This is a genomic window from Roseateles sp. GW835-FHT13E02 (assembly GCF_058794035.1).
In genome coordinates this window covers 1-57671 of sequence record NZ_JBXAGJ010000012.1, presented here as the reverse complement: position 1 = coordinate 57671, position 57671 = coordinate 1, and the positions used below count along the sequence as shown (strand labels likewise).

Below are 57671 nucleotides of genomic sequence, written 5' to 3'. Positions count from 1 at the left end.
GTTCGAGGCCAAGACCAAAGCGGGGCTGAACCCCGAGCCCTTCCTGCTGCGCAAGGCGGGCCAGAGCTTCTACAACAGCTCGCCGCTGGACCTGGTCAAGCTGCTGGGCGACCAGGACCACATTCGCCAGAACCTCTACGCCTACGTCCAGGCCTTTTCGCCGGCCGCGCGGGACATCTTTGAGCGCTTTGACTTCCACACCCAGGTCGAGCGCCTGGCCAAGGCCAATCTGCTCTACCTGGTGGTCGAGAAATTCGCCAACATCGACCTGCACCCCGAGGCCGTGGACAACGCCGCCATGGGCGCGGTGTTCGAGGAGCTGATTCGCAAGTTCGCCGAAATCAGCAACGAAACCGCCGGGGAGCACTTCACCCCGCGCGAGGTCATCCGCCTGATGGTGGACCTGCTCTTCATCGAAGACGACGACGTGCTCTCGCCCGGCAACGCCGTGGTCCGCACCATCTACGACCCGACCGCCGGCACCGGCGGCATGCTGTCGGTGGCGGGCGAGTACCTGCTGGAGCACAACCCGCAGGCGCGGCTGACCATGTTCGGCCAGGAGCTCAATGACGAGAGCTATGCCATCTGCAAGGCCGACATGCTCATCAAGGGCCAGCCGGTGGAAAACATCGTCGTCGGCAACACGCTCAGCGACGACGGCCACGCCCATTCCAAGTTCGACTACATGCTCTCCAACCCGCCCTTCGGCGTGGAATGGAAGAAGGTCGAAAAGGTGGTGCGCCAAGAGCACGAGCAAAAAGGCTTCGATGGCCGCTTCGGCCCCGGCCTGCCGCGCGTCAGCGATGGCTCCATGCTCTTCCTGATGCACCTGCTGGCTAAGATGCGCTTGGCGCAGGACGGCGGCAGCCGCTTCGGCATCGTGCTGAACGGCTCGCCTCTGTTTACCGGCGGCGCCGGCAGCGGCGAGAGCGAAATCCGCCGCTACGTGCTGGAGAACGACCTGGTGGAGGCCATCGTCGGCCTGCCCAGCGATATGTTCTACAACACCGGCATCGCCACCTACGTCTGGATTTTGTCCAACAAGAAGCCGGCCGACCGCAAGGGCTTCGTGCAGCTCATCGACGCCAGCAGCTTCTGGCAGAAGATGCGCAAGAGCCTGGGCTCCAAGCGCAAGGAGATGAGCGAGGCGCACATCGCCATGGTCACGCGTCTGTTCGGCGACTTCACCGAGGCGGAACTGGTGACGGTGTTCGACGCAGCCGGCCAGGCCCAGGGCGAGCCGCAGCTGGTCACCGGCACCGACACCCTGCCCGCCGTGCCCGAAGGTGGCAAGTTCAAGCGCGTACCCATCTCGCGCATCTTCAAGAACCAGGACTTCGGCTACACCACCATCACCGTCGAGCGACCGCTGCGCGATGAACAGGGTCAGGTCTTGCTGGGCCTCAAGGGCAAGCTCAAGGGTAAGCCCCAGCCCGACAGCGCGCTGCGCGACACCGAGAACGTGCCGCTGGGTGAGGACATCCAGGCCTATTTCAAGCGCGAGGTGCTGCCGCATGCGCCGGACGCCTGGATTGACGAAGAGAAGAGCAAGGTCGGCTACGAGATTCCGTTCAACCGGCATTTCTACGTCTTCGAGCCTCCGCGCAGCCTGCACGTCATCGACGAAGAGCTGAAGACCGTCACGGCGAGCATCATGAAGATGCTGGGGGAGTTGGCGGAATGAGCTTGCCGAGGTACCAAAAATACAGAGACAGCGGCCTTGTCTGGCTAGGAAGCATCCCAGAGTATTGGACGGTCAAGAAGCTCGGGCATGAATTTGCCGAGCCCCCTTGCTACGGAGTACTTGTCCCTGACTTTGAGGTCGATGGCGTCCCCATGATTCGTATCACGGATATGCGCAACGGCAAAGTCACCCGAGACGAGCTGACCACCATCTCGCGCGCACTCTCAAGCCAGTACACACGCACATTGACGGAGAGCGGAGACGTACTTCTCTCCGTAGTTGGCACTATTGGTGAAGTCGTTCATGTTGATGACGAGCTCGCCGGAGTAAATCTCTCTAGAGCAGTTGCACGTCTGCAGCCGGATTCGAATGGACTGTCTCGGAGCTACCTAGGCTGGCTCCTACAGTCGATTATTTTTCGCACATATGTCGACTTGGTTTGCGTGGGTAGTGCGCAGCGGGTCCTAAACATGGGCGACCTTTCAGCCTTTCGAGCAGGATTTCCTCCGCTGGCAGAGCAAGCCGCCATTGCTGGTTTCCTCGACCGCGAAACCGCCAAAATCGACGCGCTGGTTGCCGAGCAGGAAAAGCTCATCGCCCTGCTGGCCGAAAAGCGCCAGGCCACCATCTCCCACGCCGTTACCAAGGGCCTCAACCCCGACGCGCCGATGAAGGATTCCGGCTTGGCGTGGCTGGGGGAGGTGCCGGCTCATTGGGATGTGACGCGGCTCAAGTTCGTCGCCGCTGTGCAGACCGGTATTGCCAAGGGCAAAGATACGGCGGGCAAAGACACCATTGCCGTCCCCTACCTCCGGGTTGCGAATGTCCAGGATGGCTTTCTCGCGCTGGACGACGTTTCCACCCTGGAAGTCGAAGCCGAACAGTTAGTTCGCTATCGCTTGCTACCCGGAGACGTACTGATGAACGAGGGCGGGGATTTCGACAAACTTGGGCGTGGCGCCATCTGGCATGGAGAGATTCCGGACTGCATCCATCAGAACCATGTCTTTGCCGTCCGTCCCCACAGCATCAGGCCAGAGTGGTTGAACCGCATTACGAGTTCGCAGTACGCGCAGTTCTACTTCATGGGGCGCTCGAAGCAGAGTACCAACCTGGCATCCATCTCGTCTTCGAACATCATGGAGTTGCCTGTCTTGCTTCCTCCCGATGAAGAGCAACTGGCAGTACTCCGGTTCATTGACGACGAAGTAGCCAAGTTAGATGGACTGAGGGCCCAATCGGTGCGAGCCATCACTCTGCTCAATGAGCGACGCAGCGCCCTCATCGCCGCCGCCGTCACCGGACAAATCGACGTGCGCGATGCCGTCACCATGGAAAGCCCATGACCAACGCCACCCCCAAGACCATCCAGATTTTCCTGCCGAGCGGGGAGCCCACGGGCATCCGCGTGGCCGAAATCACCACGCGCATCGTCCAGGTGATTGAGGTGCCGCGCAAACGACTGCCGGAATTCTTCGCGATGCCCGAAAGCACGCAGGTAGGCGTGTATTTCCTGCTGGCGGTACCCGAGGATGGCAGCAGCCCGCAGGTCTATGTTGGGCAGACCGGCGATTTGCGCGCGCGTCTGGCCGAGCATGACAAGAAGAAGGACTTCTGGGAACGCGTGCTGGTGCTGGTGTCGCGCACGCACTCGCTGACGCAGACGCATGCACTGTTCCTGGAGTGGCTGAGCATCGACATGGCGCGCAAGGTGGGCCGGTACAGCGGCTTGAACGGCAATGCGGGCAGCCGCCCGCACACGCCCGCTCCGCTGGAGGCCGACTGCCGCGAGGTGTTCGAGACTGGTCAAACCCTGCTTGCGACGCTGGGCCACCCCTTGTTCGTGCCGCTGCCTCAGCCCGGCCTGCCCAGCACCGAGGCCGAGCTCTTCTATTGCCGCTCTGGTGGCGTGGACGGCCGGGGGCTGTACACCACTGAGGGCTTTGTGGTGCTGGCGGGCTCCAAAGGGCGCAGGCAAGATGTGCCGTCCATTCAGGGCACAAGCGACGCAAACTTTCGCGCCAAGCTCATCAGCGGGGGTGTGATGACGGTGGACGGCGACACCCTGGTGTTCGCCAGCGACCACCTGTTCCGCTCCCCCAGCACGGCAGCTGTGGCCCTGCTGGGCCGCACGGCCAATGGCTGGATGGAATGGAAGGACCAGGCCGGTCAGACGCTTGATGCGGTCAAGCGGCAAGCCCTTGGCGGCTGAGCAGCCTCAACTGGCCGGTCGACGCCGGCGCGTGGCTTGCCAAATCCAGGCGATTCGGCGATATTCGTAATTCGCGAATAGCGAATATCGCCATCTCATGGAACTCAAACCCCAAGACCTGCTGGTGCTGCTGAAGGTGGCGGCACACCCGCCGCAGCGCTGGACCTATGCCGCGCTGGGCGAGGCGCTGTCCATCAGCGCCTCGGAGGCCCATGCGAGTGTGAAGCGTGCCGTGGCCTCCGGTCTGGCGGTAGCGCCTGGGCGCGGCGAGTGGTCGCCGGTGCTCCCCAGTCTGCTGGAGTTCGTCCTGCATGGTGCACGTTACATCTGGCCGGCTACGCAGGGCCCGGTCAAGCGCGGTGTGCCCACGGCCTTCGGTGCCGAGCCCCTGGCCAGCCAGCTGACGGTGGCCGCGGGCGAAGCGCCGGTCTGGGCCCACCCCAGCGGCAGCGCCAAGGGCCCGACGCTCTCGCCGCTGTACCGGACGGCACCGCAAGCCGCCTTGGCCGACCCGGCGCTGCATCGCCTGCTGGCACTGCTGGATGCCTTGCGCATCGGGCGTGCGCGCGAGCGTGGCCTGGCCGCCAAGCTGATGGAGGCCGAGCTGATGCGCTTCGAATCGGGCGTTGAGGGAGCCGGCGATGCGGGCCGATGACCCGAATCTGCCCTACCTGCGCAGCATTGCCGTGGCGCTTGGCGAGCTGCGCGAGCAGCTGGTCTTCGTCGGCGGTGCGGTGGCCGGCTTGCTGGTGACCGACCCGCTGGCCGACCCGGTGCGCGCCACCCGCGACGTGGACGCGGTGGTGAATGCCAGCCGGGCCCTGTTCCATCGCATCGAAGAGCAGGTTGCGGAACGCGGCTTCGCGCGCGACGTGAGCAGCGAGGTGATTTGCCGCTGGATACACAAGGCCTCGGGCGTCCTCTTCGACCTGATGCCGGTGCAGCCGGAGGTGCTGGGCTTCTCCAACCGCTGGTACCCCTATGCCGTGGAGACCGCCGTGCCGGTGGACCTGGGCAACGGTGTGACGGTGCGGCTGGTGAGCGCGGTGGCCTTTGTGGCGACCAAGCTGGAAGCCTTTGCAGGCCGCGGCAATGGCGACTTCATGAGCAGCCATGACCTTGAGGATGTGCTGAACATCGTCGATGGGCGCGAGGAGCTGGCTGAGGAATTGGCCGCTGCGCCCGTGGAGCTGAGGCGGGCCGTGGCGGCGGCCTTTGCGCCTTTGTTGGCAAGCCAGAATTTCGTGAATGTGCTGCCCGGGCTGATTGCCGAGCCGGAACGCGCCAGCCTCGTGATGGACCGCCTGAGGGCCCTGAGTCGATGATGAACCTGCACCAAGAACACCACTTCGAATCTGAAATCTGCACCCACCTGGCTGCCAACGGCTGGCTGTATGCCGAGGGCGATGCCGCCCTGTTCGACCGAGCGAACGGCCTCTTCATGCCCGACCTGCTGGACTGGGTCGAGGCCACGCAGCCCGACAGCTGGCAGCGCTTGACCAAGACTCATGGCCCCGCCTTGCCCCAGGTGCTGGCCGAGCGGGTGCGCAAGAGCCTGAACCTGCCCGACCGGGGCACGCTGGACGTGCTGCGGCGCGGCGTGGAGATGCTGGGTCTGAAAGAGCCGCTGATGCTGGCGCAGTTCAAGCCGGCCCTGGCCATCAACCCCGCGATCCAGGCTCACTACGCGGCCAACCGGCTGCGCGTGGTGCGGCAGGTCTGCCACTCGCCAAACAACCCCAAGGCCGAGCTGGACCTGGTGCTGTTCCTGAACGGCATTCCCGTGGCCACAGCGGAGCTCAAAAGCGATTTCACGCAGAGCGTGCACGACGCGGTGGACCAGTACCGCTTCGACCGGCATCCCTATCCCAAGACCGCCAAGGGCGGTGTGATGGAGCCGCTGCTGGGCTTCCCTGGTGGAGCGCTGGTTCACTTTGCGGTCAGCCAGAGCGAGGTGATGATGACGACCCGGCTGGCGGGGCCTGCGACGCACTTCCTGCCTTTCAATCGGGGCAATGCAGGCGGTGCTGGCAACTCGCCCAACCCGGAAGGCTTTGCCTCGGCCTACCTGTGGGAGGAGGTGTGGGCCTGGGAGAGCTGGCTGGACATCCTGCATCGCTATCTCATTGGCAAGCGGGACGACAAGAAACAGCTCAAGAGCGTCATCTTCCCGCGCTATCACCAGCTCGACGCGACGCGCCGGCTGGTGGCCGATGTGTTGGCGCAAGGAGCCGGCCAGCGCTATCTGATTCAGCACTCGGCCGGTTCGGGCAAGACCAACTCGATTGCCTGGACGGCCCACTTCCTGGCCGACCTGCACAACGCCGAGCACCAGAAGATGTTCGACAGCGTGCTGGTGGTGAGCGACCGCAATGTGCTGGACGCGCAGTTGCAGGAAGCCATCTTCGACTTCGAGCGCACTACCGGCGTGGTGGCCAGCATCACGAATGAGTCGGGCAGCAAAAGCGCCCAGCTCTCGCTGGCGCTGAAGGACGGCAAGAAAATCATCGTCTGCACCATCCAGACCTTTCCCTTCGCCTTGCAGGCGGTGCAGGAGCTGGCGGCCACCGAGGGCAAGCGCTTTGCCGTGATTGCCGACGAAGCCCACAGCTCGCAGACCGGCGAGGCCGCATCCAAGCTCAAGCAGCTCTTGTCGGCACAGGAATGGGCAGAGCTGCAAGACGGCGGCGAGGTGGATACCGAGGCGCTGCTGGCCGCACAGATGGCTGCTCGGGCCGGTGACAGCGCCGGCGCCAAGGGGTTGACCTATGTGGCCTTCACGGCGACGCCCAAGCAGAAGACGCTGGAGTTGTTCGGCCGGCCCGGCCCCGATGGGCTGCCACTGCCTTTTCACGTGTACTCGATGCGGCAAGCCATCGAAGAGGGCTTCATTCTCGATGTGCTCAAGAACTACACCAGCTACAAGCTGGCGTTCAAGCTGGCGCACAACGGCCAGGAGTACGACGAGAGCCAGGTTGAGCGCAGCGCGGCGATGAAGGGCATCATGCAGTGGGTCCGGCTGCACCCGTACAACATCGCCAGCAAGGTGCAAATCGTCGTCGAGCATTACCGCGAGAACGTGCAGTCGCTGCTGGCGGGGCGGGCCAAGGCCATGGTGGTGGTGGGCTCTCGCCGCGAAGCGGTGCGCTGGCAGAAGGCCATCCGTGCCTACATTGAGCGCCAGAACTACCCGCTGGGCGTGATGGTGGCCTTCTCGGGCGAGGTGAACGACCCGGAGAGCTACCCGCAGGCCGTCACCGAAACCAGCAAAGACCTGAACCCGGGGCTGAAGGGCCGCGACATCCGCGAGGCTTTTGCTGAAGCCGACTATCACCTGCTGTTGGTGGCCAACAAGTTCCAGACAGGCTTCGACCAGCCCCTGCTGTGCGGCATGTATGTGGACAAGATGCTGGGCGGCATCCAGGCGGTGCAGACGCTGTCGCGCTTGAACCGCGCGCACCCGGGCAAGGACACGACCTACATCCTCGACTTCGTCAACGAGCCGGCCGAGATCCTCAAGGCCTTCAAGACCTACTACGAGACGGCGGAGCTGGAGGCCACGACCGACCCGCACCTGGTTTACGACCTGCGCGCCAAGCTCGATGCCAGCGGCCACTACGACGATTTCGAGGTCGAGCGCGTGGCCAAGGTGGATCTGGACCCCAAGGGCACCCAGAAGGCGCTGGATGCCGCGATTGCGCCGGTGGCCGACCGACTGCTCAAGCGCTACAAGGCTGCGCAACAGGCGAAGGCCGCGGCTGATGCTGAACAGGACGGCAAGGCCAGCCAGACCGCCAAGGACACGCTTGATGCGCTGCTGCTGTTCAAGAACGACATGGGCGCTTACGTGCGCCTCTATGCCTTCCTGAGCCAAATCTTCGACTACGGCAACACCGACATCGAGAAGCGCTTCCTGTTCTACAAGCGCCTGATCCCGCTGCTGGACTTTGGCCGCGAACGCGACACGGTGGACCTGAGCAAGGTGGTGCTGACTCACCACACGCTGAAGAACACCGGCAAGCAGCCGCTGAACCTCAATGTCGACGGCAGCTACAAGCTCCCGCCGATGGATGCGGTCGGCAGCGGTTCGGTACAGGAGAAGCAGCAGGCCTACCTGACGGAAATCATCGAGAAGGTGAACCAGCTGTTCGAAGGCGAAGTCACCGATGGCGACCAGCTCCACTACGTGAATGGCACGCTCAAGGGCAAGCTGCTGGAGAACGACATGCTCATGCAGCAGGCGGCCAGCAACACCAAAGAGCAGTTCGCCAACTCTCCTGACCTGGGCCGGGCCTTGATGGATGCCATCATCGACGCCTTTGAAGCCCACCAGGTCATGAGCTCGCAGGCGCTGGGCTCGGAGCGCGTGCGCGATGGGCTCAAAGACATCCTCCTGGGGCCGGCGCAGTTGTACGAGGCACTGCGGGCTCGGTCAGGCATGGGCGGGCACGCCAGGCCGTAAGTGAAGCCTTCGCCAAAGCTGCGACACCCGCTGTTCGCGGCACTTGCACTGGCGTGGGTCGATGGGTTCGAGGCCGCCTCACAGACATGCGGGGGCGTGCGCGTGCCTCACATTGCAGAAGGCCTGGCTTTGCCACGCTGGAGCTGCTCGCGTTGAGAGGGCCCGTGGCTTTTGGTGCTGCCGAGGTGGTGCGCTCGACGCCTGAAGCTCCGGCTCAGCCATCATGCCTCGACGCCGGCCTGTCGCATCTATCGTTCGCGTTCGCCAGTAACCTTGTCCTGTTGGCTACATGGTGGCTACATGAAAGCCAAACGCAGAAAGCAAAAAGCCACCGCTAGGGTGGCTTTTTAGTCTAAGTGATTGATTCACAAGGACTTTATTTGGTGGCGCTTCAGGGATTCGAACCCCGGACCTGCGGATTATGATTCCGTCGCTCTAACCGGCTGAGCTAAAGCGCCTCAAGCCCTCTACTATAGCACCGGTTTTTTGGGCGGCGCAAGAGTTCTTTGAAAAAATCTCAGGAAATTTGAAAACGAAAGGTGGGGCAAGGGACGGCGGCGGGCTGCAGCCGGGGCTGAAATCGGCCCCAAGCCTCGTGTCATGAGCTTTGCAGCGCGACGCGCACGGCGGCCAGGTCCCAGGCGGCATGGCCGACGGTCTTGAACAAGAGCGGCGGGCGAATCAGATCGGAGTGACGCAGTGCTTCGGCGAGGCTGTGCACGCGGCTCCAGTCGATGCCGGCCTGCAGCAGGTCGCCGGCTTCGTGGCGGGCGCCGTCGAGGTCGTCGACCCAGACCTGGCGGCGGCGTACTTCGCTGGCGGGCAGCTCGGCCATCTGCGGCGTGAAGCTGCCGATGCCGACGATCAAGGTGGTGTCGGCCACATGCGCGGGCAGCACAGCGCTGAGGCTGGTGGTGGCGGCCACCGTGACCTCGCTGTCTTCCAGCGCCTGCTCCAGGGGCAGGGAGCGCAGGCCCGGCAGGCCTTCCTTGCTCAGCTGCGCGGCGAAAGCCTCGCCCTGGCCGCGGTTGCGGCCGACGCAGCGCAGCTGCACGCCGGGCCAGCGCTGGCTCATGGCCCAGGCGTGGCTGCGTGCCTGTTCGCCGGTGCCGACCAGGGTCAGCACCGCGGGCGGGCGATGCAGCAGGGTTTCGATGCCGAGCAGGGTGACGGCGGCTGTGCGGCGCGCGGTGACCACCGAGCCGTCCATCACCAGCAGCGGTTCGCCGTGGCTGGCGCTGCTGACCAGCAAGCGGCCCTGGATGGTGGGCTGGCCCAAGGCCCGGTTGGCAGGGGTGACGGCGACCAGCTTGGTGATGGCGTACTGCGCATCGGTGCAGGGCATGGCCAGATAGCTGCCGCCATCGGGCAAGGGCAGGACGGAGCGGGTGGCCGCGTGGATCAGCCCGGCGCGCAGGTCCAGCATGGCCTGTGCCACGGCCGGAACGAGGCGATCGAAAGGCAGCAGGGCGGCCGTGGCCGGGGCGTCGAGGATGTCCATCGGTGCGTGAGCCGCGCGGCGAGGCGGCGGCTGGAAGCGGAGCAGGATTCGAGTATCCACCCAGGCCGTAGGCGCCTGGTCGGCCGCTCCACAAATCGTTGGCTTGAGGGGCGCCGTTTATGATTCCGGCCGCAGCCGCAGGCGAGGGTGTCGATGCCGACGCCCCGCTGCGGTGCGAACCCCGATCACCGGGATGAGCGTCGCGCTGGCTCCGCCGGCCCACTCGCCCGCTGGCACTGCCCCGGCTTCCTGTCCTCATGATCCAGAAGCCGCCGCAGCGCCGCAGCCCAAAGTGCCCATGTTCAGTTTCTTCAAGAAAAAGTTTTCCAGCAGCCCAGCACCTGAGCCCGCTCCTGTTGCGGCTTCGGCCCCGGCCCCAGCTCCGGCCTCGGCTCCGATGCCCGCGCCTGAGTTGGTGCCGGAGTTGACACCTGCGGCCGAGCCCGCTGCGTTGCCAACGCCAGCCCCGGCGGCCGCTCCGGTGGCGACCGTGCCCGTGGCCGCAGAAGCCCCGCCGCCCGAGCCGCGCCGCAGCTGGATTGACAAGCTGCGCCAGGGCCTTCGCAAAACCGGCTCCAGCATCGCCCAGGTCTTCACCGGCACGCAGATCGACGATGGGCTGTACGAGGAGCTGGAAGAAGCGCTGCTGATGGCCGACACCGGCGTCAAGGCCACTGGGTTCTTGTTGACCGATCTGAAACGCCGCGTCAAGGAAGCCAAGGCGACTGACCCTCAGGCTGTGCGCGGTCTGCTGGTCGAGGCTCTCGCCGAAATACTCAAGCCGCTGGAGAAAAGCCTGGCCGTGGGCCAGCACAGCCCGACGGTGATGATGGTGGTGGGCGTCAACGGCGCCGGCAAGACCACCAGCATCGGCAAGCTGACCCGCCATCTGGCCGAGGCCGATCAAAAAGTGCTGCTGGCGGCGGCCGACACCTTCCGCGCGGCCGCGCGTGAGCAGCTATCGGTCTGGGCCGACCGCACCCAGGTGCAGATCATCAGCCAGGAGGGCGGCGACCCGGCCTCGGTCACTTTTGATGCGGTCAGCGCCGGCCGTGCGCGCGGCTGCGATGTGGTGCTGGCCGACACAGCAGGCCGCCTGCCGACCCAGCTGCATCTGATGGAAGAGCTGAAGAAGATCAAGCGCGTGATCACCAAGGCGCAGGCCGATGCGCCGCACGAGGTGCTGCTGGTGGTGGACGGCAACACCGGCCAGAACGCGCTCAGCCAGGTCAAGTCCTTCGATGACGCGCTGGGCCTGACCGGCCTGATCGTCACCAAGCTGGACGGCACGGCCAAGGGCGGCGTGCTGGCGGCGATTGCCCGCGAGCGGGCCATACCGGTCTACTTCATCGGCGTGGGCGAGAAGCTGGAAGACCTGCAGACCTTCAATGCGCGCGAGTTCGCGCAGGCCTTGTTGGAGTGAGCGGAGATTCTCGAGCGGGTGAACCGGTGAACGGGTGAACCGCTCGGTTTCTGCACCATGAAAAAAGCCACCGCTTGCGGTGGCCTTTTTCGTGGGTGAAGGGCCGGGGGCTTGGGGCTTCAGCCGCCGAGCCCACCCATGCCGCCCATGCCACCGCCGCCGCCCATCATGCCCTTCATGGCTTTCATGCCGCCCATCTTCTTCATCATCTTCATCAGGCCGCCGCCGCTCATCTTTTTCATCATGCCCTGCATCTGGTCGTACTGAGCCAGCACGCGGTTGACGTCCTGGATCTGCACGCCGGCGCCGGCGGCGATGCGGCGCTTGCGGCTGGCCTTGCTCTTGCCGTCGAGCAGCAGGGCGGGCTTGGCGCGCTCTTTGGCCGTCATGGCATTGAGGATGCCTTCCATGCGCTTCATGTCGCGCTCGGCGCGGTCCATGTCGGCCGCACCGGCCTTGGCGGTCATCTGGGTGGGTAGCTTGTCCATCAGGCCGGAGAGGCCGCCCATCTTCTTCATTTGCGAGATCTGGGCCAGGAAATCGTTGAGGTCGAAGCCGCTGCCGGTCTTGAGCTTCTCGGCCAGCTTCTGCGCGGCAGCCACGTCCACGCCCTTGGTCACTTCCTCGACCAAGGCCACGATATCGCCCATGCCCAGCACGCGGCCGGCGTGACGTTCGGCGTCGAACACTTCCAGGCCGTCGATCTTCTCGGACGTACCCGCGAACTTGATCGGCGCACCGGTGATCTGGCGCACCGACAGCGCGGCGCCGCCGCGCGAGTCGCCGTCCAGCTTGGTCAGGATCACGCCGGTCAGGGGCAGGGCTTCCTTGAAGGCCTTGGCCGTGTTGATCGCGTCCTGACCCTGCATGGCGTCGACGACGAACAGGGTTTCAACCGGGTTCAGCACCGCGTGCAGATCGCGGATCTCGGCCATCAGCGCTTCGTCGATGGCCAGGCGGCCGGCGGTGTCGACCAGCAGCACATCGAAGTAATGCTTCTTGGCGTAGTCGATCGCGGCCAGGGCGATGTCGCGCGGCTTCTGCTCGGGGCTGGAGGCGAACCACTCGCCGCCGGCCTGCTTGGTGACGGTCTTGAGCTGTTCGATGGCGGCCGGGCGGTAGACGTCGGCCGAGACGGTCAGCACCTTCTTCTTGCGCTTCTCGATCAGGTGCTTGGTCAGCTTGGCGGTGGTGGTGGTCTTGCCGGCGCCTTGCAAGCCGGCCATCAGGATGACGGCGGGCGGCTGGGCGGCCAGGTTGATGTCGGCCACGCCCTCGCCCATGGTGGCGGCGAGTTCCTTGTGGACGATGGAGACCAGCACCTGGCCCGGGTTGAGCGAGCCCACGACCTCGGCGCCGAGCGACTTCTCCTTGACCCGCGCGATGAAGTCGCGCACGACGGGCAGGGCCACGTCGGCTTCCAGCAGGGCCATGCGCACTTCGCGCAGCATCTCCTGGACATTGCTTTCGGTGATGCGGGCTTGGCCGCGCATCGTTTTCACGAGGCGACTCAGGCGGTCGGTCAAATTGGAAGCCATGGGGGGTGGCGCCGGTCCGGACGGGCGGCGCGCAAAAGTACACTGTGCCGATGATTTTATCGTCTGCCTTCATGAGCCCCTCGGCGGCCGTCACGCCGTGGCTGACTGCGGCCAGTGTGCTGGCAGCCTTGAGCTACCTCTGGGTGGGCCTGCGTGCGCCGGTCGCTCGCGCCGCCGATGGCGCGCCCGAGCGTGCGCGGCTGGGCCTGGACTGGCCGGTTCTGCTGGCCTGGGCGGCCCATCTGGCCGCCCTGGTGCTGGACATCGCCGGCCTGGGCCAGGATCTGGTGGGGGCGCGTTTCGGCTTTGCGCCGGCCTTGTCGATGACGGTCTGGCTGGTGCTCAGCGTGTACTTGGTGGAGAGCCGCTTCCTGCCGCTGGCTGTGCCCGGGGTGCGCCGGGTGCTGGCTTTGCTGGCGATGGTGGTGGTGGGGCTGGCCTGGGTGTTCCCGGGCGAGGCGCGGCCGCTGGCCGGCTCGCCCTGGGCGCCGCTGCACTGGGTGCTGGGCCTGGCCTCGTACGGTTTGTTCGGTGTGGCGGTGCTGCATGCGGCCTTGCTGAGCCGGGCCGAGCGGCAGATGCGTCAGGTGGCCTCGGGCACCATGGGCCGGGCCGGCATGCTGGGCGCACGCCCCGAGCCGGGCCTGCCGCTGCTGCGCCTGGAGCGCCTGACCTTTCAGTTTGTGGCGGCCGGGGTGAGCATGCTGTCTCTGGCTTTGCTGCTGGGTTGGTGGTTCACGCCGCAGTGGCGCTGGGATCACAAGAATTTGTTCGCCGTGCTGGGCTGGCTGGTGCTGAGCGGCTTGCTGACCGGCCGCCAGGTCTTTGGCTGGCGCGGCCGGCGCGCCACGCGCTGGTTGTACTTCGGTGCCTTGCTTCTGCTGCTGTCTTACGCCGGCTCGCGCTTTGTGCTGGAAGTGCTGTTGCAGCGCGCGCCGCTGTGATCGGCGCCTGCTGATCGCCAGCCGCGCTGCCCGAATCGCTGAACTGTTGTCTCGATTGCGTCCATGAAATACCTGCTTCTGATCATCCTGCTGGCCCTCCTGTTTTTTGTGCTGGGCTTCAAGCGCGCGCGCCCGGCTGCGCCGCCAGCCGAGAAGAAGAAATCCGGCCCGGCCGCGCCCCAGGACATGCTCAGCTGTGCGCATTGCGGCCTGCATCTGCCGCGCGATGAGGCGCTGCCCGGCCTGGGCGGGGTGTTCTGCAGCGCGGCGCATCGCAGCCAGTACGAGGCGGAGCACGGCGGCCCGCGATGAGCTTGGGCGCCAGCAAACGGGCGGAGCCGGCCCAGTCCTGGTTCGGTCCGGGGCAGGAACTGGAGGCCGCCGAGACGGGCGATGCGGGCGAGTCGCAGTTCGACACCGGCAGCAGCCTAGGTGGCGCCTGGGACGCCATGCAGGCCGAGTCACTGCACGAGGGCGCCGAGGATTCGCAATTCTTCTTCCAGCAGGCGCGGCGCCTGGTGCAGGCCGGAGGCAATGCCTTCTCGCGCCTGTACCGTGCGTTTCTGGCCGCGCGTGCGGCCCTGGGCCTGGTGCTGGTGGCCACGCAGGTGATTGCCGGGTTTTTGGGGGCGCCGCCGCCCCGCTGGACCCTGGGCCTGTGCCTGCTCTATGCCGCCGAGGCCCTGGCCTTGTGGCTGCTGCCGCGTTTGCAGCGCGGTGCCACGGCCAAGAATCTGGCGCGCATCTCCAGCCCGCAGTGGTGGGCCAGCATCGGCCTCGATCTCGGTTTGTTCGGCCTGCTCCATGCCTTCGACCGCCTGGCCGGGGTCAATTACGGCGCGCTCTTTGTGCTGCCGGTGCTGATGGCCGGTGTGCTGACACCGCGCCTGCTGGCCCTGGCCACGGCGGCCATGGCGGCCTTGCTGATGCTGGCGGTGGCCGGTTGGGCGGTGCTGGAAGGCGCGGATGTGGGCCTGCGCATGACCCAGGCCGGTCTGGTCGGCAGCGGCTTTTTTGTGGTCAGTCTGCTGGCCAGTGAGCTGGCCGGGCGCCTGGCGCGCGAGGAGCGTGCGGCCCGCGGCAGCATGGAGCTGGCGCGCCAGCAGGCGCAGCTGAACCGGCTGGTGATCGAGGAGATGCAAGAGGGTGTGCTGGTGGTGGACCGGCGCGGCCGCGTGCGGGCGGCCAATCCGGCCGCGCGCATCCTGCTGGCCGATGGCGCGCCGCTGGCCGCGGGCGAGGCGGCACCGGCCGGCCCGGCCATGGTGCGCAAGGCGCCATTCCGCCTGCGCGGCGTGCCGGCCTGGCAGCCCCTGGTGGCTTCGGTGGAGCAGGCCTTTGTGGCCGGCAACTGGCCCGAGCTGGGGCGCGATGTCAGCCTCAGCTTCCCCAGCGGCTGGCAGCGCAGCCTGCGCCTGCGCATGCGCTTCACGCGCCGGCGCGAGTCGCACACCACCGAGGATTTGTGCGTGCTGCTGATCGAGGACAACCGCCAGGTCCAGGCGCGCAGCCAGCAGGAAAAGCTGGCGGCCATGGGCCGGGTCTCGGCCGGCATTGCGCATGAGATCCGCAACCCGCTGGCCGCCATCGACCAGGCCAATGCCTTGCTGGCCGAGGACACCAGCGGCGAGCCGCGTGCACAGCAGCTCACGCGCATGGTGGCCTCCAATGTGCAGCGGCTCAAGCGCATCGTCGAGGATGTGCTGGAGGTGGCGCCCGGCGCCGTGCCCACGCCCACGCCGGTCGATGCCAGCACCTTGGTCAACGAGACCTGCCTCGACTGGGCTCGCACCAACCAGCTGGCGCCGGGGCCGCTGGACCCGCTCAGCTGTGTCGTTCCTTTGCAGCCTTTGGTGGTCAGCTTCGACCCCGAGCACCTGCGCCGCGTACTGGTCAATTTGCTGGACAACGCGCTGCGCCACGCCGACCCGGGGCCGGCCTCGGTGCAGGTCTTGCTGGAAGAAGAGGCGGCCGCCAGCGGCCCGGGCTGGGCGCGCCTGGTGATCTTCAACGCCGGCCGGCCGATCGCGCCCGAGGTGGAGCGCCATCTGTTTGAGCCCTTCTTCTCCACGCGCAGCCGCGGCTCGGGCCTGGGCTTGTACATTTGCCGGGAGCTGTGCGAACGCTACGGCGCCCGCATCGATGTGCAGCGCCGCCATGACCCGCAGTTGCCCGGCAATGAGTTTGTGCTGCGCTTGCGCCGCGTGCCGCCGCCGAGCACCCCGCCGGCTGCTTTCACCCCCTCCCCAACGAATTCGAGATGAGCATGAGTAGCAGCAGTTCGCCTGCAGCGGTCGGCCCCACGCACCGCCTGCTGGTGGTCGATGACGAGCCCGATCTGCGCACGCTCTACGAGCTGACCCTGCTGCGCGAGGGTTACGAGCTGGAGACCGCCGGCAGCGTCAGCGAAGGCCTGGCGCGCCTGCAAGCGCAGAGCTACAGCGCCGTGATCACCGACATGCGCCTGCCCGATGGCAGCGGCCTGGATCTGTTGCACTGGCTGGAGCAGCAGGGCCGTGGCGAGAAGACCCTGGTGATCACCGCCTACGGCTCGGCCGAGAACGCCGTCGAGGCGCTCAAGGCCGGGGCCTACGACTACCTGACCAAGCCGGTGGACCTGCGCCAGTTCCGCCTGGTGGTGGCCTCGGCCTTGGGTCGTGTGCCGGCCGCGCCGCCGGTGGCGGCCAAGTCTCCGATCGCTGCGCCTGCGGCTGCGCCTGCGGCTGCGCCGACTGCTGCACCCGAGCCTCAGGCATCACCTGTGGCCAAGACGCCGGCGCCGCGGGTTGCTGCAGCGTCCGTGCCGGCCAGCAACTCGGCTCTGTCCCGTCTGGCCGGGCAATCGCCGGCCATGCAGGAGGTGAGGGCCTTGATCGACAAGGTCTCGCGCAGCATGGCGCCGGTGCTCTTGCAGGGCGAATCGGGCACCGGCAAGGAGCTGGTGGCCCGCGCCATCCACGACAGTGGCGTGCGGGCGCGCCAGCGCTTTGTGGCCGTCAACTGCGGCGCCATTCCCGAGCAGCTGCTGGAGGCCGAGTTCTTTGGCTACCGCAAGGGCGCGTTCACCGGCGCGCACGAAGACCGCGAAGGCTTCTTCCAGGCGGCCGATGGCGGCACCTTGTTCCTCGACGAAATCGGCGATCTGCCCCTGGCCATGCAGAGCAAGCTGCTGCGCTCCATCCAGGAGCGTTCGGTGCGGCCGGTGGGCGCGGTGGTGGAGGCGCCGGTCAATGTGCGCATCCTCAGCGCCACCCACAAAGACCTCAGCGCCGAGGTGGCCGCCGGCCGCTTCCGCCAGGACTTGTTCTACCGCCTCAATGTGATCCAGCTGCGCGTGCCGCCGCTGCGCGAGCGCATCGAGGACGTGGCCCAGATCGGCGAGCGGGTGCTGCAGCGCATTGCCCAGGATGCCGGCGTGTCGCCGGTGCCGCGCCTCAGCGCCGATGCACTCGAGCTGCTCAGTCGCTATGCCTTCCCCGGCAATGTGCGGGAGCTGGAGAACCTCCTGCACCGCGCTCTGGCCCTGTCGGGCGGCGAGTGGATCACGGCGGCCGACCTGGGCCTGCCCGAGGATGTGCTTGATGACTCGCAGCTCGGCGCGTTCGATGCGCTGGAGCCGGCGGAGGCCGGTGTGGTGGCCGGGCTGGGTGAATCGGATGAGGCGCTGGATCAGGGCCAGAGCCAAGAACTGCCCGCCGATCTGGCCGTCTACCTGGATGAGGTGGAGCGCGAGATCCTGCTGCGCGCCCTGGCGCGGCACCGCTTCAACCGCACAGCGGCCGGCGCGGCCCTGGGCCTGAGTTTGCGGCAGATCCGCTACCGCATGGCCCGCCTGGGCATCACGGCGGGCGATTGATCGCGGGGCCTTGAGATGCCCCTGATGCGGACTCGGTAAAAAAACGTAAGTCTGGGCGCTGGCCGCGCTGCTGCACGGGCTCTTGGCTGCCTGGGTGGGCTGCGCCAACGGGGCTGTGGACCGGCTTCAGGCTGAAGTGCTGGGGTTCGAAATCCGGCCAAGCGCCTTCGCGCCGAGCCAGCATTGACGCGGCTTGGCGAGCGATTTCGGCCGCCAGGCCTGATTTGATGCGGGTTGGCGCGCGCGTTGCGCGTGGCCATCGAATTCAGACCGTGATTTCCTGCTCAAAACAGGCGGCAAGCCCCGGTTTCTCGGGCTTGTCGGGGGCTGGGACATAGCGCGTTCATACGGGGTCGTCAACCGGATTGATACGCTATCGGTAGTGCTTGAGGGGGTGGTCGGCCCCAGATATAGTGTTCTTCATGGTATCCTTCAATCTTGGCTGCGGTGCTCTGGAGACACCTCTTCACGCCTTCGGGCGGCAGGGGCTGGAGCAGGGCCCAAGACTTGATTTCGAGGCTTCGAACGGCGCTCGCCGACCCACCGGTCGGTGCGGCAGCCGCGGCGAAGCAGGCGCCACCCGCCGATGGATCGCGGGTTCTTGCGTCAACCTCGCAGCAGTCGGCCGAGCCGGCCGGTGCTCCCCAGGAGCCCGATCCGCTTCGCGCCAGCAGCCGGAAACAACCATTGCCCGACCCGAGGCGGTCCGGCGTGTGCCAGCGATGCCCCTGACGGGCGCGCAACACGCCGCCGCCCCGCTATGTATTGACTGAATCAAACGTGACCTCACAAGGAAGATCCATGCAGACACAAGCCGCTCCCGCTGTGAACCCGGCGCCTGAAGGCGCCAGCCGCCTGGCGTCGTCCACCCTGAGCCTGGCCGCCCAGTCGGCGTTCCAGGCCTATCAGATCCTGCGCCGCAATGGCGCGGTGGTGGCCTTCGAGCCGAGCAAGATCGCCGTGGCCCTGATGAAGGCCTTTCTGGCCGTGCACGGCACGACCGGCGCGGCCTCGGCCAGCGTGCGCGAGACGGTGGACGGCCTGACCGAAGCGGTGGTGCGCGCCCTGCTGCGTTCGCGCCCGAGCGGTGGCACCTTCCACATCGAAGACATCCAGGACCAGGTGGAACTGGGCCTGATGCGCGGCGGCCATCATGAAGTGGCACGTGCTTATGTGCTGTACCGCGAGCGCCGCTTCCAGGAGCGCCAGCGCCAGGGTCTGGTGGAAACCGCGCCGGCCGAGAGCACGCTGACCGTGATCGACAACGGCCAGCGCGTGCCGCTGGATCTGCCCCATCTGCAAAGCCTGATCGTGTCGGCCTGTGCCAACCTCGGCGCCGATGTGAAGCCCGAGCCCATCCTGGCCGAGACCAAACGCAATCTGTACGACGGCGTGCCCATCGACGAGGTCTACAAGGCCTCCATCCTGGCCGCCCGTACCCTGATCGAAAAAGACCCGGGCTACAGCCGCGCCACCGCACGCCTGCTGCTGCACACCATCCGCCGCGAAGTGGTGGGTGGCGAGATCAGCCAGGAGCAGATGCAAGAGCGCTACGCCGAGTACTTCCCCAAGTACATCAAGAAGGGCGTGGCCGCCGAGCTGCTGGACGAGAAGCTGGCCCAGTACGACCTGGCCCGTCTGGGTGCGGCGCTGAAGGCCGAGCGCGATCTGCAGTTCGACTACCTGGGTCTGCAAACCCTGTACGACCGCTACTTCCAGCACATCGATGACAAGCGCATCGAAATGCCGCAGGCCTTCTTCATGCGCGTGGCCATGGGCCTGGCGCTCAACGAGATCGACCGCGAAGCGCGCGCCATCGAGTTCTACGAAGTGCTGTCCAGCTTCGACTTTATGTCCAGCACCCCGACCCTGTTCAACTCGGGCACCCGCCGTTCGCAGCTGTCGAGCTGCTACCTGACCACGGTGGCCGACGATCTGGACGGCATCTACGAGGCGCTGAAAGAGAACGCGCTGCTGAGCAAGTTCGCCGGCGGCCTGGGCAATGACTGGACCCCGGTGCGCGCGCTCGGCTCGCACATCAAGGGCACCAATGGCAAGTCGCAAGGCGTCGTGCCTTTCCTGAAGGTGGTGAACGACACGGCCGTGGCCGTGAACCAGGGCGGCAAGCGCAAGGGCGCCGTCTGCGCCTATCTGGAAAGCTGGCACCTGGACATCGAAGAATTCCTGGAGCTGCGCAAGAACACCGGTGACGACCGCCGCCGCACCCACGACATGAACACCGCGAACTGGATCCCAGATCTGTTCATGCGCCGTGTCATGGACGGTGGCGACTGGACTCTGTTCAGCCCTTCGACCTGCCCGGACCTGCACGATCTGTTCGGCAAGGAATTCGAAGTCGCCTACACCGCCTACGAGGCCAAGGCCGACCGCGGCGAGATCAAGCTCTTCAAGCGCATGCCGGCCAAGGACCTGTGGCGCAAGATGCTCTCGATGCTGTTCGAGACCGGCCATCCCTGGATCACCTTCAAGGACGCCTGCAATGTGCGTTCGCCCCAGCAGCATGTCGGCGTGGTGCACTCGTCCAACCTTTGCACCGAAATCACGCTGAACACCAACGACAGCGAAATCGCCGTCTGCAATCTCGGCTCGGTCAACCTGGTTCAGCATTTGAAGGACGGTGGCGTTGACCACGAGAAGCTGAAGAAGACGATCGCCACGGCCATGCGCATGCTGGACAACGTGATCGACATCAACTACTACGCCGTCAAGAAGGCGCGTGACTCCAATCTGCGCCACCGCCCGGTGGGTCTGGGCCTGATGGGCTTCCAGGACGCGCTGTATGCGCTGCGCACACCCTACGCCTCGCAAGAAGCGGTGGAGTTCGCCGACCGTTCGATGGAAGCGATCTGCTACTACGCCTACTGGGCCTCGACCCAGCTGGCCGAAGAGCGCGGCCGCTACTCGTCCTACCGCGGCTCGCTGTGGGACCGCGGCATCCTGCCGATCGACTCGCTGGAGCTGCTGGCCGAAGCCCGCGGCGGCTATGTGGAAGTGGACCGCTCGACCAGCATGGACTGGGATGCGCTGCGTGCCCGCATCGCCACCCACGGCATGCGCAACAGCAACTGCGTGGCCATCGCCCCGACCGCGACCATCTCCAACATCATCGGCGTGGACGCATCCATCGAGCCTTGCTTCGGCAACCTCTCGGTCAAGTCCAATCTGTCGGGCGAGTTCACCGTCATCAACGAAGCGCTGGTGCGTGACCTCAAGGCCCTGGGCCTGTGGGACGACGTGATGGTCATGGACCTCAAGCACTTCGACGGTTCGCTGCGCCGCATCGACCGCGTGCCGGAAGAGCTGAAGAACCTCTACGCCACCGCCTTCGAAGTGGAAACGCAGTGGCTGGTGGAAGCCGCCGCGCGCCGCCAGAAGTGGATCGACCAGGCGCAGAGCCTGAACATCTACATGGCCGGCGCCTCGGGCAAGAAGCTGGATGAGACCTACAAGCTGGCTTGGTTGCGCGGCCTGAAGACCACCTACTACCTGCGCACCATGGGCGCGACCCATGCCGAGAAGAGCACGGTGACCAAGTCCGGCCAGCTCAACGCGGTGTCCTCGGGTGGCGCGTCGGGCCTGTCATCGGCACCGGTGGCTGCTGCACCGGTGGCCGCTGAACCCGAGTTGCCAGCCACGGACATGAAGTTCTGCTCGATTGACAACCCCGATTGCGAGGCTTGCCAGTAAGCAGATGAAAAAGAGGCGATGTGAGATCGCCTCTTTTTGTCTGCGGCCCGCGATATCAATGCTCATCGATGTCGCCGGTCTTTTGTATGCATAGATTTGAAGTTATGTGTTGAGCGTGATCTTGTGCGCGGAATCGAAAATTCGATGCAGCACAGCAACGCACAAGGCGTCTTGATGTCAAGAAGTCCTTGGTGTTTGAACACAACACTCTGATAATTCGACACGATAGGAAGTCCACCATGTTGGTTTGGGAAGAAGACCTGAAGCCTGCTGATTCAGCCACTGCAAATGCCGCATCCAGCCCCGCTGCGAATGCGCGTGTTGATGCCTCCGTCGGCGCCGCCCATCTGGCCGCCGCGGGCGCCGCCCCAGCAGCTGGCCTAACCTCCTCCTCACCCGCCACCGCGGCGGTGCTGGCATCGTCGCCGGCTCAAGCTGCCGAGCGCCGCGTCAAGGCCGCCGACAAGCGCATCATCAACGGCCAGACCGACGTCAACCAACTCGTCCCCTTCAAGTACAAGTGGGCCTGGGAGAAGTACCTGGCCACCTGCGCCAACCACTGGATGCCGCAGGAAGTGAACATGTCGCGCGACATCGCGCTGTGGAAGAGCCCGAACGGCCTGTCCGAAGACGAGCGTCGCATCATCAAGCGCAACCTCGGCTTCTTCGTCACCGCCGATTCGCTGGCCGCCAACAACATCGTGCTGGGCACCTACCGCCACATCACGGCGCCCGAGTGCCGCCAGTTCCTGCTGCGCCAGGCTTTTGAAGAAGCCATCCATACCCACGCCTACCAGTACATCGTGGAGTCGCTGGGTCTGGACGAGGCCGAGATCTTCAACGCCTACAACGAAGTCAAGTCCATCCGCGACAAGGACGAGTTCCTGATCCCCTTCATCGACGCGATCATGGACCCGAACTTCCACACGGGCACGCAGCAAACCGACCAGACCCTGCTGAAGAGCCTGATCGTGTTCGCCTGCCTGATGGAAGGCCTGTTTTTCTACGTCGGCTTCACCCAGATCCTGGCCATGGGCCGCCAGAACAAGATGACCGGTGCGGCTGAGCAGTACCAGTACATCCTGCGCGACGAGTCCATGCACTGCAATTTCGGCATCGACCTGATCAATCAGATCAAGCTCGAGAACCCGCAGCTCTGGACGGCCGAGTTCAAGGCCGAGATCAAGGCCCTGTTCATGAAGGCCGTGGAGCTCGAGTACGCCTACGCCGAAGACACCATGCCGCGTGGCGTGCTCGGCCTGAATGCATCGATGTTCAAGGGCTATCTGCGCTACATCGCCAACCGTCGTGCCACCCAGATCGGTCTGGAGGAACTCTTCCCGAATGAAGAGAACCCCTTCCCCTGGATGAGCGAAATGATCGACCTGAAGAAGGAACGCAACTTTTTCGAAACCCGCGTCATCGAGTACCAAACCGGTGGCGCGCTGAGCTGGGACTGAGGTCGTTGAAGGCTGCGGCCTTCCTCGCCCCCGTTTCAGCTCACCGAAAAAGATCAGAAGAAAGATGTATGTATTGGCCAGTTCTGCGCGCCGCTGAATCCTCAGCGGCTCGCGTGACCGGCACCCCCATTTGCCGTACCGGGGCACTCCTCCTGGGTGACATTCGGACGGCAAATAACTGCGCTGCAGCGGCCTCGCTGACTGTAGGCAGTGCTCTTTTCACTTGATCAAGGAGAACTGAAATGGCAACTGCGAAGAAGGCTCCGGCCAAGAAGGCCGCCGCTCCGGCGAAGAAGGCTGCTGCTGCACCGAAGGCTGCTGCTGCACCGGCGAAGAAGGCTGCTGCACCGGCGAAGAAGGCTGCTGCTCCGGCGAAGAAGGCTGCTGCTCCGGCCAAGAAGGCTGCTGCTCCGGCGAAGAAGGCTGCTGCACCTGCCAAGAAGGCTGCTGCTCCGGCGAAGAAGGCTGCGGCTCCTGCCAAGAAGGCTGCTGCACCGGCGAAGAAGGCTGCTGCACCTGCCAAGAAGGCTGCTGCTCCGGCGAAGAAGGCCGCTGCACCTGCCAAGAAGGCTGCTGCTCCGGCGAAGAAGGCCGCGGCTCCTGCCAAGAAGGCTGCTGCTCCCGCGAAGAAGGCCGCTGCTCCTGCCAAGAAGGCCGCTGCACCGATCAAGCCTCCCGTGAAGAAGGCTGCTGCGCCGATCAAGCCGCCGGTCAAGAAGGCCGCCGCGCCGATCAAGCCGCCGGTGAAGAAGGCTGCTGCTGCGCCCAAGGCCGCTGCTGCTCCGAAGGCTGCTGCTGCAAAGCCGGCTGCCAAGAAGGCCGCTGCCAAGCCCGCTGCAGCCGCTCCGGCCGCCAAGACCGCGCTGAGCCCGCAAGCCGCTTGGCCTTTCCCCACCGGCAACAAGCCCTAAGTCGCGCGCTGCCGCGCCATGCAGGCCACCTCAGGGCGGCTTGCGGCGGCACCCGCTTCTTCTCAAACCCGGCCTCGGCCGGGTTTTTTCATGCCTGCACGCGATGCGCAGGTCGAAGCGCTTTAGCTGGAGCTGGGCAAAGGGGAGAGCGGCGATCGGGCGCAGCGGCGACCCGCTGGCCGCGCGCTCCGTTGAGGCTCAGGGGTAGAACAGCTCGACGCTGTAGCCGCTGACAGCCTTGTCGCCGGTGGTCAGCAGGGCTTGCACGGGCAGCTCGGTCGCTGCGGCAAGTGCATCCTGGCTCAGATTGAAGTCCTTGGGCGCGAGCGCGCGGCGCGCGATCAGCTGGCCGTTGGCATCGGTCAGGCTCAGCTCCACCCAGGGCAGGGCGAGCTCGTATTCGCCCTTGTTGCGCAGGGTCAGGGCCAGCTTGTAGTGGTGCCCCGAACCGGCTTGGCTCAGTGCGCTGGCGTCGACGCTGAAGCTGTCCAGGCGCTGCCAGGGCTTGATTTCGCAGTGGGCCAGGGCACAGAAGGCTTGCAGATCGGCGCGCAGCTGCGGGTAACGGGCCACCAGGGTGTCACGGAACTGCCAGGTGGCCTGCAAGCCCAGGGCTGCCAGCGCCAGGCCGCAGAGCAGGCCCAGGCTGACGCGCACCCAGAGCCGGTTCCAGATCGTGGCCTGGCGCGCCGGGCGCATGAAGGTGGGCAGCTCCGAAGGCGCGCCACCGCTGTTGCTTTCGCCGCCAGCGGCTGTGCCTTCTGGTTTCACCGCCTTGGTGGCCTCAGCCTCGGCGGCGGCCAGCAACTCGCCGTTTTCGCCCAGGGTGGTGGGCTGAAAGCCGTGGTCGCCTTCGCCCGGGCTGTGTGGGGCTGGCGTGGCTTTTTGTTGCGCCAGCTGGGCCAGCTGAGCCTGCGCGCGCTGGCTGGCTTCGGCCGCAGCCAGCTCGGCCTGCAGCCGGGCCTGCTCTTCTTCGTAAGCCTGTTGCTGGATGTCGGCTTCGGCCTGGGCCTGGGCTTCCAGCTGAGCGCGCTGTGCACTCAGCCGGGCCATTTCCTGCTCGACCTCTTGCGCCACCTGCTGTTCCAGCGAGGGCTCGATCTCGGGCTCGGTCCAGCGCGGGGCGGGGTCCTTGGCGCCGCCCGCGTCGAGACCGGGCTCATCGACCCAACGGGGTTCGTGGCGCGAGTCCATGGCGGCCGCGACGATGGAGTCGTGGCCCGGGCGAGGCTCCTTGTGCGGTGATGCAGCCGTCAGGTCCAGTGGCCGCGGTGGCGGTGGTGCGTAGGCAGGTGCCGGGATCGGGGCCGGAGGGCTTGAGGTGGGCGGCGGGCTCGGTGCCCAGTGGCCATCGTCCTGCGTCGACAAATCGACCGCAGGTGTGTCGTGGGCAGGGGCGGGCGGCCAGGGCGGTGGGGCCTCGAGATCGATGTCGAAGAGCTGCTCGCGGGCGTCGAACACTTCGGCGCAGCGGCCGCAACGCACCCAGCCTTCCGAGACCCGGAGCTGGTCTTCCACGACGCGGAAAATGGTTCCGCAAGCGGTGCAACGGGTGGCAAGACTCATGGCGAGATCATGCCATGAGTCCGCCGAAGCTCAGGGCTAGGCAAGCCCGAACTCGATCGTGAATTCGGGCTCCGCACCACGCCCGAATCAAGCCGCAGGACGCTGGGCCGTCATCAGGATCCAGCCCTCTTCCTCGTCGCTGACCTCGAGCTTCAGCCAGGGGGCGTAGGCTTCCTTCAGCTCCTCGGCCTGGCGGGCCAGGATGCCGGCCAGGATCAGATGTGCGCCCGGGGCGAGGTGGGCCGCCAGCAGTGGCGCCAGCAGCTTGAGCGGCGTGGCCAGGATGTTGGCCATGACCAGCGGGTACTCGCCTTGCGCGGCATCGGGCAGGGCGGCCTTCAGTGCCACCTGGTTGGTCTTGGCATTGTCCTGGCTGGCGGTGATGGCGGCCGGATCGATGTCCACCGCATCGATGTTCTGCGCACCATGCAGGGCCGCGCCGATGGCGAGGATGCCGGAGCCGCAGCCGTAGTCCAGCACGCGGGTCCAACCGGGGCTGAGCTCGCTGTGCGTGGCGATCCAGCGCAGGCACATGCGCGTGGTCGGGTGGGTGCCGGTGCCGAAGGCCAGGCCCGGGTCCAGGCGCATGACGCGCGTGGCCTGGGCCGGGGCTTCATGCCACGACGGCACGATCCAGAACTCGGGCGTGATCTCCACCGGCGAGAACTGCGACTGCGTCAGGCGCACCCAGTCCTGCTCGGCCACGGCTTGAATCGCCTGCACATGCACATCGGCCGCCCAGTCCTGGCTGAGGATCAGGGTGGCGCATTCGGTGGCTTCGTTCTCGTCCGGGAACAAGGCCTTGACCACCGAGCGCTGCCAGCCGCCGCGCGGCGCCGGCATGCCGGGTTCGCCGAACAGGGCTTTCTCGGCATCGGTGTCGGCATCGGCGTCTTCCACCGACACGGCCAGCGCGTCCAGCTCCATCAGTGCGTCGCTGACGATCTCGACATCGTCCTCGCCGCAAATCAGCAGCAGTTCGTGCAGGGTGGCCGGGTTGGGCTCCTTGGCCGCGTCCGGTGCAGAAGAGGTGTCGTCGCTCATCGCTTGTGTTGGCTCATCCAGCCTTCGAGGTAATGGATGTTGGTGCCGCCTTCAATGAACTTGGCGTCGACCATCAGCTCGCGATGCAGCGGGATGTTGGTCTGGATGCCTTCCACCACGGTCTCGCTCAGGGCGATGCGCATGCGGGCCAGGGCCTGCTCGCGGGTGTCGCCGTGGACGATGATCTTGCCGATCATCGAGTCGTAGTGCGGCGGCACGACGTAGTTGGTGTAGACATGCGAATCCACGCGCACACCCGGGCCGCCCGGTGCGTGCCACATGGTGATGCGGCCCGGCGAGGGCGTGAACTTGAAGGGGTCTTCGGCGTTGATGCGGCACTCGATCGAATGGCCGCGCATGGTGATGTTTCGCTGGGTGAAGGGCAGCTTTTCGCCAGCCGCCACCTTGATCTGCATCTGCACGATGTCGATGCCGGTGACCAGCTCCGTCACCGGATGCTCGACCTGCACGCGGGTGTTCATCTCGATGAAATAGAACTCGCCGTTTTCGTACAGGAACTCGAAGGTGCCGGCGCCGCGGTAGTTCATCTTGCGGCAGGCTGCGGCGCAGCGGTCACCGATCTTCTCGATGATGCGGCGCGGGATGCCGGGTGCCGGTGCTTCTTCAAGGATCTTCTGGTGGCGGCGCTGCATGGAGCAATCGCGCTCGCCCAGCCAGACGGCGTTCTTGTGCTCGTCGGCCAGCACCTGGATTTCCACATGCCGTGGGTTCTCCAGGAACTTTTCCATATAGACCTGCGGGTTGCCAAAGGCTGCGCCGGCTTCGGTGCGCGTCATCTGCACCGCGTTGACCAGGGCTGCTTCGGTGTGCACCACGCGCATGCCGCGGCCACCGCCGCCGCCTGCGGCCTTGATGATGACCGGGTAGCCGATGGCGCGGGCGATCTTGATGATCTCCTTCGGGTCTTCGGGCAGGGCGCCGTCCGAACCGGGCACGCAAGGCACGCCGGCGCGGATCATGGCCTGCTTGGCCGAGACCTTGTCGCCCATCATGCGGATGGACTCGGGCGTCGGGCCGATGAAGGTGAAGCCGCTGCGCTCCACGCGCTCGGCAAAGTCGGCGTTCTCGCTCAGGAAGCCATAGCCGGGGTGGATGGCTTCGGCATCCGTCACCTCGGCGGTGGCGATGATGGCTGGCATGCTGAGGTAGCTCTGCGAAGACGGCGCGGGGCCGATGCAGACGGCCTCATCGGCCAGCTTCACATACTTGGCGTCGCGGTCGGCTTCCGAGTAGACGACCACCGACTTGACGCCCAGCTCGCGGCAGGCGCGCTGAATCCGGAGGGCAATTTCCCCCCGGTTCGCGATCAGAATCTTCTTGAACATCGCAAATCCTTATTCGATGACGAACAAGGGTTGGCCGAATTCGACGGGCTGGCCGTTTTCGCACAGCACCTTGGTGATCGTGCCGCTGAAGTCGGCGTCGATCTCGTTCATGATCTTCATCGCTTCGATGATGCAGATCGGCGAGCCTTCCTTGATCGGCTGGCCGACTTCGGCGAAAGGCTTGGCGTTCGGGCCGGAGGCGCGGTAGAAGGTGCCGACCATGGGTGACTTCACCACATGGCCGGTTTCGGCCGGAGCTGCGACAGGCGCGGCCGGTGCGGCGGCCACCGGGGCTGCGGCCACAGGGGCGGCAGCCACCGGCGCAGCGGCGGGCGCGGCCATCATCATGGGCACGGCCACCGAGCCGTCCGACTTGACGATGCGGACCTTGCCATCGGCTTCGGTGATTTCGAGTTCAGAAATATTCGACTCGGACACCAAATCGATCAGGGTCTTGAGCTTGCGCAGATCCATAGAATTTCTCCAGCGATTGATATTTATTGTTGGAAAACAAAGGCGGCTTCGTGAGCCGCCACCCTCGACGACTCAGGGCTGCGAGTGCTGCTGCAGCTGTGTCAGTGCGTAGCTCAGGGCCAGTTGGTAGCCCTGCGCGCCCAGACCGCAGATCACGCCGACCGCGAGGTCGGACAGATAGCTGTGCTGGCGGAACGCTTCGCGTTTGTGAACGTTGGACAGATGGACTTCGATGAAAGGCAGGGCCACGGCGGCCAGCGCATCACGAATGGCCACGCTGGTGTGCGTGTAGGCGGCCGGATTGATGATGATGAAGCGGCTGCCGTCCTGCGCGGCGGCCTGGATGCGATCCACCAGGGCGCCTTCGTGGTTGCTTTGGAAGGATTTTAGTTCATGCCCAGCATCCGCCGCCATTTTCAGCAGATCAGCGTCGATCTGCGCCAAAGTCTGCGATCCATACACCGCTGGTTCCCGGCTGCCCAGGAGGTTCAGATTGGGTCCATGAATGACGAGAATTTGCATCGGCGTGGGCTGAGGCGCATCCCGAAAGATTTAGAGCCGCAGCACTAGAAACGAAGAAGGCCGGACTTTACGCGTTTTAGGGGCCGTTCGACGCAGGTCGGCGTAAATAAATTGCTTGACCCTTTTTCCCAAATGCGCTTGCCTTTTGGGGCGGATCCGGCCGGCTTGGCCGCCCTGGATCAGCTGAGATTCAGCGTTTTGCAGCCGATGAAGCCGCCATCTCGCGCAGCTCGGTCAGGCTGGTGGCACCGGTTTTGCGCCATTGGATCAAGCCGTCGGCACCCAAGGCCACGCTGAAGGGCAGGCCGCCCTGGCTGTTGCCGAGTGTGCGTGCCAATTGCGTACCGGTCAATCCGGCCAGGCCCTGGGGGAAGTCCAGCGGCAGCTTTTGCAGGAAGGCGCGCACCGGGGTCGGTGCGTCGACGGCCAGGCCGACGACCTGCCAGCCCTGGGCCTTGAACTCGCGCTGGAACTCGGCCAGTTCGGGCAGCTCTTTCACGCACGGCGGGCACCAGGTGGCCCAGAAATTGATTAGCAGCTTCTGTCCGCGGAAGTCGGCCAGGCGCAGCTCGCCGCCTTCAGGGCGCTCGAAGCTTGCCGCCCAGAGCTCGGTCTCGGCGGCCGGCAAGCTGGCCGCGCCTGCCGGTGGCAGGGCGGCGCTTGGCGCTGACCCGGCCGGAGCGGGGGCTTGCGGTGCGGTGCGAATGCCCAGATAGAGGCCGCCCAGACCGGCGGCGCCGGCCAGGGCGCGCAGGGCCCAGCGGCGCCCGCTGGAGACCGGCGGGGTGTCGCTGCTGCTGGTGGCGGGGGGCTGCTTGCTCATGGCTGGTGTTTGCTTTCAGTGTCGTCGGGTTCGTCGAGCAGGCGCTGCAAAGCGGCCAGATCGCCGCGTTCGCTGCGTCCGCGGCTGTCCAGCTTGAGGGCGCCGCGCAGGTCGTCGAAATCCAGAATGCTCAGATGCACCGTGATCTGCTCCTGCAAGGCGCGGCAGGGCGCGGCCAGGGAGAGCACATCGATCTGCCGGCCGCGGGCGTCGTGGCTGGCGCCGACCTCATAGTCCACGCCCAGATTGATCAGGGCGATCTCGGCGGCCTTGCTGTCGTCGCAGTAGAGCTGCAGGTGGATGTTGTTCAGCCGGGTGGCCGTGCCGCGCCAAACGGCGCCGCAGAGATGAGGGCGGAACTCGGCCAGCCGCGCCATCCACTGCGCCGCCAGCTCGCGCAGGGCGCGCAGCTCCGCGGGTTGGGTGTCGCTGCAGAAGATGGCCAGGTACTCGCGCACCTCGTCTTCCAGCTCTTCATTGCTGGGCAGGGCGGCGCGGCCGTGGCGGCTCAGGCCCAGCGCCTTCAACGCGCGCTGCTTGGCCGGGCCGTATTCCAGGCCTTCCTCCACCACCAGGCGAGCGGCGGTGGCGGCGATTTCTTGGCTGAGGGTGGATTCGCTGGACATCGGGCTCAGGGTAGCTCAACCGCGGGCATGCGTGCTTCGATGGTCGCAGCACGCGACAACACGTAGGGAGATGCGGGGCGTTTTTCAAAGCGCTTGGGCGCCGGCAGCATCACGGCCAGGCGGGCCGCCTGGTTCGGGCCCAGCCGGCTGGCGTCCAGGCGGAAGTAGTGACGGGCGGCGGCCTGGGCGCCGAACAGGCCTTCACCCCATTCGACGTTGTTCAAGTAGATGTCGAGGATGCGCTGCTTGCTCAGCAGCCCTTCCAACATATAGGTGATCAGGATCTCCTGACCTTTGCGCACGAAGTTGCGCTCGCCGCTGAGGAAGAGGTTTTTGGCCAGCTGCTGGGTGATGGTCGATCCGCCCACCACCTTGGCCGGCTTCACGGCCTTGGCGGCCGGGCCGGCTTGGGCCAGCTTTTTCTCAAGCTTGGCCTGGGCGCGTTGGTTGCGTTCCCAGGCTTTCTCCAGTGCGTCCCAGTCCACGCCGCTGTGCTCGGCAAAGCTGGCGTCCTCGCTGGCAATCACCGCGCGGCGCAGCTGGGGCGAGATCGCCTCGCCATCGACCCAGGTCTGGCTCCAGGGCAGGGCGCCTTGTTCGGTCAGGATGCGCCAGGCCTCGGCCCGCTGAAAGGTGGTGGATTGCGGCGCCAGCACATTCATCAAGGCGATGCGGCCCGCAAAGTAGAGCTGCAAGGCCAGCGCCCCCAGCAGCAGCAGGGCGGCCAGCCGGGTGAGAAATCGCCAAGGCTTCATGGCTTTGAAGCCAGTTCCTGGCGCAGGGCTTGCAGCACCGGGCCGGTGTCCGGCCGCTGGCCGCGCCAGAGGGAAAAGGCCTCGGCCGCCTGCTCGACCAGCATGCCCAGGCCGTCGCGGCCCTCGGCGCCCTGGGACGCGGCCCAGGCCAGAAAAGGCGCGGCGGCCGGGCCGTACATCATGTCCAGCGCCAGGGCGCCGGGGGCCAGCACGCCCTCGGCCACCGGCACGGCGGCGCCGGCCAAGCTGGCACTGGTGCCGTTGATCAAGACCTGGAAGCCGCTGCCGCAGCCTTGCAGGCTGCTCGCCTGCAGGTCCACGCCGTGCTGTGCCGCCCATTCGGCATGCTGGGCCACCAAGCTGGCGGCCTTGTCCACGCTGCGGTTGGCCACGGTGATGGCGGCCGGCCGCGCCGCGATCAGGCTGCCCAGCACGCCGGCCGAGGCGCCGCCAGCGCCCAGCAGCAGGATGCGCTGACCGGCCAGGCGGCGGCCGGCGTTGTGCTCGATATCGCGCACCAGGCCGGCGCCGTCGGTGTTGTCGCCGAACCAGTCGGGCTGGCCGTCAGCGGCCGTGTCGAAACGCAAGGTGTTGACCGCCCCGGCCAGACGGGCCCGCTCGCTCAGCCGTGAGGCCAGGGCATGGGCTTCAAACTTGAAGGGCACGGTGACATTGCAGCCACGCGCGCCGCCGGCAGCAAAGGCCTGGATGTGCGCGGCAAAACCATCGAGCGGGCAGAGCAGACGCTCGTAGCGCAGCGCCTGGCCGGTCTGGGCGGCGAACTGGGCATGGATGGCGGGCGAGCGGCTGTGGGCCACCGGGTTGCCGGCCACGGCGTAGCGATCGGGGGCGGGCGCAGTCATGGTTGCGGGCTCAAGCTGGTTTCCAGGCCATCCTCGCGGGTGAAGCGGAAGCGCGAGGTGATGACCAGCACTTCGGCGCCCTTGCGCATGGCCTGGCTGAAATTGCCGAAAGGGCTGGCGGCGCGGACGATGGCCACGGCCCGGCGGTCGAGGTTCTTGTTGCCCGAGGAGGCGACGATGTCGGTCTCGATCACGCGGCCGCGGTGGTCCACATGGATGTTCATGGTCAGCTCGCCGTAGAGCTTGCGGCCTTTGTAGGTGGGGAAGTCACGCGTGCCGCGCGCCTCGACCTTGCGGCGCAGGCTGTCGTAGTACTGGGCGTAGACCACCTCGCGCGTGGCCGGGCTGACATAGCGCTTGCGCGGCCGCGCGTTCTCTTCGTTGACGCGGCGTTCAATCTCTGCCAGCAGCTGCACCAGCTGGCGGCGCCGCTCGGCCTGCTCGCGTGCTTCGGCCGTGCCGCGGTCGCGCTCCTGGTCGGGCAGGGGCAGCAGGGCCAGCTCGCGCCGCACCCGGGCCAGCAGCTGTTGCTGCTGTTGCTGCAGCTCGGCGATCTGGGCGTGCTGCACCTCGTTCGCCTCGCCCACCTCCAGCAGCTTGGACGGCGGCAGGGGCGAGGTGGCGCGGCCCGTCTCGGCCTGGCCGCCACCGGCCAGATTGGCCTGAGCCAGGGCCATGGCCTTGGTCGGCGCCTCGGTGCTGCGGCTGTTGACCAGCACCACCTCCAGCGGCGTCTCTTCGAACAGGCGGTTGAAGTTCTCGGGATCGACCCAGCGGAAGGCCAACAGGCCGGCGTGCAAGCCGGCCGAGATGAACAACGCGATCTGGAGGGTGGAGAACTTGCCGCGCCGCATCGTCGTCAGGTCGCTGCCGCCTCGGCAGACGTTCCGCCGCCCGTGCCGGGGCTGTCGCCCTCGCCCTCGCCGCTCATGTCCAGCGCCAGGGTCAGCGGCCCCGCGCCTTCCGCGGCCTCGTCGTCTTCGGACTCGGCGGCCGGGTCTTCGCCCGCGCCGGCGTCTTCGGCCTCCAGGCGCTCGATCAGGGTGGCGTGCACATCCAGTGTCATCTCATCGGTGCCGGTGATGCGCACCCGCACATGGGCGCCGCGCGGCAGCGGCTCGCAGCCCAGGGCCTTGAAGACCAGGGGCAGGGTGTCGGCGCGCACCAGGCCGTCCTTCATGACGGTGGCGGTCAGCTCGGTGATCTCGTTCTGCACCAGATAACGCAGGGTCCAGAAGCGCTCGATGCCGTTCTGGAAACCGTTGTAGGCGGTGTAGGCCGCGTCAAAGCCCGAGATGATGGAGAAGAGCTGCGCGTCCTTGGGCTTGAACGGTGCCACCAGGGCGGCCGTGCGGCCGTTCTTGGCGCAGGCAATGATCTGCCACTGGTTGACCAGGTCCACATAACGGCGCAGTGGCGAGGTGGCCCAGGTGTACTGCGCCACGCCCATGCCGGCGTGGGGCAGGGCCTTGGTGCCCATGCGCACCTTCACGCCCGGCGCCATGCTGGCCTGGCTGCGGTAAATGCCCGGCAGGCCCATGTCGTTGAGCCAGCCGCCCCAGGTGGAGTTGGCCAGGATCATGGCCTCGGCCACGATCAGGTCCAGCGGCGAGCCGCGTTGGCGGGTGCTGATGCTGACCACTTCGCTGCCATCGGGCTCGCGCTCGCCGTTCGAATCGAGGCGGAAGTTGTAGTCCGGCCGGTTGAAGTTCTCGGGCTTGCCGCGCACGATCTCGCGCTGTGCCTTCAGGTGGTTGGCCAGGCGGAAGGTGAAGGCCAGCTCGGGCGCAAAGGCGTAGTCGGCCGGTGCGGCGCCGGTCAAGGTGTCGGCGGTGATGACACCGTCCAGCTTGTCGTGGCGCAGATTGGCCTTGATGGGCACGCGCTCCAGCTTCGTCTCGCTGCCGGTCACGGCCAGTGTGGCCTCGTCCATGGTGACGTAGAGCGACACCGCCGGGCAGTCGCGCCCTTCGATCAGCGTGTAGGCCTGCACCACCTCGTCCGGCAGCATGGTCAGCTTCCAGCCGGGCATGTAGACGGTGGACAGGCGCTCGCGCGCCACCTTGTCCACGGCCGAGTCGGGCTGGAAGGCCAGGCCCGGCGCGGCGATGTGCACGCCGAAGACGATGGTGCCCGTGCCCAGACCCTGCACCGACAGCGCATCGTCGATTTCGGTGGTGGCCGAATCGTCGATCGAGAAGGCCTGCACCGGCGAGAGCGGCAGCTCGTCCTTGATCTCGGGCGCCTGCAGGGCCGGGAAACCCGTGCCCTTGGGGAACTGTTCGAACAGGAAGCGCTTCCAGTGGAACTGATAAGGGCTGGCGATGGCGCCGGCGCTCTTGAGCAGATCCAGCGGCGCCTTGTGCGAGCGGCGCGTGGCCTCGACCACGGCCTTGTACTCGGGGCCGTTCTTGTCGGGCTTGAACAGGATCTTGTAAATCTGATCGCGGATCGCGTCCGGGCAGCGGCCGGCGGCCAGCTCTTCGGCCCAGGCTTCGATCTGCAGCGCCTGCTGGCGCTTGCGTTCGATGCCCAGCAGGGCGGCCTTCACCACCTCTTCGGCCGCCTTCTTGAACTGGCCCTTGCCGGCGCGGCGGAAGTAATGCGGCGCTTCGAAGAGGCGGAACAGGGCGGCGGCCTGATGCGTCACCCCGGCCTTGGCGTCGAAGTAATCGCGTGCCAGATCGGCGAAGCTGAACTCGCTGTCGGGCGCGAACTCCCAGGCCAGGTCCAGGTCGATCTCCTGGGCCAGGCGCTGGCCTTCCGCGATCAGCTCCGCCGGGGCGGGCTTGTCGAACTTGAGCAGCACATTGGCTGCCTTCACTTTGACGCGCTTGCCCGACTCCAGTTCGATCTGCATCGAACTTTCGGCTTCGGACATGACACGGCCGGCGAGGAATTTTCCGGCTTCATCGAACAGGGCAAACATATGGGCGGCATTGTCGCTGATCAAAGCGACTCTCTCGGGCGCCTGGCCCTGACTCTCAGTTCGGCTCCGGTTCTACCCCGGTTCGGCTCTGCCGTGGGCTGATTAAGATGGCCCGTCGGTTGGATGCAGTGCAGGGGTCTGACCGTCAGTTTGCGCAGCGCTGGCCCACCGGCCGGCCAGTTTTTGGGGCAGGGTGCGCCACCGCGCGGCCGGCCTTTTTCAACTCTTGATTGAGCTCGCCCACCATGAACATCTCCCCCTCTCGCCTCGCCCTGGCTCTGAGCGCCAGCCTGCTGTGCACGCCGCTGTTCGCACAGACCGCCCCCAGTTCACCCTACCCCGCCACCCCGCTCAAACCCGTCACCGATGTCTATCACGGCACCGCTGTGGTCGACCCCTACCGCTGGATGGAGGAAAAGAACTCCGCCGAGTTCCAGACCTGGCTGCGCGCCCAGGCCGATTTCGCCAAGGCCAGCCTGGCCCAGCTGCCTGGCCGTGCCGCCTTGCGCGAGCGCCTGGGCCAGCTCTCTGACGCAGGCGAAAGCACCGGCAGCTACAAGCTCGTGGCCGGCCAGCTCTTCTATATGAAGCGCGCACCGGGCCAGAACCAGTCGCGGCTGTGGCTGCGCGCCGGGGTGGAGGGCGCCGAGCGCGAGCTGCTGGACCCGAACAACATCCCCGGCGAGCCGGGCAAGCATGCGATCGATTGGTACACGCCCTCGCCGGACGGCAAGCGCCTGGCCATCGGCCTGTCCAGCGGCGGCTCGGAGAACAGCGTGCTGCGCGTGCTCGATGTGGCCAGCGGCAAGTTCTTGAGCGAGGCCATCGCCCACACCGGCCTCAACCAATTCGGCGTGGCCTGGTTCAAGGACGGCAGCGGCTTCGCCTACAACCGCCACCCGGCCGAGGAGCGCTACAACAAGAGCGCCGTCTTCCTGCACAAGCTCGGCGCCGATCCGGCGCAAGACGCGCCCCTGTTCGGCTGGGAGGTGAACGCCCAGGAGAAGCACGCCCTGGCCGATCTGCCCTACGTCTATCTGAGCAAGGACTCGCGCTGGGCCCTGGCCGAGGTGCTGCATGGCGATGCGGTCGAGCGCTCCTACTGGGTGGCGCCGGCCGAGGACCTGCTCAAGAAGGGCGCGGCCACCCCCTGGCGCCGCATCATCCGCCCGGAAGACAAGGTCACGGAGGCCACCATCTCCGGCGACCAGATCTATGCCCTGAGCCAGAAAAAAGCCTCGCGCCGCGAGCTGCTGCAGCTGGACCTGCGCCTTCGCACCACGCTCTTCCGCCCCCTGCTGCCGGCCGGCGAGAGCGTGCTGCAGGACATCAAGCTGGCTGGCGATGCCGTCTACGTGAAGGCCCTGGATGCCGGCGTGAGCAAGCTCTGGCGGGTGGAGAAGAATAAGTCCAGCAAGGGCAAGAAGCCCGCCATCTCGACCGTGGCCCTGCCTTTTGAAGGCACGTTGCGCGAGATCAGCCCCTTGCCCGGCGGTGAGCTGCTGGTGCTGCACGAGGGCTGGACCCAGCCGCCGCAAAGCCTGGTCTTGACGAAGCCCGGCGCCGCTGACGCATCGGCGCGGCGCGTGAACCTGCAAAAGCCGGTGGCCGTGGATACCTCGGGCGTGCAGGCCGAGCGCGTCATGGTCAAGAGCCATGACGGCGTGATGGTGCCGCTGTCCATTCTGTCGTCGAAGAGCGCGCCGCGCGACGGCAAGCGCCCCACCATCCTCAGCGGCTACGGCGCCTACGGCATCACCCAGGAGCCCCGCTTCGGCGCCACCCGTCTGGCCTGGCTGGAGCGCGGCGGCGTCTCGGCCATCTGCCATGTGCGCGGCGGCGGTGAGCTGGGCGAAGACTGGCACCGCGGCGGCTACATCCTGACCAAGCAGAACACGGTCTCGGACTTCATCGCCTGCGCCGAGTACCTGATCGCGCACAAGTACGCCTCACCCGCCACCCTGGCTGGCACCGGCGGCAGCGCCGGCGGCATCACCATCGGCGGCGCCATCACCCAGCGGCCTGAGCTGTTTGCCGCAGCGCAGAGCGCGGTCAGCCTGTCCGACATGCTGCGCATGGAAACCACGCTCAACGGCGCGCCCAATATCGCCGAGTTCGGCACGGTGACCAACCCCGCGCATTTCAAGAGCATGTACGCGCTCAGCCCCGTGCACCGCGTGCGCGACGGCGTGAACTACCCGGCCGTCATCGTCACCACCGGCGCCAACGACCCCCGCGTCGAAGCCTGGATCCCCGCCAAGTTCGCCGCCCGCCTGCAAGCCGCCCAACCCGAGCGTTACGCCAGCAAGCCCGCGCTGCTGCGCGTGGACTTCGAAGGCGGCCACGGCATGGGCTCCGGCGTGTCGCAGCGCCTGGACGAAACGGCGGATGTGTGGAGCTTCTTCCTGTGGCAGTTTGGGGATGCGGGGTTTGCGCCGAAGAGGTGAGGGGCGGATGGAGGGGAGGGCGGGGCCGTACGAGCGGCGTGCCCGTCTTCATCTGAAGTTTTTGGAGATCGAGCCTCAGGCGAGGTTTAGATCGGGCGGGGGAAGTCCGCATTGCAGCGAAAGCGAACGATCAACGTCCGACTATGGGAAGCCGCGTTGGGCCAGGGGTAGTCTGTCGCGATGCCGACTTGCAGAGCGGATCAATTCGATTTTTGATAAATAATCGCTGTAAGTTAGTCCAAAGCCACTATTCGCAATATGGGAGACAAATATGGCAGAAGCTGATAACAAAAGCGTTCCAGAAAAGGTGCTTACCTGTGGGTTAATCATGCCTATCTCAGCGATCGATGGCCTGGGAGCTGATCATTGGACAGAAGTTAAGGCAATCATTCAAGACGCTGTCGACTGCATTGACAGTCCGAAGTTCGCAGCACGACTAGTGAGCGACTCAGACGATGTTGGAGTTATTCACAAACGTATTGTCCAAGGCGTTTACAACGCGGACATTGTCATTTGCGATGTAAGTGCGCGAAACCCAAATGTGATGTTCGAACTGGGCATGCGGCTAGCTTTCGATAAGCCCACAGTCATCATCAAGGATGACAAGACTGACTATGCATTCGACACGAGCATCATTGAGCATATTCCTTATCCAAGGGATCTTCGGTTCTCAAAGATTGTTGCCTTCAAGCGTCAATTGGCGGAAAAACTGTTGGCAACATATAAATTGGCTTCGTCAGATACTAATCACTCGACATTTTTGAAGAATTTCGGAACCTTCAAAGTAGCTGCATTGGACCAAAAGGTGGGATCCGGGGAGCAGGTGATGATGGAAATGCTGGCCGATATCCAGCAAGAGGTCACAAGTCTGCGTCGAACGAGCATAAATCGGTCCCGTCGTATAGGTGCTACAGACGAAGGCATCGGTCGAATCTTTGAAGAACTAGGGAAAATAAAGCAAGAGGATCCCGCTTTCGGTTTTGAAGTAACGGCTGAGCTCGAAAAGAGGCTTGAAAGGTCGCTGCCTGCCCCTGCGTTCTTTCCGGGCCCAAAGGATTTCAAGGACGCGCTTGAGCGGGCCTGTCGAACAATGAAGGGGGAATAAGCCGTTGGGCAATAGCTTTCGAGTCTCAATATTGCGGCTGCGAAGAATTGCTCCGGTTCGTTTGAGTGTGCTTGCGTTCAAAATGTGAATGCCTGCATCAATCCTTCTGCTGGTATTCATAGAGTTTCCGGCGCATGCGCGCACGGCCTCCTACCCCCGCCCCGCCCTCTGCAAATGCCTGAAATGCTCAAACAACCAGGAGCGCATGCCCATCACCAGGGTGTACTGCCGCTTCTCGGCCTCGGGCAGTTTCTGATCCAGCAGGTGCTGGCGAGCGAAATCGTGGGCCAGGCGTTGCAGGCGCTCGACCAGTTCGCGGGCCTTGGCCTGGCTGAGGCGGCCGTGGACCAGGCTGAGCAGCTCGGCCTCGCCGTCGAAGCCGCCTGAGAAGAAGTCGCCCGCCACTTCCTCGCGGAAGAAGTTCATCACCGGCCCGTGCGGGCGCCAGCGGAAGGTCTTGGCCACGCGCAGCTTGTAGCGGTTCAGGGGCTTGAGCTCGATGATGTCCAGCCGGTCCAGCTCGGCCAGGTGCAGGGTCACCTCGGCCTCGCTGAGGCGGTAGTGCTGGTGCATCTGCTCGGCCGTCCATTGGCTCAGGCAGCAGATGGCCACCAGCAGCAGCTTGGGGTCGGCCACCACGGCTTTTTCCTGCGCCAGGCTCAGCTCCATGCGCAGGGGCTGGCGTTCGCTGAGTGAGCGGCTCAGTTCGCCGAAATCGGTGTTCAGCACCCGGCAGATTTCATCGATCCGCGACAGCGGCATCTCGCCGCCGGGCGCAAACATTCGCTTGACGCTGGATTCCGACAGCTCCAGCTCGCGGGCCACATCGGCATAGCTCAGGCCCTGGCTCTTCAGCTCGGCCTTGATCACTTCGATCAGGGTTTGGGTGGTGGACATGCGGGGTGTGCTGCGAAGAAGAAAAAGTGTTGTGGCGCCAGGCGGGGCAGTAGCGCATGGTGCCACCGTCGGGGCCAGGTCTTGCCACCGAACGGCATTTTTCGCACGCCAGCGCCGCGCCGCCGCGAGCATCGCTTTCATTCCAAGCCCAACCGGGCGTCAGCCCAAGGAGACGGAATGAGACACGCGATGCACCACGATGCTGACTTTCAAACCACGCGGCGCCGCCATCTGCAATGCTGCGGCGCCGCCGCCGTGGCCGGCCTGTTCAGCAGCCTGGTGCGCCCGGCTCAGGCCGGCTATCTGCGCAACCCCTGCCGTGGCGCCTTGCCCGAGGCCCTTAGCCAGCATCCGGCCTTGCAGCAGCTCTGGCAAGACATCGACGCCCGCCAGCTCTGGGACGTGCACTGCCATCTGCTCGGCACCGGCGACGCCGGCAGCGGCTGCCGCATCCACCCGGCCATGCACCAGTGGTGGCACCCGGGCGAGAGCCTGCGCCGCCGCATCATCATGGACGGCGCCTGCGTGCCGGCCGATGCGCCCAGCGTGGATCGCGCCTACCTGCAGCGCCTGCGGGCGCTGACCGAAGATTTCCCCGAGGGCGCGCGCTGGATGCTCTATGCCTTTGACGAGGCCCACGACGAGCAGGGCCGGGCCCAGGCCGACTGGACCACCTTCCATGTGCCCGATGCCTATGCCCGCAGCGTGGCGCAGGCCGGCCCGCAGCGCTTCGCCTGGGTGGCCTCCATCCACCCTTACCGCGAGGATGGGCTGACCCGCCTGGACGCGGCCATCGCCGGCGGCGCCGTGGCCCTGAAATGGCTGCCCAGCAGCATGAACATCGATCTGCGCGACCGCCGCCTGCGCCCCTTTTACGAGCGTCTAGCCGCCGCCCGCCTGCCGCTGATCGTGCACTGTGGCGAAGAGAAAGCCGTGCCCGGCGCCGGCCGCGATGAGCTGGGCAACCCGCTGCTGCTGCGCCAGCCCTTGTCGCAAGGCGTGCGCGTGATCGCGGCGCATTGCGCCTCACTCGGCGACGCGCTGGATCTGGACCAGCCCCGGCCGCGCCTGCGCCCGGCATTTGATCTCTTCGCCCGCCTGATGGACGAGCCGGCCTGGAGCGGCCTGCTGCTTGGCGATGTTTCGGCCCTGTTCCAGTTCAACCGCCGGCCCGAGGTCTGGCGCAGCGTGCTGAGCCGGCCAGACTGGCACGGCCGCCTGCTCCATGGCTCGGACTACCCGCTGCCCGGCGTCGGCCCGCTGTACCGCCTGGGCAGCCTGGTGCGGGCGGGGCTGCTGGACGAAGCGCAGCAGCCTTTTTTGGAGCAGCTGCGCGAGCACAACCCGCTGCTGTTTGATCTCTTGCTCAAGCGCAGCCTGCGCTGGCAGGGGCGGGGCCTGGGCCTCGAGGTCTTTGCAACGCGCCGGCACTTCGCTTGAATGAGCCCGCTCTGGCTCGGCTAGAGTGCAGCGCACAAAGCCGAAGCTGGCGAGGCATCGCAGTAACGGCAAAAACAAGCATCATGTTCAGGAGAGGATGGACCCCATGACGCATCACGAATCGAGTGGCCAGTTCGCGCTCTTGGCGCAGCGCCGCTTCGCCCCGTTTTTCTGGACCCAATTCCTGGGCGCGGCGAACGACAACCTGTTCAAGTTCGCCTTCACCGTGCTGCTGACCTACCAGCTGCAGCTGACTTGGTTGAAGCCGGCCCAGGCCGGGCTGGTGATCGGCGCCTTGTTCATCTTGCCTTTTGTGCTGTTCTCGGCCACCAGCGGGCAGCTGGCCGACAAGCATGACAAGACGCGGCTGATCCAGTTCATCAAGAGCCTGGAGATCGCCATCATGGCGCTGGCGGCCTGGGGTTTTTACGCGACGAATGTCCCGGCGCTTTTGGTCTGCGTCTTCCTGCTGGGTCTGCATTCGACCCTGTTCGGCCCGGTCAAATACGCCTATCTGCCGCAGCAGCTGAACGAGCGCGAGCTGACCGGCGGCAATGGCATGGTGGAGATGGGCACTTTTGTGGCCATCCTGCTGGGCAATGTGGCCGGTGGCTTGCTGATTGCCCGGCCCGAGGTGGGCGCGCAGCAGGTCGCCATGGCTTGCCTGGGCCTGGCGGTGCTCGGGCGCTTGACGGCGCAAGCCATTCCAGCTTGCCCGGCGACCGACCCCGGCCTGGTGATCAACTGGAACCCGGTCAGCGAGACCTGGCGCAACCTCAAGCTGGCTGGTGAGCAGCTGGCGGTGTTCCGCTCGCTGCTGGGCATTTCCTGGATGTGGTTCTTCGGCGCCGTCTTCCTGGCCAACTTCCCGGCCTTTGCGAAAGAAGTGCTGCACGGCAATGAGCAGGTGGCTTCGCTGCTGCTGGTGGTGTTCTCGGTCGGCATCGGTGTGGGTTCGCTGCTGTGCGAGCTGTTCTCGCGCCGCCATGTCGAGATCGGCCTGGTGCCGGTGGGCGCCATCGGCATGAGCGTGTTTGCCATCGACCTGTACTTCGCCTCGCGCGGCCTGCCGGCGCCAGTGGTTGAATCGGCGGCGCTGAGCCTGGGCGACTTCCTGGCCCAGGCCGCGCATTGGCGCGTGCTGGCGGACCTGTGCCTGCTGGCGCTGTTTGCCGGCCTGTACAGCGTGCCCATGTACGCGCTGATCCAGCTGCGCGCGCAGCCCACCCACCGCGCCCGCATCATCGCGGCCAACAACATCCTCAACGCGCTGTTCATGATCGCCAGCTCGCTGCTGGCTGGTGCCTTGCTCGGCGCGGGCTTCAGCATTCCCGAGCTCTTCCTGGCCGTGGGTCTGGCCAATGCGGTGGTGGCGTTTTACATCTTTATGCTGGTGCCCGAGTACCTGCTGCGCTTTGTGGCCTTCGTCGCCTCGCGGCTGGTCTACCGCTTCCGCGTGCGCGGCGACGAGCACATTCCGGCGCGCGGCCCGGCCCTGCTGGTCTGCAACCATGTGTCCTTTGTCGACGCCGTGCTGCTGATGGCGGCCAGCCCGCGGCCGATCCGCTTTTTGATGGACCACCGCATCTTCCGCATCCCGGTGCTGGGCTGGTTGTTCCGCCTGGCCAAGGCCATCCCCGTGGCGCCGCAGAAGGAAGACCCGGCCACCTACGAGCGTGCTTTCGAGCTGGCGCGCGAGGTGCTGGACGAGGGCGAGCTGCTTTGCATCTTCCCCGAGGGCGGCATCACCCGCGACGGTACGCTGCAGCCCTTCAAGGGCGGGCTGATGAAGATCCTGGAAGGGCGCGAGCAGGTGCCCGTGGTGCCGCTGGCGCTGCAGAACCTCTGGGGCTCTTTCTTCTCGCGTGTGGAGCAGGGCCAGGCCATGGTGCGGCCCTTCCGCCGGGGCCTGTTCAGCCGCGTCGGCCTGCTGGCCGGGGCGCCGCTGGCGGCCCAGACAGTCAGCCCGGAGCTCTTGCGGGAGCGGGTGGGCGGCTTGCTGCGCAGCGGATGCCGATCGCTCAGAACGCCCAACTGATCGCGGCATAGCCCTGGCGGCGCTGGGGCAGTTGGGCCAGCACGGCGTCGGTCGGGCCGCCGTAGTGGCGCAGGCCGGCGTCCACGCGCAGGCGGTTGCCCTGCCAGGCCAGGGAGGCGGTCCAGATGCGGCCGCCGTCGGCCGGGTGGTAGAGGCAGTCCAGCGCGGGCGACCAGCCGTCCTCGCTCCATGAAAGCCGCAGGAAGACATTTGAGCGCTGCAGGCTGCTGCCGCTGCCAAAGGCTTGGGCCTGCCAGGCCAGGTTGGCGGCCAGGGCTTGAGGCGGCACCTCCGCGCCGGGCGGCAGGGCGCGCAGCTGCTGAGTGCGGCGCTGCCAGTCGCGCCAGTCCTGCGGGCTCAGGGCATTGCCATCCCACCAGGCTTCGGCCAGGAGGCTGAGGCGATTTTCACCGGTCCAGCTCAGGCCAAGCAAGGCCTGGGCATGGGAGGCGCGCAGGCCCTCGCGCCAGGGTGATTGGCGCTGCAGCAGGTTGCTGGCGTCGGGCTGATTCAGCAGCAGGGCGTGATCGCGCCGCGCCAGGCGCAAGGAGGCATGCAGTTCCAGGGAGTCCGTGGCCACCCAGGCCAGCGCCGCACCCAGGCTGGGCCCGCTGTGCTGGCCCCAGCGGGCGAAGCCGTGCAGGTCCAGGCTGCCCTGGCGCTGGTAGACGCGGCCGGCCAGGGCTTGCTCATCGCCGCGCCTGCCTTCTTGCTTGAGCGGATTGACCCAGACCAGCGACCAGGCGGTGTCGGCGTCAAAGTGCTCGGCAGCCAGCAGCGGGCGGCCGCGCACCTGGCTGGATAGCAGGGTGCGGCGCTCTTCCTGGGCCACCATGTCATTGGGGCGGAAGGCATAGCCCACGTCCCAGCTGAGCAGCTTGCGCCCGGCGCTGAGCTGCCAGGCGCCGAGGTCGGCGTTGGCATAGAGCTCGTTGAGGGTGGCGCTGCTGCTGCTTCGCTTCTCGTCGGCTTCGCCGCCCTGTTCCTGGCGCAGGGCCAGCGCGGCGTTCAGGCCGCGCCATTGGCCGCGCAGCTCCGCGTCCAGGCCCTGCGTTGAGCCCTGGGGGCCCGCCAGCGGCCCCTGCAGGTTGGCGCTGCGATGCTCGCTGCGCGCGCGCAGTTGGGCGCTCCAGTCCTGGGCCTGGGCCTGGGTGGGCGCGGCCAGCGACGCTGCGACGATTTGCAGAGAAAGGAGAAAAGGGTGACGTGGAAGCAGGCGCCCGAGCATCGGATTCCTCTTCATTCCAGGCTGGGATTGCGCGCCAGGAACATGGGGTTGAGCCAGTTCTCCGGCACGGTGCGCGGTGTGCGCGAGAGATAGCGGATGCGGGTTTCCTTTTTGTGGCTGAGCTGGTCCTGCAGCACCATTTCGTTGACTTGTTTGTGGCCAGCGTCCATGAGGAAGCGGGCCTGCTTGGCCAGCTTGTCCGATTGCACGTACAAGTCGGCCTTGATCGGCTCGTGGCGGGCCTTGTCCAGCCACAGCTCGATGCGCTGGTAGCTGACGCTGCTGCGCAGGGCCTGCAGGCTCAGGTGCAGGCAGGGGCGCTCGCCGCAGCGTGCCTCGCCGATCAGCTGGCCGCTGTAGTCTTCGGCCCAGGACAGGGTGGCGATGTCGCCGGTCGAGGCATCGCCGAGCAGCTTCTGCATCGGGGTGATGCGCATCGGGCGCTGGCTGCCGGGCATCAGCAGCCAGAAATCATCGCCCAGCATCAGCACCTTCTGGCCTTTCTCGGCCGGGCTTTGCATCAGCACCAGAGACTGGCGCTTGTTCTGCACAAAGACGGTGTAGCGGCGCTCTTTCTCGACGCTGCCATCGGCGGCATGCTGGGTGACCAGGGTCTCGAGCTGCAGTTTCTCGGCGCTGTTGGCGCCGCCGCTGCGGAACTGATCGGCGGTCTTGAGCAGGCTGGGCACATCCTGGGCGGCCGATGTGCCGGCCAGCAGCAGGGCAGCCAGGCCAAGAATGGGCGCAAGGGTGGCGTTCTTCATCGCGGGTGTGTTCCTCAGGTGTGGGCCAGGGCCTGGACCACGGGTTGATGCACGGTCTTGCGCGCCACCAGGGCCGAGGCCAGCATCACCAGCAGCAGCATGGCCAGGAGGGTGGCGGCGTAGACGCCAGGGTCGATGGCAATGCTCAGCGGATAGCCGTCCGAGCGCCCCGGCGGCGGCGGCATCTGCACCGGAAAGAGGTAGAGCAGCACGCTAACGCCCAGGGCTAGCAGCGCACCCAGGGCCGCGCCGCCGCCGCCGAGCACCATGCCCTCCAGTGCCAGGCTGCGCAGCAGCTGCCGGGGCAAGGTGCCCAGGGCGCGCAGGGTGCCGATCTCGCGGGTGCGTTCGATGATGGCCATGGCCATGGCATTGGTGACCACGAAGATCACGATCAGGAAGATGATCAGACCCAGGGCGCCGAAGATGCGGTCGTAGAGATCGCGCACGCTGCGGTAGAAAAAGGCCTGGGTCTCCCAGTTCTGCACCTCCAGCTCAGGGAACTGGGCGGCCACCCGCGCCTGCGCGCCCGGCACGGCCTCCATGCTGCGCAGGAACACGCCCAAGCTGCTGATGCGCGCCTTGTTCAGCAGCTTCTGTGCCGTCAGGACATCGGTGTAGACCAGGCGCTTGTCCATGTCCGGGATGCCGGTGGAGAACACGCCGCGCACCCGCACATCGAGGGCGTTGAGGGCGCCGTCGGCGGTGCTGGAGAGCAGGGTCAGGCTGCTGCCGGGCTCGGCCTTGAGGCTGCGCGCCAGGCCTTCGCCCAGCATCACCTCGGCGCTGGCCTGGGGGCTGCTGAGCAAGGCCTCGCCGGCCTTGATCTTCAGGAAGGGGCCTTTGATGGCGAACTCGCTGTCGGGGTCGATGCCCACGGCCATCATCACCGTCGACTTGTCGCCGTTGCTGATCAAGCCGCTGAAGTCCACGCGCGGCAGCACCTGGCGCACCTCGGGGGCGGCCAGCAGCCGGGCGCGCAGCTCATCGGCCTGGTCCAGGCCGTGCTGCAGCGGGGTGTCTTCGTCTTTGTGGAACTGATCGGGCTTGGCCAGGATCAGGTGGCCGCTGCTGCGGGCCGCCATCTGGGCCAGACCCTGGTAGGTTGACAGGGCGAAGCCGCTGGCCAGCAGGATGGCGGCGGTGCCCAGGGCGGCGATGGACACCGTCACCCAGGAGCGGCGGCGGTTGCGCCGCGCGTTCTGCCAGGCAAATTTCAGCCAGGGAAAGTGGTTCATGCGGCGGCTCCGAGAGGCAGGCTGGTTTCATGGGGGCTGATGCGGCCGTCGAGCAGGGCGATCACCCGGTCGCAGCGGCAGGTCAGGCGGCTGTCGTGGGTGGCGATCAAGAAGGCGGCGCCCTGCCGATGCGCCAGCTCGCGCATCAGGCTGAGCACCTGATCGGCGGTGCCGGAGTCCAGGCTGGCGGTCGGCTCGTCGGCAATCACCAGGCGGGGCCGCTTCACCAGGGCGCGGGCGATGGCCACGCGCTGGCGCTGACCGCCGGACAGGGCATCGGGCCGATGTGCGGCGTGCTCCAGCAGGCCGACCGATTGCAGTGCCTCGCGCACCCGCTGCTGCCGTTCGGCCCAGGGCAGGCCGGCCAGGAACAGGGGGTAGTCCACGTTCTCGGCCACGCTCATCACTGGCACCAGATTGAAGTTCTGGAAGATGAAGCCGATGGCATCGCGGCGCAGCAGGGTGGCGCCGGTTTCATCGCGGGCGTCGACCGGCCGGCCTTGCAGCAGGATCTCGCCCCGATCGGCGGCATCGATCAGGCCGCACAGATTGAGGATGGTGGACTTGCCGCTGCCCGAAGGGCCGGTCAGGGCCAGCAACTCGCCCTCGCGCAGCTGCAGGTCCACCCCTTGCAGGGCAGGCACGATGTGCTCGCCCAGGCGGTAGGTCTTGTGCACCGCCCGCATCTCCATGACCACGGGCTGGCTCATGACTGCAGGGCCTTCAGCTTGGCCTGGGCCTTGCTGGCCTGTGGGGCGCCATGCTCCTGCACCAGCTGGTAGAACTTGCGGGCCTCGTCGCGGCGCTCGCCCTGCTCGGCCGCGCTGCCTGCCTGCATCCAGACCGTGGCGCGGAAGGCCAAAGGCGTTTGTGTGAACTGCGGGTGGTTCAGCACCTCCTGCAGCAGCTTGTTGCCGCGCGGGCCGCGGTTGAAGAAACCGGGCAGGGCCAGAAAGGTGCTGGCGGCGGTGAAGCGGGTGTCCAGGGCGATGGGGATCTGGCCGGCCGCGGCGGCGTCGTGCGTGCTGTTGAGCAGGGCCAGGGCCTTGTCCAGATAGGCCAGGCCTTCTTCGGCATGGCTCATCTTCTTCCAGGGCAGCATCGTGGTGGTGGCGCGCAGCGAGGTCGCCGCGCCCAGCTTGGCCATGAGCGAGGGGTTGCCGGGCTCGGCGCGGAGCAGGGCGGTGTAGGCTTCGACCGCCTTCTCGATGGCCGCACTGTCGCCCTGGGTGGCCGCCAGGAACAGCTGCTGGGCCTGGGCGAGTGCCTGTGGCGCTTCGCTGGCGGCCTGGCTCAGGCTCAGCGTGGACGCCAGGCTCAGGCTCAGCAGGGCCTGCACGACCAGGCGATGGCGACGGCGGGCGGGGGCGTGGTGGGGCTTCATCCGGGGGCTCCTCGGTGCGTTGGACTTGATGGACTCAAGCCCGCACCTTAGAAGCCCCCTTCATGCCGCGCATCGGCTTTGCGACTCGCGGTCGCCAGGCGGCGCGAACGGTGGGCCTTGCGGCGTGAAATGCGCCTGCCGCAGCGCCTCAGACCGTCATGCCGCCCGACACCTCGATCACGGCGCCGTTGATGTAGCTCGCGTCCTCGCTGGCCAGAAAGGCGTAGACGCTGGCGATCTCTTCGGGCTTGCCCAGGCGCTTGAGCGGCACATGGGCCTGCATTTCGGTGATCACCTTCTCGGGGATGGTGGCCAAGATCGGCGTTTCGATGAAGCCCGGCGCCACCGCGTTGACGCGCACGCCCTTGGGCCCCAGCTCGCGCGACCAGGTCTTGGTGAAGCCGATCACACCGAACTTGGCCGCCGCGTAATTGGTCTGGCCGAAATTGCCGTAGAGGCCGACCACCGAGCTGGCGTTCAGGATGACGCCGGCGCCCTGCGCCACCATGGTGTCGGCCACGGCCTGGGCGCAGTGGAAGACGCCGCGCAGATTGACGTCGATGACGGCATCGAACTGCTCCAGGCTCATCTTCTGCAGCCGCGCATCGCGGGTGATGCCGGCGTTGTTGACCAGCACATCGATGCGGCCGTAACGCGCCAGCACCTCGGCCACCACCGAGTCCACCTGGGCACGGTCGGTGACATTGAGCACCAGGCCCAGGCTCTCGGCGCCGAGCGCGCGGCATTGCGCCGCGGCGGCATCCACCGCCTCGGGCTTGATGTCGCCACAGATGACGATGGCGCCCTCCTGGGCAAAGCGCAGGGCGGTGGCCAGGCCGATGCCTTGGGCGGCGCCGGTGATGAGACAAACCTTATTTTTCAGCTTCATGGTGAACGTGGGGTCGCGGTGGGCGGAGATGAAAAAGAGATGAAGGGGAGATGAAGAATCGGGATGAAACAGGAAGAAAAATCGGTACGCGGCGCACAGTCTAGAGCCCGGCCGCGCCTCGGCCTGCCGCTAACATCGCGCGATCTTTGGTTTCACAGCGGACGGTGTTTCATGCAAGCCTTCGTGTCTCGTTTCCTGAATCGCACAGCGCTCTCGACCGCGCTGGCCTTGTGCGCGGCCGGCGGCCTGGCGCCCGTGCAGGCGGCTGGCCTGTCGGCCTCCTCGGCGTCCGAGAGCATCGGCACCTCGATCGGCAGCCTGTCCACCTCGGTGCAGCAGTCCAGTGCCAGCTCGACCGGTGACAAGCGCGTGGCCGCTGGCGAGTACCGGCTCATCGAGCTGGCCGCGGCCCCCGGCCGACCCGGCCAGCTGCGCCTGACCCTGCAGGCCAAGGCCGAATCCGCCGGGGCCGCGGCCGAGACGCCGGCCGACACCTTCCACCTTTTCCTGCCTCAGGCTGCCTTGAACGCAGCCCGCCTGCAGCCCGGAGATTCGATCCAGGCCCGTGCCAAGCCCTATGGTCTGGAGTTTGTCGAGGTGCGCAGCCAGCAGGCCTTCTTCCTGGTGCTGGAAGACGAGATCTACCGCGAGCTTCCTTCGCGGCCACTGAGCCTCTGATCACCCATGGCCTACCTGCGCCGCGCGTGGGGCGTGGCTGCGATGGCCTTGGGTTTGAGCGCATCGGGCGGGGCCTGCCATGCCGATGTGCTGCGCTACTGCGCCGGCAACCAGGCCATGAGCGTGGCGCAGCAGGACCGCCTGCTGCGCTTCAGTGCGGTGGTCAAGCAGCAGTTGGAGGCCTCGGGGCATGCCCTGGCCCTGGTGGCTCGCGCCGGGCTGGACTTGCAGCGCTTCGGGCTGCGCTATTCGCACGCCGGCATCAGCCTGCGGGACAGTCCCAACACCCCCTGGTCGGTGCGGCAGCTGTATTTTTCCTGCGAGGAAGGGCGGCCCCGCCTGTTCGATCAAGGCCTGGCCGGTTTTCTGCTCGGTTCGCTGACGCCGGATCTCAGCGTCATCTCCTTGCTCTTGCTGCCTCCCGAGGCGGAGCGGGCCGTGCTGGCCTGGGCCGGCGATGAAGGCCGAGCGCTACAGCTGCTGGCGCCGCACTACAGCGCCAATGCTTACGCTTTCGGACTCGATTACCAGAATTGCAATCAATGGCTGGTGGAACTGCTGGCCACCAGCTGGGGCGGGCTGCAGCCCGCGTTTGACGCCGTACCTGGGCGTTATGAGCCGAGCTTGCGCGCGCAGGCCCAGGCTTGGCTGCAGGCGCAGGACTATCAACCGACGCGCATCGATCTGGGCTGGCGGCCCTTGCTCTGGGCCACGGCCTTGACCCCCTGGTTGCATCGCGACGACCACCCGGCTGAAGACCTGGCAGCGCTGCGCATGCGGGTCAGCATGCCCGAATCCATCGAACAGTTCGTGCGCCAGCGCTGGCCCGAAGCGCGCCGCATCGAACTCTGTCTGCGCGGTCAGGACTTGGTGTTGCGCCAGGGCTGGCAAGCCCTGCCGGCGGATTGCGCGCCCTCGGCGGCAGACCAAGAGTTCAGCCTGGGCGGCTGATGCCTCTTCGCGCCCGAGGCGCGGGCCCTGCGGGAGCAGGGCGGTGAAGCAGGCGGTCCCGGCGGCCGCTTGAATGGCGCGTTTGTGAGCAGCTGTGTCGAGATGTCTCTGCCGGCGCCTTGCGGGACCGCGTGGCGGGCGGTGGCGATTTGGCTGAACGGCCTTGGTGTTCAGCGGCTTTGGCAAGGCTCCGCCCCTCCCCGGTCGCTAGGCGATCTGGACTTCTTTTGGTATTGCTGTTTACACGAAGTTTCGGTCTAGCTAGGTGTTTTCATCTATGTTTTGCGACAAACTGGTATCTAAAGTAAATACCACTGATGGGCCGGAGACTTGTTCTGGTCTTGAAGCGGTTGCCTTGGATGCCAGTGGCTCTGGGGCTTGAATCACACCGGCGCTGCAGCCTTCTGGCGCGTGAGAGATGGGAGTTGTTCATGAACCGAAGTCCTGAAATCGCCACCCAACTGGCATGCGGCAGAGAGCGCCTCACCGGAGCGCGCGAGGTTTCCATGAATCGACCGTTCGGCCTACTGTCAGGCCTTACAGGTCGTCATCCCGGCGTCATCGTCTGGACGGCTCGGGCCGTGTCGGCCCTGCTGCTGGCGGCGGCCGCACCGGCCTGGGCGGTCAACTGCAGCACGCTGCCGGTCTGGGCCGCAAGCACGGCCTACACCGCGGGCAAGCAGGTGCAGGAGGCCGGCAAGGCCTACTCGGCCAACTGGTGGACGCAAGGCCAGGCGCCGGCCAGCAACTCGGGCAGCTGGGGTGTGTGGAAGCCACTCGGCGCCTGTGACGGCGGTGGTGGTGGCACGGGCGGCAACAAGGCGCCGGTGGCCAACTTCAACTCGGTGGTGGATCGCCTGACCGTCAGTTTCGACGGCAGCGGCTCCAGCGATGCCGATGGCACGGTGGCCAGCTGGCGCTGGGACTTTGGCGATGGCACCAGCGGCACGGGCGCCAAGATCAGCCATGCCTACGCCAAGACTGGCACCTACCCGGTCACGCTGACGGTCACTGATGACAAGGGCGCCACCGGCAGCAAGGCCTTGAGTGTGAGCCTGGTTTCCGTGGTCAAGGACCCGGTGACCGGGAAATACATCTTGCGTCAGGCCGATGTGCAGGCCAGTGAAGCGCGCCTGACCGGCACCCCGCTGTTCGCCTCGGTCAAGGCCTCGGTGGCGACACGGGACAACGCGGTGGTCACGGCGGTCAAACCCGGTGCGGCCAGCAACCCCGAGAACGTCAAGCGCGTTGAGCGCATCTTGCCGGCCAGCCAATGGGAATTCCTCTTCCCCCTGCGCCACCCGAGCTACACCTACACCGGCCTGTTGCAGGCCGTGGCCAAGTTCTCGGGCGTGTGCAGCAGCTACAGCGATGGCCGGGATGCCGATGCCATCTGCCGCAAGACCCTGGCCACCATGTTTGCCCACTTCACCCAGGAGACCGGCGCGCATGACCGCAACAACGCCATCCCGGAGTGGCGCCAGGCCCTGTACTTTGTGCGCGAGTCGGGTTGCAGCGAGGACAGTTACGGCTGCCCCTACAACAACGAATGCCTGCCCAGCACCTGGCAGGGTCAGGTCTGGCCTTGCGGCAAGGATGCGCAAGGTCGCTACAAGCAGTATTTCGGCCGCGGTGCCAAGCAGCTGTCCTACAGCTTCAACTACGGGCCCTTCTCCGACGCCATGTTCGGTGATGTGAAGGTGCTGCTGAACAACCCCGAGCAGGTGGCCGACACCTGGTTGAACCTGGCCTCGGCGGTGTTCTTCTTCGTCTACCCCGCCTCGCCCAAGCCCAGCATGCTGCATGTGGTGGACGGCAGCTGGAAGCCCAATGCGACCGACACGGCCCAGGGCATCAAGCCCGGCTTCGGTGCCACCACCAATGTGATCAACGGCGGCATCGAATGCGGTCAGATCACCGAGAAGCCGCAGTCGGTCAACCGCATCGCCTACTACCGGCAGCATGCCGCCTCGCTCGGCGTGCCCATCGCGGCCAATGAGGAACTGGGCTGCGCGACCCAGAAACCCTTTGTGGTCGGCGGCGCCGGCGCCCTGGACATCTACTGGGACCAGGACTGGGCCTACTACCCCGACATGCCCGAGGGCAAGGCCTTTGCCTGCAAGCTGGTCGGCTACCAGACCGCCCACTTCGCCCTCAAGGCAGGCGACTACCAGCGCTGCGTCGAGAAGTACTTCGATGTGGTGATCAAGCCATGAGTCCTCACTGAGAACCCCGGCGGGCCGGACGCGTCGCTCCGAGCCCGTTTTCCCCCAAAGCCGTTTGTACAGCCCTCGTTTCAGCGAGGGGTGGGGCGGCTGCATTCCGCGACGCAAACCGCCCAGCCCAGCGCCCTGAGCGCTGCCAAGAACCTAGCCTGAGACAAGCAAGGACTTCCCATGAAACATGCACTTCCCAGCCTGAGCGTGCTGGTGGCCGCCATGGCCGCCAGCCCCGCTTTGGCCTACAACTGCACCGGTGTGAATGAGTGGTCGGCCACGGCCGTCTACACATCGGGCGGCAAGGCCAAACAGAACAACAAGGCCTACCAAGCCAAGTGGTGGACCCAGGGCAACAGCCCGGCCACCAACTCGGGCCAGTGGGATGTCTGGAAGCCTCTGGGCGACTGTGACGGCGTCGTCAATCAGCCGCCGGTGGCAGCGTTCACCTCCAGCATCAACGGCCTGGCCGTCAGCGTCAACGGCAGCGGTTCGACCGATGCCGATGGTCGCGTGGTCAGCTACGCATGGACCTTTGGTGATGGCGGCACGGCCACCGGCGCCACCGCCAGCCGCAGCTATGCCGCAGCCGGCACCTACACCATCACCTTGACGGTGACCGACGACAAGGGCGCCACCAGCAGCAAGAGCAGCCAGGTGACCGTGGGCACGGTGGTCAACCAGCCGCCCGTGGCCGCCTTCACCAGCACGGCCAATGGCCTGACGCTGAGCGTCAACGGCAGCGGCTCCAGCGACCCCGACGGCACGATCGCCAGCTACGCCTGGAATTTCGGCGATGGCGGCACTGCCACCGGTGCCACCGCCAGCCGCACGTATGCGGCCGCCGGCAGCTACAACGTCAGCCTGACCGTCACCGACAACAAGGGCGCCACCAACACCAAGACCCAAGCCGTCACCGTGACCGGCGGCTCGGTCAACAAGCCGCCCACCGTGGCCCTGACGGCGCCCAGCGCCGGTGCCACGCCGGGCGCCGGTGACAGCGTAACCCTGAGCGCCAATGCCGCCGACAGCGACGGCACGGTCGCCAAGGTGGCTTTCTATGTCAACGGCGCCTTGGTGTCCGAGGACAGCACGGCGCCCTACAGCGTGGCCTGGACGGCGCGTGCCGGAGTGGCCGATATCGTGGCCCGCGCCACCGACGACAAGGGTGCCAGCAGCGACAGCCCGGCCGTGCGCATCACCGTCAGCGGCACCTCCACGGGCGATGAGCGTTGCCGCCCCGAAGGCCTGCTGACCACGCCGGGCACGACGCCGGCCTACTGCAAGGTCTACGACGAGCAGGGTCGCGAAAAGATGGGTGCGGACAAGCCGCGCCGCATCATCGGTTATTTCACCAGCTGGCGCACCGGCAAGAACGGCCAGCCCGCCTACCTGGCCAGCAACATCCCTTGGGCGCAGCTGACCCACATCAACTACGCCTTCGCGCATGTGGACGGCGCCAACAAGCTCTCGGTCGGCAATGTCAACGACCCGAACAACCCGGCCACCGGCATCACCTGGCCCGGTGTGGCAGGTGCCGAGATGGATCCGGCCTTCAGCTACAAGGGGCACTTCAACCTGCTGAGCAAGTACAAAAAGCAGTTCCCGCAGGTCAAGACCCTGGTGTCGGTCGGCGGCTGGGCCGAGACCGGCGGCTACTTTGACGACAGCGGCAAGCGCGTGGCCAGCGGTGGCTTCTACACCATGACCACCAATGCCGACGGCAGCGCCAACACGGCCGGCATCAATGCCTTTGCCGACTCGGCCGTGGCCTTCCTGCGCCAGTACGGCTTTGACGGCGTGGACATCGACTACGAGTACGCCACCAGCATGAAGGATGCCGGCAACCCGGATGACTTCGCCATCTCCAACGCACGCCGTGGAAGCCTGGTGAAGAACTATGTGGTGCTGATGCAGACCCTGCGCGCTCGTCTGGACGCAGCCGGTCAGGCCGACAACCGCCATTACATGCTGACGGTGGCAGCCCCGGCCTCGGGCTATCTGCTGCGCGGCATGGAGAACTACCAGGTCACCCAGTACCTGGATTACGTCAACATCATGAGTTATGACCTCCATGGTGCCTGGAACCAGTTTGTCGGCCCCAATGCCGCGCTCTATGACGATGGCAAGGACAAGGAGCTGGAGGCCTGGAACTACTACACGGCAGCGCAGTACGGCCGCATCGGCTATCTGAACACCGACTGGGCCTACCACTACTTCCGCGGTGCCTTGCCGGCCGGCCGCATCAACATCGGCGTGCCGTATTACACCCGCGGTTGGAAGGACGTGACGGGCGGTACCAATGGTCTTTGGGGCACGGCGGCGCAGACCGACCAGACCAAGTGCCCGCCGGGAACCGGCGGTGGCACGGTGCAGAAGTGCGGTGCAGGCGCCATTGGCATCGACAACCTCTGGCATGACCTGGACGTGTCCAACAAGGAAGTGCCGGCCGGTTCCAACCCCATGTGGCACGCCATGAACCTGGCCGCTGGCAAGCCCGGCAGCTATCTGGCCGCCTACGGTCTGAACCCGGCCACCAACCCGGCCGATCAGCTGACCGGCAGCTACACCCGCTTCTACGACGGTACCCTGGTCGCCCCGTGGCTGTGGAATGCCCAGAAACGGGTCTTCCTCTCCACCGAGGACGAGCAGAGCATCGGTGTGAAGGCGCAGTACGTGGCGGACCGCGGCATCGGTGGTGTGATGTTCTGGGAACTGGCCGGCGACTATGCCTACGACAACGCCAAGGCCGAGTACTTCATGGGCAGCACCCTGACTCAGGCGCTGTACAACAAGTTCAAGACGGCCGCGCCCTACGGCAACCGCCTGAGCGCCACGGCCCTGCCGACCGAGAGCCTGGACATCCGCTTCAGCATCGCTGGCTTCGCCCTGGGTGACGCCAACTACCCGATCAATCCCAAGCTGACCCTGACCAACAACAGCACGCAGACCCTGCCGGGCGGCACCGACTTCAGCTTCGATGTGCCCACCGCCATTCCTGCCACGTTGACGGATCAGAGCGGCTTCGGCCTGAAGATCGTGCAGAGCGGTGCCAACCCGTCCGGTAACAACATCGGCGGCCTGAAGAACGACGTGCACCGCGCTGCCTTCAAGCTGCCGACCTGGCAGACCCTGGCCCCGGGTCAGAGCGTCACCATCGCCCTGAACTACTACCTGCCCATGCCCATGCCGAGCAACTGGGTGGTCAGCTTCGGTGGCAAGTCCTACAGCCTCAAGCAAGAGGCACGGCGTGCGGACCTGAGCGCCGCCGCCCTGGCCAAGGCCGCTGCCGCCAAGGCCGCAGGCAAGTGAATGCTAGCAACCCCTCTCAACGGAGCATGAAGATATGAGACTGCAACAAACAATGATCCCGGCCGCCCTGGCCCTGGCCTTCGGGCTGGCCAGCCCCTTGGCCATGGCTTACAACTGCACCGGCGTCGCCGAGTGGAGCGCCCAGTCGGTCTACACGAGCGGCAAGGTCGTGCAGCAGGCGAGCAAGGCCTTCTCGGCCAAGTGGTGGACGCAGGGCAACAGCCCGGCCACGAACTCGGGCCAGTGGGATGTCTGGAAGCCGCTCGGTGATTGCGACGGCGGCAATAACGACGTGACCCCGCCGACCGTGCCCTCGGGCCTGACGGCCAGCGGCCAGACCACCAGCAGCATCGTGCTGAACTGGAGCGCCTCAACCGACGCCGGCAGTGGCGTGGCCGGCTACGACGTCTATCGCGGTGGCAATCTGGTGGCTTCGCCCACGGCCACCAGCCACACCGACACCGGTCTGGCGGCCGGCACGGCCTACAGCTACACCGTGCGGGCCCGCGACAAGGCAGGCAATGCCTCGGCCCAGAGTGCCGCCTTGATGACGAGCACGGCCAGCGGTGTTTGCGCTGCGGCACCGGCGGTGCCGACCGGCCTGGCGTCGCCGAGCCAGACCAGCAACAGCGTCAACTTGAGCTGGTCGCCGGTGGCTGCCGGCCCGAATTGCACGGTGCAGTACCGCGTGCTGCAAGGCAGCAGCCAGGCCGCCCAGGTGGCCAACCCCAATGCCAGCGTGACCGGCCTGGCCGCGGATACGTCCTACAGCTTCAGCGTGGTGGCCTTCAACCAGGCGGGCGCTTCGGCCGCGTCGCCGGCTATCTCGGTGCGCACCGCCAAGCCTGACACCAACACCGGTGCCAAGAACGTGGTGGGCTACTTTGCGCAATGGGGCATCTATGGCCGCAACTTCCTGGTCAAGGACATCGACAAGGGCGGCACCGCTTCGCGCCTGACGCACATCAACTATGCCTTCGGCAATGTGCGCAACAACAAGTGCGAGGTCGGCCTGACCGTGCCGGTGAACGAGAGCACCGGCGTGGGCGGCGACGCGTTTGCGGACTACACCAAGTCCTTCCAGGGCTATCAGAGCGTGGACGGCGTGGGCGACACCTGGGACCAGAAGCTGCGTGGCAACTGGAACCAGCTGAAGAAGCTCAAGGCCAAGTACCCCAAGCTCAAGGTGCTGATCTCGCTGGGCGGCTGGACCTACTCGCGCGGCTTCTCCAGCGCATCACGCCCGGAGAACCGTGTCGCCTTCGTCAAGTCCTGCATCGACGCCTACATCAAGGGTGATCTGCCGGTGACCGAGAACGCGGGCGGCCCAGGCGCGGCCGCTGGCGTCTTCGACGGCATTGACCTGGATTGGGAATACCCCGTGGCCTGCGGTCTGGCCTGCGGCAAGCCCGAAGACAAGGAGAACTTCAACGGTCTGGTGGCGGAGTTCCGCAAGCAGCTCGATGCGGTTCGCCCCGGTCTGCTGCTGACCATGGCGGCCCCGGCCGGCATTGACAAGATCCGCGAGTACCAGCCTGAGGTGGCGCAGAACTCGCTGGACTTCATCAATGTGATGACCTACGACTTCCACGGCGGCTGGGAAACCACGACCAACTTCCACACTCCGCTGTATGGCTCGCCCAAGGACCCGTCCACCGGTGATGCCCGGGTCTACAACACCGCGGATGCCATCCAGGCCTATCTGGACCGCGGCGTGCAGCCCAAGAAGTTGAACCTGGGCATCGGCTTCTACGGCCGGGGCTGGACCAATGTGCCCAATGTCAACAACGGGCTCTACCAGAGCGGCGCGATCCCGGCGCCGGCCACCTACGAGAAGGGTAACGAGGACTACAAGGTGCTCAAGACCTTGAACTACCCGAGCTATGTGGACCCGGTGACCCGTGCTCAGTGGATCTTCAATGGCACCACCTTCTGGAGCTTCGACACGCCGGTGCAGATCAACGAAAAGATGATCTACCTGAAGAACAAGAACCTCGGCGGTGCCTTCTTCTGGGAGTTCAGCGGTGACGATGCCAACGCCACCTTGCTCAAGGCCATCAGCGATGGTCTGAAGTAAGCAAACCCCTGCTCAGGGATCTCAAGGCGACCCAACAATCCGGAGGCGGAGGAAGGGCCGGGGGCAGTGATTCACTCCTCGGTCACTGCCCCCACAAAGCCCTCAGCTGTTTCCGGACTTGAGGTCGGTCTCATCAAGAAGGCCAGCGTTCGCGCTGGCCTTTTCTGTTTGTTCGCGGTGGGCGTGTGGGGGCAGTCGGCACGAAGCAGCCTTTGGTGGTTTTGCTCGTGAGGCCCTGCAGCCCGTGCCGCCGCCGGGCTCATGGTTCCGGGGTCGGCCCTGCCGGGCCGACTTCCCTGCGCTGCTCGCGCCTCGGGGCTGGCGCATAACTCACTTCGCTCACTCCGGTCGCTTCGTTCA

Annotated in this window: 43 protein-coding genes and 1 tRNA gene (1 of these 44 running past the window's edge); 22 read left to right on the top strand and 22 right to left on the bottom strand. The window is 66.2% G+C overall.

The window, feature by feature from the left end; translation table 11 throughout:
- From AC1Q6P_RS13245 to AC1Q6P_RS13220, 6 genes are all read left to right on the top strand, one after another.
- On the top strand, positions 1-1684 hold the 3' portion of the coding sequence (locus AC1Q6P_RS13245; protein WP_492664328.1) for a type I restriction-modification system subunit M. The gene continues 158 nt to the left of window position 1, outside the view; the window shows 1684 of its 1842 coding nt (coding positions 159-1842); its start codon lies off the left edge, out of view; it ends in the stop codon at positions 1682-1684.
- Positions 1685-1836: 152 nt separating this feature from the next.
- Positions 1837-3030 carry a restriction endonuclease subunit S gene (locus AC1Q6P_RS13240; RefSeq protein ID WP_492664327.1) on the top strand — a complete coding sequence of 398 codons (1194 nt, stop codon included), beginning with the start codon at positions 1837-1839 and terminating at the stop codon, positions 3028-3030.
- The gene (locus tag AC1Q6P_RS13235) at positions 3027-3896 is read left to right on the top strand and encodes a GIY-YIG nuclease family protein (protein WP_492664326.1); all 870 of its coding nucleotides are present in this window, start codon (positions 3027-3029) and stop codon (positions 3894-3896) included. Before AC1Q6P_RS13240 ends, AC1Q6P_RS13235 begins: the two co-directional genes overlap by 4 nt.
- Positions 3897-3993: 97 nt before the next feature.
- A complete protein-coding gene (locus tag AC1Q6P_RS13230; protein WP_492664325.1) occupies positions 3994-4551 on the top strand; it encodes a hypothetical protein in 558 nt (185 codons plus the stop codon).
- Positions 4538-5221 (top strand): nucleotidyl transferase AbiEii/AbiGii toxin family protein, encoded by a 684-nt coding sequence (locus AC1Q6P_RS13225; RefSeq protein ID WP_492664324.1) that lies wholly within the window; start codon positions 4538-4540, stop codon positions 5219-5221. The genes AC1Q6P_RS13230 and AC1Q6P_RS13225 overlap by 14 nt, the downstream gene beginning before the upstream one ends.
- A complete protein-coding gene (locus AC1Q6P_RS13220; RefSeq protein WP_492664323.1) occupies positions 5218-8358 on the top strand; it encodes a type I restriction endonuclease subunit R in 3141 nt (1046 codons plus the stop codon). The genes AC1Q6P_RS13225 and AC1Q6P_RS13220 overlap by 4 nt, the downstream gene beginning before the upstream one ends.
- A 381-nt stretch (positions 8359-8739) precedes the next feature.
- Here the strand turns inward: AC1Q6P_RS13220 and AC1Q6P_RS13215 are convergent.
- Both AC1Q6P_RS13215 and AC1Q6P_RS13210 read right to left on the bottom strand, forming a co-directional pair.
- A tRNA-Met gene (locus AC1Q6P_RS13215) sits at positions 8740-8816 on the bottom strand.
- 140 nt (positions 8817-8956) lie between these two features.
- Complete coding sequence (locus tag AC1Q6P_RS13210; protein ID WP_492664322.1) at positions 8957-9859, bottom strand: delta(1)-pyrroline-2-carboxylate reductase family protein; 903 nt, start codon at positions 9857-9859, stop codon at positions 8957-8959.
- A 298-nt stretch (positions 9860-10157) separates the two neighbouring features.
- Here AC1Q6P_RS13210 and ftsY point away from each other — a divergent pair, with 298 nt between their 5' ends.
- Complete coding sequence (ftsY, locus tag AC1Q6P_RS13205) at positions 10158-11282, top strand: signal recognition particle-docking protein FtsY (protein ID WP_492664321.1); 1125 nt, start codon at positions 10158-10160, stop codon at positions 11280-11282.
- A 119-nt stretch (positions 11283-11401) separates the two neighbouring features.
- On the opposite strand, the gene ffh is transcribed toward ftsY, so the two are convergent.
- The gene (gene ffh / locus AC1Q6P_RS13200) at positions 11402-12820 is read right to left on the bottom strand and encodes a signal recognition particle protein (RefSeq protein WP_492664320.1); all 1419 of its coding nucleotides are present in this window, start codon (positions 12818-12820) and stop codon (positions 11402-11404) included.
- A 50-nt stretch (positions 12821-12870) separates the two neighbouring features.
- On the opposite strand from ffh, the gene AC1Q6P_RS13195 reads away from it, so the two are divergent.
- The 6 genes from AC1Q6P_RS13195 (at position 12871) to AC1Q6P_RS13170 (ending at position 22788) form a co-directional block, all read left to right on the top strand.
- Entirely contained in the window at positions 12871-13764 is an 894-nt protein-coding gene (locus AC1Q6P_RS13195; RefSeq protein WP_492664319.1) for a cytochrome C assembly family protein, read from the top strand.
- 63 nt (positions 13765-13827) lie between these two features.
- A complete protein-coding gene (locus AC1Q6P_RS13190; RefSeq protein ID WP_492664318.1) occupies positions 13828-14076 on the top strand; it encodes a PP0621 family protein in 249 nt (82 codons plus the stop codon).
- Entirely contained in the window at positions 14073-16028 is a 1956-nt protein-coding gene (locus tag AC1Q6P_RS13185) for a sensor histidine kinase (RefSeq protein ID WP_492664317.1), read from the top strand. The genes AC1Q6P_RS13190 and AC1Q6P_RS13185 overlap by 4 nt, the downstream gene beginning before the upstream one ends.
- 2 nt (positions 16029-16030) lie before the next feature.
- Complete coding sequence (locus tag AC1Q6P_RS13180; RefSeq protein WP_492664316.1) at positions 16031-17620, top strand: sigma-54-dependent transcriptional regulator; 1590 nt, start codon at positions 16031-16033, stop codon at positions 17618-17620.
- An 801-nt stretch (positions 17621-18421) separates the two neighbouring features.
- Positions 18422-21328 carry a ribonucleoside-diphosphate reductase subunit alpha gene (locus tag AC1Q6P_RS13175; protein ID WP_102767834.1) on the top strand — a complete coding sequence of 969 codons (2907 nt, stop codon included), beginning with the start codon at positions 18422-18424 and terminating at the stop codon, positions 21326-21328.
- Positions 21329-21567: 239 nt separating this feature from the next.
- Entirely contained in the window at positions 21568-22788 is a 1221-nt protein-coding gene (locus AC1Q6P_RS13170) for a ribonucleotide-diphosphate reductase subunit beta (protein ID WP_102767833.1), read from the top strand.
- A 40-nt stretch (positions 22789-22828) separates the two neighbouring features.
- On the opposite strand, the gene AC1Q6P_RS13165 is transcribed toward AC1Q6P_RS13170, so the two are convergent.
- The 12 genes from AC1Q6P_RS13165 to AC1Q6P_RS13110 form a co-directional block, all read right to left on the bottom strand.
- A complete protein-coding gene (locus AC1Q6P_RS13165) occupies positions 22829-23617 on the bottom strand; it encodes a hypothetical protein (RefSeq protein WP_492664315.1) in 789 nt (262 codons plus the stop codon).
- Between the two features lie 280 nt (positions 23618-23897).
- Positions 23898-25265 (bottom strand): zinc-ribbon and DUF3426 domain-containing protein, encoded by a 1368-nt coding sequence (locus tag AC1Q6P_RS13160; protein WP_492664314.1) that lies wholly within the window; start codon positions 25263-25265, stop codon positions 23898-23900.
- An 87-nt stretch (positions 25266-25352) separates the two neighbouring features.
- Complete coding sequence (prmA, locus tag AC1Q6P_RS13155; RefSeq protein ID WP_492664424.1) at positions 25353-26252, bottom strand: 50S ribosomal protein L11 methyltransferase; 900 nt, start codon at positions 26250-26252, stop codon at positions 25353-25355.
- A gap of 53 nt (positions 26253-26305) precedes the next feature.
- Positions 26306-27655: an acetyl-CoA carboxylase biotin carboxylase subunit gene (gene accC, locus AC1Q6P_RS13150; protein WP_102767830.1), complete on the bottom strand. Its 1350-nt coding sequence runs from the start codon at positions 27653-27655 to the stop codon at positions 26306-26308.
- A gap of 9 nt (positions 27656-27664) precedes the next feature.
- The gene (accB, locus tag AC1Q6P_RS13145; protein WP_102767829.1) at positions 27665-28129 is read right to left on the bottom strand and encodes an acetyl-CoA carboxylase biotin carboxyl carrier protein; all 465 of its coding nucleotides are present in this window, start codon (positions 28127-28129) and stop codon (positions 27665-27667) included.
- Between the two features lie 72 nt (positions 28130-28201).
- Complete coding sequence (aroQ, locus tag AC1Q6P_RS13140) at positions 28202-28651, bottom strand: type II 3-dehydroquinate dehydratase (protein ID WP_102767828.1); 450 nt, start codon at positions 28649-28651, stop codon at positions 28202-28204.
- Between the two features lie 190 nt (positions 28652-28841).
- Positions 28842-29474: a TlpA disulfide reductase family protein gene (locus AC1Q6P_RS13135; RefSeq protein WP_492664313.1), complete on the bottom strand. Its 633-nt coding sequence runs from the start codon at positions 29472-29474 to the stop codon at positions 28842-28844.
- The gene (locus AC1Q6P_RS13130) at positions 29471-30100 is read right to left on the bottom strand and encodes a hypothetical protein (RefSeq protein WP_492664312.1); all 630 of its coding nucleotides are present in this window, start codon (positions 30098-30100) and stop codon (positions 29471-29473) included. The genes AC1Q6P_RS13135 and AC1Q6P_RS13130 overlap by 4 nt, the downstream gene beginning before the upstream one ends.
- A gap of 5 nt (positions 30101-30105) precedes the next feature.
- Positions 30106-30855 (bottom strand): transglycosylase domain-containing protein, encoded by a 750-nt coding sequence (locus AC1Q6P_RS13125; protein WP_492664311.1) that lies wholly within the window; start codon positions 30853-30855, stop codon positions 30106-30108.
- Complete coding sequence (gene aroE, locus AC1Q6P_RS13120; protein WP_492664310.1) at positions 30852-31718, bottom strand: shikimate dehydrogenase; 867 nt, start codon at positions 31716-31718, stop codon at positions 30852-30854. Before aroE ends, AC1Q6P_RS13125 begins: the two co-directional genes overlap by 4 nt.
- On the bottom strand, positions 31715-32572 hold the full coding sequence (locus tag AC1Q6P_RS13115) for a cell envelope integrity TolA family protein (protein ID WP_102767823.1): 858 nt from the start codon (positions 32570-32572) through the stop codon (positions 31715-31717). Before AC1Q6P_RS13115 ends, aroE begins: the two co-directional genes overlap by 4 nt.
- Before the next feature lie 5 nt (positions 32573-32577).
- On the bottom strand, positions 32578-34647 hold the full coding sequence (locus AC1Q6P_RS13110) for a ribonuclease catalytic domain-containing protein (RefSeq protein WP_492664423.1): 2070 nt from the start codon (positions 34645-34647) through the stop codon (positions 32578-32580).
- A 245-nt stretch (positions 34648-34892) separates the two neighbouring features.
- On the opposite strand from AC1Q6P_RS13110, the gene AC1Q6P_RS13105 reads away from it, so the two are divergent.
- Together AC1Q6P_RS13105 and AC1Q6P_RS13100 are read left to right on the top strand one after the other, a co-directional pair.
- Positions 34893-37094: a prolyl oligopeptidase family serine peptidase gene (locus AC1Q6P_RS13105; RefSeq protein WP_492664309.1), complete on the top strand. Its 2202-nt coding sequence runs from the start codon at positions 34893-34895 to the stop codon at positions 37092-37094.
- Positions 37095-37365: 271 nt separating this feature from the next.
- Positions 37366-38199, top strand: coding sequence for a hypothetical protein (locus AC1Q6P_RS13100; protein ID WP_492664308.1), 834 nt, complete (start codon positions 37366-37368; stop codon positions 38197-38199).
- 150 nt (positions 38200-38349) lie between these two features.
- On the opposite strand, the gene AC1Q6P_RS13095 is transcribed toward AC1Q6P_RS13100, so the two are convergent.
- A complete protein-coding gene (locus AC1Q6P_RS13095) occupies positions 38350-39096 on the bottom strand; it encodes a helix-turn-helix domain-containing protein (RefSeq protein WP_492664307.1) in 747 nt (248 codons plus the stop codon).
- A gap of 189 nt (positions 39097-39285) precedes the next feature.
- On the opposite strand from AC1Q6P_RS13095, the gene AC1Q6P_RS13090 reads away from it, so the two are divergent.
- Together AC1Q6P_RS13090 and AC1Q6P_RS13085 are read left to right on the top strand one after the other, a co-directional pair.
- Positions 39286-40536 (top strand): amidohydrolase family protein, encoded by a 1251-nt coding sequence (locus AC1Q6P_RS13090; protein ID WP_492664306.1) that lies wholly within the window; start codon positions 39286-39288, stop codon positions 40534-40536.
- A 106-nt stretch (positions 40537-40642) separates the two neighbouring features.
- Positions 40643-42574, top strand: a complete 1932-nt coding sequence (locus tag AC1Q6P_RS13085; RefSeq protein ID WP_492664305.1) for an MFS transporter — start codon at positions 40643-40645, stop codon at positions 42572-42574.
- Here AC1Q6P_RS13085 and AC1Q6P_RS13080 read toward each other — a convergent pair.
- From AC1Q6P_RS13080 to fabG, 6 genes are all read right to left on the bottom strand, one after another.
- Positions 42558-43802 carry a hypothetical protein gene (locus tag AC1Q6P_RS13080; RefSeq protein ID WP_492664304.1) on the bottom strand — a complete coding sequence of 415 codons (1245 nt, stop codon included), beginning with the start codon at positions 43800-43802 and terminating at the stop codon, positions 42558-42560. The two genes, AC1Q6P_RS13085 and AC1Q6P_RS13080, sit on opposite strands and share 17 nt — an antisense overlap.
- A gap of 11 nt (positions 43803-43813) precedes the next feature.
- Positions 43814-44566, bottom strand: a complete 753-nt coding sequence (locus tag AC1Q6P_RS13075; RefSeq protein WP_492664303.1) for an outer membrane lipoprotein-sorting protein — start codon at positions 44564-44566, stop codon at positions 43814-43816.
- 14 nt (positions 44567-44580) lie between these two features.
- Positions 44581-45804, bottom strand: coding sequence for an ABC transporter permease (locus AC1Q6P_RS13070; protein WP_492664302.1), 1224 nt, complete (start codon positions 45802-45804; stop codon positions 44581-44583).
- Positions 45801-46514 carry an ABC transporter ATP-binding protein gene (locus tag AC1Q6P_RS13065; protein WP_102767812.1) on the bottom strand — a complete coding sequence of 238 codons (714 nt, stop codon included), beginning with the start codon at positions 46512-46514 and terminating at the stop codon, positions 45801-45803. Before AC1Q6P_RS13065 ends, AC1Q6P_RS13070 begins: the two co-directional genes overlap by 4 nt.
- Complete coding sequence (locus AC1Q6P_RS13060; protein ID WP_492664301.1) at positions 46511-47188, bottom strand: hypothetical protein; 678 nt, start codon at positions 47186-47188, stop codon at positions 46511-46513. Before AC1Q6P_RS13060 ends, AC1Q6P_RS13065 begins: the two co-directional genes overlap by 4 nt.
- A gap of 148 nt (positions 47189-47336) precedes the next feature.
- Entirely contained in the window at positions 47337-48077 is a 741-nt protein-coding gene (fabG, locus tag AC1Q6P_RS13055) for a 3-oxoacyl-[acyl-carrier-protein] reductase (protein ID WP_492664300.1), read from the bottom strand.
- 171 nt (positions 48078-48248) lie between these two features.
- Here fabG and AC1Q6P_RS13050 point away from each other — a divergent pair, with 171 nt between their 5' ends.
- From AC1Q6P_RS13050 to AC1Q6P_RS13030, 5 genes are all read left to right on the top strand, one after another.
- Positions 48249-48755, top strand: a complete 507-nt coding sequence (locus tag AC1Q6P_RS13050; protein ID WP_171828896.1) for a hypothetical protein — start codon at positions 48249-48251, stop codon at positions 48753-48755.
- A gap of 6 nt (positions 48756-48761) precedes the next feature.
- On the top strand, positions 48762-49706 hold the full coding sequence (locus AC1Q6P_RS13045; RefSeq protein WP_492664299.1) for a DUF2145 domain-containing protein: 945 nt from the start codon (positions 48762-48764) through the stop codon (positions 49704-49706).
- Positions 49707-50287: 581 nt separating this feature from the next.
- The gene (locus AC1Q6P_RS13040; RefSeq protein ID WP_492703213.1) at positions 50288-51922 is read left to right on the top strand and encodes a glycoside hydrolase family 19 protein; all 1635 of its coding nucleotides are present in this window, start codon (positions 50288-50290) and stop codon (positions 51920-51922) included.
- A 180-nt stretch (positions 51923-52102) separates the two neighbouring features.
- Entirely contained in the window at positions 52103-55234 is a 3132-nt protein-coding gene (locus AC1Q6P_RS13035; protein ID WP_492664297.1) for a chitinase C-terminal domain-containing protein, read from the top strand.
- Between the two features lie 34 nt (positions 55235-55268).
- Entirely contained in the window at positions 55269-57311 is a 2043-nt protein-coding gene (locus AC1Q6P_RS13030; RefSeq protein ID WP_492664296.1) for a glycosyl hydrolase family 18 protein, read from the top strand.
- Positions 57312-57671 lie beyond the last annotated feature (360 nt).

Bases quoted from the DNA above. Each gene is read 5' to 3' on its own strand.
- AC1Q6P_RS13050 (WP_171828896.1), top strand. From the start codon at position 48,249: ATGCAAGCCTTCGTGTCTCGTTTCCTGAATCGCACAGCGCTCTCGACC.
- AC1Q6P_RS13095 (WP_492664307.1), bottom strand. From the start codon at position 39,096: ATGTCCACCACCCAAACCCTGATCGAAGTGATCAAGGCCGAGCTGAAG.
- AC1Q6P_RS13175 (WP_102767834.1), top strand. From the start codon at position 18,422: ATGCAGACACAAGCCGCTCCCGCTGTGAACCCGGCGCCTGAAGGCGCC.
- AC1Q6P_RS13195 (WP_492664319.1), top strand. From the start codon at position 12,871: ATGATTTTATCGTCTGCCTTCATGAGCCCCTCGGCGGCCGTCACGCCG.
- AC1Q6P_RS13185 (WP_492664317.1), top strand. From the start codon at position 14,073: ATGAGCTTGGGCGCCAGCAAACGGGCGGAGCCGGCCCAGTCCTGGTTC.
- AC1Q6P_RS13230 (WP_492664325.1), top strand. From the start codon at position 3,994: ATGGAACTCAAACCCCAAGACCTGCTGGTGCTGCTGAAGGTGGCGGCA.
- AC1Q6P_RS13160 (WP_492664314.1), bottom strand. From the start codon at position 25,265: ATGAGTCTTGCCACCCGTTGCACCGCTTGCGGAACCATTTTCCGCGTC.
- AC1Q6P_RS13130 (WP_492664312.1), bottom strand. From the start codon at position 30,100: ATGTCCAGCGAATCCACCCTCAGCCAAGAAATCGCCGCCACCGCCGCT.
- AC1Q6P_RS13225 (WP_492664324.1), top strand. From the start codon at position 4,538: ATGCGGGCCGATGACCCGAATCTGCCCTACCTGCGCAGCATTGCCGTG.
- aroE (WP_492664310.1), bottom strand. From the start codon at position 31,718: ATGACTGCGCCCGCCCCCGATCGCTACGCCGTGGCCGGCAACCCGGTG.
- AC1Q6P_RS13115 (WP_102767823.1), bottom strand. From the start codon at position 32,572: ATGCGGCGCGGCAAGTTCTCCACCCTCCAGATCGCGTTGTTCATCTCG.
- AC1Q6P_RS13100 (WP_492664308.1), top strand. From the start codon at position 37,366: ATGGCAGAAGCTGATAACAAAAGCGTTCCAGAAAAGGTGCTTACCTGT.
- AC1Q6P_RS13190 (WP_492664318.1), top strand. From the start codon at position 13,828: ATGAAATACCTGCTTCTGATCATCCTGCTGGCCCTCCTGTTTTTTGTG.
- AC1Q6P_RS13210 (WP_492664322.1), bottom strand. From the start codon at position 9,859: ATGGACATCCTCGACGCCCCGGCCACGGCCGCCCTGCTGCCTTTCGAT.
- AC1Q6P_RS13060 (WP_492664301.1), bottom strand. From the start codon at position 47,188: ATGAAGCCCCACCACGCCCCCGCCCGCCGTCGCCATCGCCTGGTCGTG.
- AC1Q6P_RS13090 (WP_492664306.1), top strand. From the start codon at position 39,286: ATGCACCACGATGCTGACTTTCAAACCACGCGGCGCCGCCATCTGCAA.
- AC1Q6P_RS13070 (WP_492664302.1), bottom strand. From the start codon at position 45,804: ATGAACCACTTTCCCTGGCTGAAATTTGCCTGGCAGAACGCGCGGCGC.
- fabG (WP_492664300.1), bottom strand. From the start codon at position 48,077: ATGAAGCTGAAAAATAAGGTTTGTCTCATCACCGGCGCCGCCCAAGGC.
- AC1Q6P_RS13110 (WP_492664423.1), bottom strand. From the start codon at position 34,647: ATGTTTGCCCTGTTCGATGAAGCCGGAAAATTCCTCGCCGGCCGTGTC.
- AC1Q6P_RS13125 (WP_492664311.1), bottom strand. From the start codon at position 30,855: ATGAAGCCTTGGCGATTTCTCACCCGGCTGGCCGCCCTGCTGCTGCTG.
- AC1Q6P_RS13235 (WP_492664326.1), top strand. From the start codon at position 3,027: ATGACCAACGCCACCCCCAAGACCATCCAGATTTTCCTGCCGAGCGGG.
- ffh (WP_492664320.1), bottom strand. From the start codon at position 12,820: ATGGCTTCCAATTTGACCGACCGCCTGAGTCGCCTCGTGAAAACGATG.
- ftsY (WP_492664321.1), top strand. From the start codon at position 10,158: ATGTTCAGTTTCTTCAAGAAAAAGTTTTCCAGCAGCCCAGCACCTGAG.
- accC (WP_102767830.1), bottom strand. From the start codon at position 27,655: ATGTTCAAGAAGATTCTGATCGCGAACCGGGGGGAAATTGCCCTCCGG.
- AC1Q6P_RS13170 (WP_102767833.1), top strand. From the start codon at position 21,568: ATGTTGGTTTGGGAAGAAGACCTGAAGCCTGCTGATTCAGCCACTGCA.
- AC1Q6P_RS13220 (WP_492664323.1), top strand. From the start codon at position 5,218: ATGATGAACCTGCACCAAGAACACCACTTCGAATCTGAAATCTGCACC.
- AC1Q6P_RS13240 (WP_492664327.1), top strand. From the start codon at position 1,837: ATGATTCGTATCACGGATATGCGCAACGGCAAAGTCACCCGAGACGAG.
- AC1Q6P_RS13045 (WP_492664299.1), top strand. From the start codon at position 48,762: ATGGCCTACCTGCGCCGCGCGTGGGGCGTGGCTGCGATGGCCTTGGGT.
- AC1Q6P_RS13035 (WP_492664297.1), top strand. From the start codon at position 52,103: ATGAAACATGCACTTCCCAGCCTGAGCGTGCTGGTGGCCGCCATGGCC.
- AC1Q6P_RS13180 (WP_492664316.1), top strand. From the start codon at position 16,031: ATGAGTAGCAGCAGTTCGCCTGCAGCGGTCGGCCCCACGCACCGCCTG.
- AC1Q6P_RS13105 (WP_492664309.1), top strand. From the start codon at position 34,893: ATGAACATCTCCCCCTCTCGCCTCGCCCTGGCTCTGAGCGCCAGCCTG.
- aroQ (WP_102767828.1), bottom strand. From the start codon at position 28,651: ATGCAAATTCTCGTCATTCATGGACCCAATCTGAACCTCCTGGGCAGC.
- accB (WP_102767829.1), bottom strand. From the start codon at position 28,129: ATGGATCTGCGCAAGCTCAAGACCCTGATCGATTTGGTGTCCGAGTCG.
- AC1Q6P_RS13085 (WP_492664305.1), top strand. From the start codon at position 40,643: ATGACGCATCACGAATCGAGTGGCCAGTTCGCGCTCTTGGCGCAGCGC.
- AC1Q6P_RS13030 (WP_492664296.1), top strand. From the start codon at position 55,269: ATGAGACTGCAACAAACAATGATCCCGGCCGCCCTGGCCCTGGCCTTC.
- AC1Q6P_RS13065 (WP_102767812.1), bottom strand. From the start codon at position 46,514: ATGAGCCAGCCCGTGGTCATGGAGATGCGGGCGGTGCACAAGACCTAC.
- AC1Q6P_RS13135 (WP_492664313.1), bottom strand. From the start codon at position 29,474: ATGAGCAAGCAGCCCCCCGCCACCAGCAGCAGCGACACCCCGCCGGTC.
- AC1Q6P_RS13080 (WP_492664304.1), bottom strand. From the start codon at position 43,802: ATGCTCGGGCGCCTGCTTCCACGTCACCCTTTTCTCCTTTCTCTGCAA.
- AC1Q6P_RS13075 (WP_492664303.1), bottom strand. From the start codon at position 44,566: ATGAAGAACGCCACCCTTGCGCCCATTCTTGGCCTGGCTGCCCTGCTG.